Origin of the sequence: Desulfosporosinus paludis, assembly GCF_045689965.1 — a bacterium.
Classification (GTDB): Bacteria; Bacillota; Desulfitobacteriia; order Desulfitobacteriales; family Desulfitobacteriaceae; genus Desulfosporosinus; species Desulfosporosinus paludis.
In genome coordinates this window covers 5080515-5138185 of the sequence record NZ_CP144211.1, presented here as the reverse complement: position 1 = coordinate 5138185, position 57671 = coordinate 5080515, and the positions used below count along the sequence as shown (strand labels likewise).

Below are 57671 nucleotides of genomic sequence, written 5' to 3'. Positions count from 1 at the left end.
CCCATTTCATTGGATTTTAAATCGATACTGTAAATTCCGGACAAACCTTTCAAAGAAGCACCTATCTGGCCGAAGGCCCAAAAGATCCTTTCTAAGATTACTGAACTGGAAATCCCCCGGCGACATCCAACTCCGACACTTAAGACTGGAGGAATCAGATAGAGACAATCTTCTTTAATATGGTTGCTTGGAAATGCACTCAGAATTACATTGGCTTTATCATTCTCCTGAGCAGGTAAAAAATGATAGTGAGAATCCGTTACCCAAGCGTGTTCCGGTTCAAGAGGATAATCAGTGAAAACCTTGAGAAACCCCTGCTCTAAAAGTAAACGGTTGACGGCAGGTAAATGGTCGACAGGTTCAACTTTCCAACCAAACCTTCGAGCGTATTCATCAGGAGCCACCAAGCCACGGCCATCTGTAGCAGTGGTGATAACAGCTTGTGCCTTGATTTGCTGGGCAACCTGCCTGGCCCAGGCATTTGCACCGCCTAAATGACCGGAAAGCAAGGGAATCACGAACTTCCCTTCCTCGTCCAAAACTAATACGGCTGGGTCTCGGTCTTTTCTATCGATCAGGGGAGCTATTTGACGAACAACGATTCCTGTCGCCATCACAAATATGAGAACAGAATATTCTTGCCAGAGAAAAGGCACGAGATCACTCAAACGGCGAAATGTTCGCCCCTGCCAAAGACCCTGATTTTGACTATTATCCGAAAGTAAAGCTTTTTCATGGATGTAGAGCGCCCGAACCGCCGAATTTGGAAGGCCCTCTCCGATCCGTAAGGCCGTAGCCATCCCCCGGTCTGTTAGGGCTAATAGTGCTATATTCACGTGTCTGTTCCCTGGCGGTATTCATGGGTAAAGGACGGATCATAGAGCTTAGAACGGGCATACCCCCCTGTTGGATCTAAGAAATCTCCGACGAGGATTTGGGCTTGTTTTCTGATTCCCGCGGCTTTCACTTTGGCAACAATAGTTTCTAGGGTCCCGAACAGAACTTCTTCATCAGGCCAGCTGGCTTTGGCGACAACAGCAATCGGAGTAGAGGAAGAGTAGCCTCCCTCAAGCAGGGCCTCGACCACGGACCCCATGTCCTGGACACTCAGGAAAATCGCCATACTGGTTTGATGCTTTGCCAATTGGGCAAGTGCTTCACGCTCAGGCACCGGGGTTCTGCCGGCTAAGCGGGTGAGAATTAAGGTTTGACTGATATCGGGTAATGTGAACTCGCGTTTAACGGTTGCTGCAGCAGCAAAGACAGAACTAACCCCCGGAACCACGGAATAGAGAATTGAGTGTTGCTCTAAGTAGTCAAACTGTTCTTTAATAGCCCCGTACATGCTTGGGTCTCCGGTATGAAGACGAACAATCATTTCTCCATGCTTAGTTCCCTCGACCATTAAACTGAGCACTTCTTCTAGGGTAAGTGAAGCACTGTCATGACAAGGTGTTCCAGGTCGGCACATCCTAAGCAGTTCCGGATTAACTAAAGACCCGGCATAAATCACCCGATCAGCACGTTCCAAAGCCCTAGCCCCTTTAAGAGTGATCAGTTCTGGATCTCCTGGCCCGGCACCAACGAAAATTACTTCTCCACCAGCTTTATTTCGACTCACTGTTCTCCCTCCCTAATAACTCCTTCTTGACGAGGAGCAGACTGAGATAATCGACTTTATCCGACGCAAAATCTTGGGGTTTAGGTTCCCAGCGAATTTGTTCCCCAGGCTGACCCAAGCGTGTTAACAAAACAGCCTTTCTTTCCCGTTCTTCGAGCAGGGTTAATATTTCAGGAAGTCTGCGCGAAACTTTCATCAGAACTAAATTGGGGAAATCGAGAAACTGCCCCACATCATCTGTACTGGGCAAGATAAGAAGAGGCTCGTCCCCCGTGGCAAGAGGTAAATTAACCTTTGCTGCAGCAGCAGCCATCGCTGTAATTCCAGGAACGGTGGTAATTAATTCCCGAGGCAATTTTTCTTGAAGAATGTTGAGAAGGTAGCTGTATGTGCTATAGAGAGAGGGATCTCCCAAAGTGATAAAGGCGATGGATTTGCCCGCTTTAAGTTCGTTTAACAACGTCTCCGCTCCATCTTGCCAAGCTTTGGCTAAGACTTGCTGATCGGATGTCATCGGCATTTCGAGTTCGAGGAGTCGGACGTTGGCTGGACAATGAACCCTTGCGATATCCCAAGCGACACTTTCCCGTTCCATCTTCGATTTTGGAATTGCTACCAGATCCACAGCTTGTAAGACTTCGACTGCTTGGAGGGTCAAAAGACGAGGGTCTCCTGGTCCGACTCCAACTCCATAAAATTTACCCCACGTTATTGTCATGATATTACCCCTTTTCGTGCTGATAGTATAAAGACCGGATTTAAGGCTTGGGCCATATGCAGAGTCTGAACGGGCTGCCAACGGACCGCTTGAATAGAAACCACATCAATATCCTGGTAGTTAAGTTCTTTGAGCAATTTTAAACCTTGGGCCATAGTTTCGATGGTTACGGCTGTCATAACAATCCTTCCCCCTTCAATGAGAGGGAGATTTAGTAAAATATCCTGTAAACGACCATTGCTCCCGCCAATAATACAGACATTAACTGGAGGGAGTTCCCCGAAGACATCGGGTGCGGCTCCCAAGATCAGCTGAAGGTTAGGGACATGGAATTTTCGTTGATTTGCTAAAATCAGGGCCTGAGCTTCGGGATTATGTTCAATGGCATAAACAACTCCCTCTGAAGCGAATCCAGCAGCTTCAATACTGATGCTTCCTGTTCCCGCGCCAATGTCCACAACACAGTCGGATCTGGAAATCTGCGCTTTCGCAAGCACTTGGACTCGAATTTCTGACTTGGTCATCGGTACTTTGCCTCTTAAAAACTCTTGGTCGGGGATGCCGATTCGAAATCCAAGAGCCGATTCAGCGTTGTGCCTGGTTTCTGGCCTTGTTTGTGGAACCAATGTCGGATAGAGGATCATAATCGCATTTTTTAATATTGTTTGTTCCTGAGCCAAATGCTCTGCATCCATTGTGAGCCAGACTTCTTCGGGGTATGCAAGGGCATTGCCTACTGAAATATTAAGATTATAGCCTTGCTCCCAATAGAATTGAGCGACTTTTTGGGGAGTATTATCCCCGCCTGTCAAAACCCCTGTTGGACGAGTGATGATTTCGGGAAGCACCGATAATTCCCGCCCATGGACACTTACAAAGCTGGCCTCCTGCCAAGGAAGCCCTGCTCTGGCGAAGGCGAATTGGAGAGAACTGATCCCGGGATAGACTTCAATACGTTCTTCAGGAAATTCTTTTTTAAGTCTCGGCAAAAAACTAAAAAATCCTGGGTCTCCCGAGACGAGTACCCCTACCACATTTTCTTCCAAAAGAGCATTTTTGATCACTGAAAGGCTGGCGTTAAGATCACCTGACAGACAGTACTGGTTTCCCGAAAAATCAGGAAAGAGTTTAAGGGCTCGTGATCCTCCAATTAAAACATTGCAGTGCTTCACGAGTTCATTGATGGCCGGAGGCAACCATTCCGGCCTTCCAGGGCCAATACCGATCACCTGTATCATTCATTACCCTTCTTCCATAGGTTATAGAATCGGGTAGGAGGCTGATCATTAATTGATCAGCCGACCTCCCACAGCACCGTACGTACCGTTCGGTATACGGCGCTTCCAAAGTTTATACATTATTTCGCAGAATAACATTCACTAAAACTAAGGTATCCGATTCGTCTGAAACGCTCATTGGATAGAGCTTTTGTCAGAATAGGGCTATGGGCAACGCGCCAATAGCCTTTTCTTGTGTTTGCCCACATCCATGCTTGTTCCTTGGTAATGCCCGCTTTCTTCAGGTTCTCAAACCTTGTTCGGGTTTTCTTCCATCGCTTCCAAGTTGCCATTCGTATGCGACTTCTCGTCCATTCATCCAGGTCCTTGAGTAGGTTCTTTGCATCGGCAGGTTTGAAGTAATTCGTCCAGCCTCGTACTACTTGATTGAGTTTAGTTCTGCGCTCTTCGATTCCCATCCCATTGCTACGCCCAGTAACTCCTCGGATTTTATCCTTAAGCTTCTGGATGCTTTTTGGGTGGATTCTCAGGCGCCCTTCTCCCCTGTAAATGTAAAAGCTATATCCCAAAAACTTGACATAGTTTACATGAGCGACCTTCGTTTTCTCCCTATTTACCTTCAGAAATAGTTTCCCTTCGATATAAGGGAGAATGTGATCAAGTGTTCGTTTTGCCGCCTTTTTACTTTTGCAGAAGATCATCATATCGTCTGCATAACGTACAAAGTGGTGTTTCCGCTTTCCCAGTTCGTGGTCACATTCGTTAAGCATTATGTTGCCAAGTAATGGGCTCAGGGGGCCTCCTTGTGGTACACCTTCTGGACTTTCTTCAAACATTCCATTGGTCATAACTCCTGCTTTCAGGAATTTGTGAATCAGCGATACGACCCGGCCATCTCTTATCGTCTCCGACAAAATTTGGATAAGCTTACTTTGGTTTACCGTATCGAAATATTGGGCCAAATCCATATCAACTACATATTTGTAACCTACTGTTATATAGGTTTGGCATCTTCTTAATGCCCCATGGGCACTACGATTCGGTCGAAATCCAAAACTATTGTCTGAAAACTGTTTCTCAAAGATGGGACTTAGAACTTGAGTTATCGCTTGTTGAATTAACCTGTCTAAGACGGTGGGTATTCCTAGTTTTCTGGTCTTTCCGTTCTCTTTGGGTATTTCTACCCTCCGTACGGGTTTTGGACGGTATTTACCATCCCGGAGAGATTGCAATAGTTCATCCTTGTGTTCTTTCAAGAAGGGTAGAAGTTCATCTACCTGCATACCATCAATTCCACCTGCGCCCTTGTTTCTTTTAACCTGCCTATAGGCCTGGTTTAGATTTTCAGTGCTAAGGATTTGCTCAAGCAACCCATTCGTCTGCTCATTTGTGTTGGTGTTGTCGGTTTCAGTCATCTTAGGTAGCTCGCACACTTCTGCATACTCTTTCTGTTCCGCAGATACCCTTTGCAGATAGTCTTCAATTCGAAGTTGTCTGTGTTTTAAATTACCACTTTCAGTAACTTTCATTGACCCACACCTCCTTTGGTTCAGCCCTTCCGTCGGTGTCTAGATCACCTCTGTACTATGGCTTCTGCTGACTCCTCACGATAAATCTTGTTTCAACCGGGTTTCTTACTCTGTTTCCACCCGTCCGTGAGGCCTCCCACGGTAAGACGATTCACTTTCATTCCATGTACCCGCAACATTTACGCTGGCGTGTCTGTGTAGCTTTTGGGCTTTAACTTGTCGTGCAGTCTTACCCCACGTTTTGCGCCTGATGCTGTTCGTGTTCCTCGGGTCAGAATTTTGCCGCCGGCTTCCTTCAGATTCCACCTCACGATGGACACCCTTGCCTTAAGCTAATGGTTGGTCGCTACATACCCCCATATCGGACTTTCACCGTCTAGTTAATCGTCATGCGTGGCGCACACGAAAAACGAGCCCCTGAGCGGCTCGTATGGTTTACCCTTATAAACACACACATCTCCTATCGCTCGTAGGTTTGTGATTTACTTAAGGAAGGTTTCCTGACTTCAGATCATCATTCTTTCCGAATATCATAGCCAGAGCTAAACGATTCGAAAAAGAACTCCCTGTTCACAGTGGCGGGACCGTATCGGATTTTCACCGACTTCCCCTTTTGAATCCTCAATTGCAGAGGAGCCTTAAGTATTTCATATTGAATTGTCATGAATTCGACTTAAGTTTGAGTATTCTATAAGTATATACTAAATTCCTCTTTTTCAAAGAATTTAAAAATAGAATGACAAATGTTTTGATTTAAGTCATATAAAGGTAAAAAAGTTTGCGTATCATTATTGATTATTACCTTATTTTAAATATTTTACCAAAAAGAAACTATCACTTCAATGATAGGTGCAGAATAAAATATCATGCATAAGCGTGCAAAGAAAGGAGCTCATGATAAATGCCCAAAAACAAAAATATCGGTACGGTTGCAATAGCTGCACTCGTCGGAGGAGCGGCAGGAGCCTTTGTCAGCTTAATGATCGCCCCAAAAAGCGGCAAAGCATTACGCAAAGATATTCAAAATAAAGCCGAAGTTCTTATCGAACAAGTAGAAGATTCTACATCTCAACACGCGGAGGTACTAAAGCAAAAAAGTACTGACCTAATTAATAAAGGAAAGAAAATAAAAACAGATCTCCAAATGCTATTTCACGACTTAAGACCTAATAAAGTTGGCTACATTGATCTTGCTCAGTCTGTTCCTGAAGAGACCTCTGCGGAGCCAGAAATTCAAATAAATCCTGTTGAATCCTCAGAAATAGCCCATCCAGACGATATTGAAACTCTTCCATAATGTTTATGTTTAACACAATAAATAAAAGGAAGCCCTGCGCTCTTGCGTCTTGGAGCTTCCTTTTATTTACTGTGGCTATCAGGGAGTCCGTTAAGGGTCGACAGACCACGTCCAACCCTGATCTTTCATAATTTCTTCCGCTGTCGTGTCCCAACCGATGGGCTGCCCATTCAGCAGGGTCATAATTGTTCCGACTTTCAGTCGATCAAAGGTGAAGGCTTGAGCACGTTTACTGGCCAAGTGAGCTAATTGATGGAGCAGGGTCTGCTGACCCAGATTTAAAAGTTCTATAGTGGCCCCTTCGGTTGTTGGAAACTCGGCAAGATACTTTAACGTGTCAGTCTTCATTCCGGCAAGTGCAGCATGGGCCAATAACACTTCCGTGCGGGCATCAGCAACACGATTGTGAGTATGGAAAATCCCGCCGGCGACTTTAATTAACTTACCAATGTGCCCCAATAAAATGACTCCTTCGATCCCCCGATAAGCAGCTTCTTCGAGTAGAAACCCTACAAAATTGCTCATTTGGATAACAGCCTCGGTCGGAATTTTAAAACGTTCTGTTGCGACTCGAAACCCGTAATGCCCAGGAGTCAGAACAATCGTTTTATGTCCGTAAGCTAAGGCTTGGTCTAACTCCGGTAAGATCGAGGTTTTAAAGGCTTCTTCAGACATCGGACGGACAATCCCGCTTGTCCCTAAAATCGAAATTCCTCCGACGATACCCAACCGAGGGTTGAGAGTGTGCAAGGCGGCTGTCTCTCCTTCAGGAACTTCTATCGTGATTTCAAGCTCGTCCTGGGGGAAAACTTCTCGTACAGCGTCCCGTATCATAGCTCGCGGGACCGGGTTGATGGCACTCTCCCCCACAGCTTGAGCCAATCCTTTTTTAGTAACGGTTCCTACGCCCTGCCCCCCCCGAATATGGACATCCCCTTGAGATGAAAGACGACGCACCAAAGCACGAATCTCCAAACCGTCCGTGATATCTGCATCATCCCCGCCATCCTTTAGAATACACGCTGTGGCCTCTGAATTTCTTAGTTTTCCAGAATGGATAGGCATCGTTAAACGTGCTTTATTTGGTAACGGAATTTCCACATGTTCGGGCAAACTATCTCCTTGAAGGAGAAGACATGCTGTTTTAGCAGCACCAGCAGCACAACTTCCGGTCGTATATCCCTCCCGCCAGGTATGTCGATCTTTATTTCGAGCCATAATCTTACTCCCATTTCAAAGTTTTTCCTAAGTGTCAAACTTTGGAGCGTTCAAGAAGCTCCTCTATCTTATTCGGCCAAATAATGTGCCAATTCTAATAAGCGATAAAGAAAGTATAAGTTATGATCTACTGAAGTGCAACTGATTATAAAACTCCAAGACGCAGTTTAAAACGCGCAAAAATTGCTGCCGTCGTTGCTAAGATAATAAGAAATATTGTCCAGAAGTCTCTTAAGGCAAAGGATTTTTCGCTACTGGGAGACCAAGCCCGGGTCATTCCGTACCCTCTGTTAAGCATAGCCATGGATAAGGAATTGGCCATTAAGATTGAATTAATAAACAAAGGAATCATAATTGGTATATAGGAGCGAATCGAGCTGGCTATACCCTTGTCATTGAATTTTGTTCCTCTTGCTTTTTGCGCTTCCATAATAAGCCGACGTTTTTTATCTAATGTTGGTATAAAGCGTAGGGCAGTTGTAATCATCATGGATATCTCTGCAGGAACCTTCATCCTATGAAAGAATTGAGTAAAATCTTCCATAGATGTTGTTGAAGTTAGTATTGAGGAAGCTATTAACATGCTCCATAAGCGGAGAAGAAATGTTGTACCGAGCAAAAATCCCCCAATCGTTGCCCCGAAGCGATTACCGGGTAAAGCATAGAAGAGGATTTTCTGACTGGAGGCCTGTTCGAAGTGCTGAGGAGGCAAAGAAAATCCTGTGATAAGAATAATTGAAATAACGATTGGCATTAAAGGAATTATCATTCCTCCAATCTTCTGCAGAGGAATATTTATCCATAAAGCTAACAGACTGGCAATAGCTAGGATTACAAGCTGATAAAATGGATTTTGAAACAAAAAAGAAAGAATTATAATTCCTAAGAATCCAAGCATTTTCGCTCGAACATCTAAACGATGGATAAGCGTATCTCCTGGTGAGTAATCCATAAACATTATGGCGTTTCCCCGCTTTCAAACAGTGCCGTGAATTCCTTTGGCTCGAGCAGAACCTCTTGTAATAAGATGTCACTCAAACGCAAGGAAAGCCGACAAAGCTGAGGTGGAACTATTGCGGCGTCAAGGAGAACCTTTTCGTTGGCAAAAACTTCATGGGGATGCCCATCAAGCAAAATATCACCCTCTTTTAAGACAATCACACGTTGAGCATATTGAGCAACGAGGTCCATGTCATGGCTGATCATGATAATTGTGGTTCCAGCAAGATGGAGTTGGTGGATCAAGGTCATGATTGCCTGAACCCCAGACCAATCTGAACCTGTCGTCGGTTCATCAATGATCAGAATTTGAGGTTTCAATACCAGGATTGAAGCCACGGCGATCATCTGCCGCTCCCCTTTTCCTAAAGTGAAGGGGTGAACATTACGATATTGCTCCAAACCGGTATCTTCAAGAACTTGGTTAATCCGTTTTCGGACTTCAGGACCTCTAAAACCTGCATTTTTCAAACCATATTCCAGCTCTTTCTCAACGGTGGCAGAAAAAATCTGGTGATCTGGGTTCTGAAATACATAGCCAACGGTTCTGGCTAAATGAGACGTATCATACTGCTTCGTATTCATACCTCGAATAATGACGTCTCCCCGTGTTGGTTTCAAGAGTCCATTCAAATGTCTGACTAACGTGGTTTTGCCGGCACCGTTTTGTCCAATTAGGGCCACAAACTCGCCGCTCTCTATCGTTAGGTTTATGCTCCGCAAAGCAGGCTGATTTGAGTTATATTGATAAAAAAGATCGTTAATCTGCACAGCTCTTTCTCCCTGAGAGGAGCTTAATTCTTTTTTCCGTAACGGTAGGAGTGGGTTACTTTTGTGCTGACCATGGTTGGAGAGCAAGGTCCTGATTAAGTGTTCCGCAGACGGTAGGTCTAAAGGGATAGCGTCGATTGAAATCCATCCTTTTTCATAGAGGTTCCAGCCCATAAGACTGACGGGTAAGGGTTTAATTCCATACTGTTGCAGGAGAGGAACATTGCGAAAAAGTTGAACAGGTTCACCACGCCAAATTATTTCTCCTTGATTGATTACGACGACCTCATCTGCCGTTTTGAGCACATCTTCGCTGGAATGTTCGACCAACATAATGGTTAAATCCTTCTTCCTGCGCAAGTCATCTAAGGTCGTGAAAATTTCTGATCGACCTATTGGATCGAGTTCCGAGGTCGGTTCATCGAGCACTAAGATTTCAGGTTCCATCGCCAGGACTCCAGCAATCGCCAAACGTTGTTTCTCCCCACCGGATAACTCTTCTGTCAATCGTTGATTATAGCCTTGAAGTCTTACTTTCTCTAAAGTACCATTAACTCTCTGTTGGATCTCTTCTAAAGGTACTGAAATGTTACGGGGGCCAAAAGCGGTGTCTTCCTCCACCGTTCGACCAATAAGCTGACTCTCCGGGTCCTGGAGGACGAGCCCCAAAAATTTGGACATCAATTGTACAGGAGTCTTCCTTACATCCTGACCGGCCACGACCACTTGACCTGTCAGCTTACCTTCAAGAAGTTGTGGAATCAGCCCGTTAAGACACAAACTAAGGGTCGTTTTTCCTGCTCCGGTTTCTCCCATTAAAACGATGAACTTTCCCTTTTCCACGGTTAAGGATATGGTTTTTAAACTTGCTTCTACAGCGTTTGGATAATAATATGAGACATTCGTAAGTTCAATGGCATTCTTATTTTCTAAGTCTTTGTCAGCTCTTTCAATTCCCACGGTTTCTAAGGTTTCCTCCTTATGAGTTTAAATTAAGCGGCTTCCCTTAATGGCTTTATAAGCAATCGCGGAAACAATGACATTAAGTGCTGATCCGACGACGAGAAAAGGCAGTACTCCCAGAGCGCCCCCCATTCCCATGATGGGAACCATGGCAAAAGAAGATACAACCCCATTGAGGATGATACCTACGATGACTGCCGGTATAAGACCCAGCGTTTTGTTTACCCAGCGATAGGCCAAAGCCCATAAAGCCATCTGGAAAGCAATATAAAGATGGACAGGAATAGTTAAAGGGAATCCGACCACCGCCGATGTTAACAAATGCCCAAAGGAAATAACAACCGCACCTTCAATGCCTCCAAAGGCTAAGGCACTGAAAAATCCTGGAGCTGAATCCATGCCAATTGTTCCGACAGGACTTGGAATTTTAATCAATGCACCTACAGCACTTAAGGCAATGAAAATGGCCATGATGGAAAGTCTTTTGACATTCCAAGCAGAAAGTTTAACTTCCTTAGATTCGGTGTTAATTTGACTCATAAGTTTACTCCTCCTTAAATTAAGTGGTCGTTTCAGTAGAAATAAGTAAGTGATGCTCTTTAATAAAAGTGGTTAGACTAGCGTTCCAATCTTATGAATAGGTAGTTGTTTAAGATCTGAAAAAACAAGATTTGTAACCGGGCGAGGCGACGAAATGATTAGGCAGGTAGAAGGTCCGGCCGATTTGTCCATATTTAAGCTACAAGACGGGTAGAACAACAGCCGGCTATGGCTATTTAAGGCAAGCTGCTCTGCCTCCGTGCGGATTCCTCTCGATCCAACGGGTATCATGTCATGAATTTCTGAGATTCCTAAAAGCTTATTCAGATGCTTTATCTGGATAATTTCAGGATCCTCAGGGTTACTGGCTTCAGGGCCAACTTTGGGCAGACCTAAACAAAAGACGTCATCTCCAGGTTGGGAAGTTCCAAGCCGCAATTGATGTTTCATTACTATTCCTACGACACTGATACCGAGTGCAGTTTCTTGTGTCACCATGTTCTTTTCTGTGCTGATGGCTAAAGGGAGTGCCAGACCGGCGGATATCAGCTCTTCCTTCACCCCCTTTAATAATTCTTCACCTGTCGGGTATGGTTCATTAGAAATCGCCACGGTCATGACCTTAGGCGTCGCTCCCACGGCTAAAATTTCCAATAAGGCTACTCGTGCCGTCAGCCTCCCTGTGATGGACCAGGCAACCTGAACTATGTCAAAACTTTTTAGGCCAATCGCCCCGCAGGAATCACAAGAAGCTACAAGATATTGTTCTGGGTTTATCGAAACTACTTCGATATCCCGCCCCTGATATCCCAATGTTTCCACCCCCTTTCCTATAAAAAACAAAAGTTCACAATCAATTTTCTATCCTTTATGAATAAGAAAATTGACCATGAACTTTACCTTGATCCAGGTCACTTACATTATAGGCAGGTCTCCTGACTTAGAATCAGCAACTTATACCCCTTCCCGGTTTCCCAGTGGTTAATGTACAAGTCTCCTCTTTTACAGTGGTGGGTCCGTCCGGGATTTTCACCCAGTTCCCTATTCTCCCCATTTAAGGGCACCTATAAAAATAATTATTGAATTAATCGTATTTTAATCCATGAAGGACTAGATTACAAGACTTTTTTGAATCTTCTTCCGCGTCGTGACTAGTGTATTTCAGTGTACCTAACCTTTGTAGCGATTTCGTATAACCGCCAGCTCTTTACGGCGTTTACCAAACTCTCGAACTTGATCGTTCAACCAGACCTGAAAATGTTCTTTCAAATCACTTTTGTTAAAGCGACTGGCTTTAGGACCAAACTCCCAATGCAAATTCGTTCCGTTGTCCAATGAACGAATCTCCGCTTCCTGACCGCAAAACGGGCAGACAGCATGATTAGGTCTGGGGAACTTCCAGAGGTCGGACCAACAGGTAGGACATTGACCGGCTTCTAATGGGCGAGGTTCACCGAATAACGAGTTTCCAAGAGCTTGTATTCGTTCCTTCACTTCTGACTGTAATAAAGCCTCACCGGGCAGGGCGCCAATAAACATATGGGCATCTTTAACCTCCAGACCCAGAAATCGAGCATTGGCGATTAAAGCAGATAGGGTATACCCTTCCCAACCTTTGATTCCTGCAGTACCAATGATCACACAAGGTTTTCCCCAGATTTCATCGATATGTTGTGCAAGGGCGATAATCCTATCACCTAACAGTTTGGTTATCCCAGCAGGGCCTAAGGCGTAGCATGGAGCTGATAAAATGATTCCATCAGCTTCTTTTATTCTTTCGAATACTGAATATAAATCATCGATAAGAGGACATGGTTGATCTGGGACTAAACAGGCATAACACGCTTTGCAGGGCCGAAGGTTTAATTCTGGCAGCTTGAGAAGATCAAGTTTTACTTCTTCTCCAATTGAGGCAGCCGTTTCTTTAATTAAGATTTCGCCATTGGCCAATTTCCTTTGCGAAGCAACTATTCCTAAGATCTTTTTCATGATATCTCTCCTTCTAGTCTATAGTTCGCGCAACTTATAATAATTCAAAAAGTTTTTTGTTAGGTATAATGCTTTAAAGTAAAACGTTATACCATTATTATATCATTCACTCCTCTATGTAAATATATGGATTTATAAAATCTAACGATCTGGAGATTATAATAGAGAATTTTAATTTAAGGAGGAATTTTAATATGTCTGGACAAGCTAAGAAAATGCCTCAGCCTAATGGTGGAATTAAATGTCTTGTTAACACCTGTCATTACTATGGTACAGGGGATCATTGTCATGCGGATAAGATCGAAGTTCAATCCCCTAATGCCCAAAGCACTGAGATGACAGACTGCGCAACGTTTCTTCCAGAGTAATTCAAAATTAACTTTTTCAACAGAATTTTTGAATTATAAGTATAAGGCTTGCTCGAAAAGACAAGCCTTATACTTTTGCATTTTTTCCTGCCTGTAACATTTGGGTCAGTATTTGCGTATTAAGGGTGGAGAGGTTACCTTTTACCTGAAATACCAGATGTACTTTGGCAAATGATAAAAGGAGGAAAAAGAATGTCCAGACGTTTGTATAGATCTAGTCACGACAAGCAGCTTGGAGGGGTTTGTGGCGGGATTGCGGAGTACTTAGACCTTGATCCTAGTCTTGTTCGGATAGGAGCTTTACTTCTTCTCCTGGTAGGGGGGACAGGTTTTCTGGCTTATCTAGTAGCATGGTTCATTATTCCAAGTGATAAAGCGTAATAAAAAACTAATCAAAACTTTATAGAATTTTAGAATGGCTGGGAAAAATCAAAATGAGATTTCCTAGCTGTTTTTCGTTTGATTCTCTCCTTGTTGAAGCATAAACATTTTATGGTACAATCCTTCTTTGGCCAAAAGTTCTGCATGTTTACCTCTTTCTGCAATTCTCCCGTGGTGGAGTACTAAAATCAGATCAGCGTCCTGAATGGTCGAAAGTCGGTGGGCGATAGCGATGGTTGTACGACCTTTCCGCATTTTATTTAAGGCAGTTTGAATCGCTTCTTCCGTTTCTGTATCGACGTTTGCTGTTGCTTCATCTAAGACTAGAATTTTGGGGTTACCGGCTATGGTTCGAGCAAAACAGATTAGCTGACGTTGCCCATTGGACAAGGTTGCCCCTCGTTCCCCACCGGTTCTTGAAATCCTTGGGGGAGTTTTCGTATAAATTCCTCTGCTTGAACAAAAGAAAGTGCTTCTTCAACCTCTTTCTCTTGGACAGTTGGTCTGGCCAGGGCAATGTTGCTCGAAATATTTCCCACGAATAAAAACGGGTCTTGAGCTACAAGGCCCACTTTACTTCGCAGTTCCTGATCAGACACCTCAGTAAGAGGGATCTCGTCTATAAGAATCTCCCCCCGAGTGATGGGATAAAAACGCATGAGGAGATTAGCAACAGTACTTTTACCGCTGCCGGTGTGTCCGACTAAAGCCACTGTTTGACCAGGATAGGCGGTAAAATTGATGGATTGCAAGACATCAGTCCCACCATGTTCGACACCGTCATAGGAGAAACTGACATTCTTAAATTCTATCTTTCCCTGATCAATGAACTGTAAAGGGTTCGAGCTGACGTTTGCCGCTATTCGTTGATCATCTAACAATTCAAAAACTCGTTCAGCGGCAACCAAGGATTGCTGGAATTGAGATAATCTCTGCATCACCATGTTAATGGGTTCAAAGAAGCGATCAAGGTAATTGATAAAGGCGTAAAGCACACCGATTTGAATGGGCCCAAACAGCGATCTGAACCCGAAATAATCTAAAACGAGGATGAGAGCAAAGGTATAGATCAAGTCAACGGCCGGACGAACAAAAAGACTTTCCAAGCGGATGTTGGTTATCGCTGCCCGATAGTAGGCATTATTGATTGCTTGAAATTCAGCGCGGAAACGTTTCTCCTGCCGCATGGCCTGAATGATAAACATGCCTTGTATCGATTCATTTAGTTTAGCATTGAGGTGGCTTAGCTCTTTGCGCATGGTCCGATAAACCTTGGTGCTGACTCTCCTGTATAGATACATCAGACCGATAACTATAGGAAGCAAAACCAGACAAAAGGTTGCCAGCCGTATATCCAAACAAAACATTGCCGCAAAGACCCCTAGTATAAAGACAATATTTTGGACAAGGGCCGACAAAACTCCGACGAATAGTTCTTTAATAGCTTCAGTATCGTTGGTTATCCGAGAAATTAAGGCGCCGGTCGGTGTCTTGTCAAAAACTTTGAATTCCAGATGCTGAACATGGGTAAAAACATCAATCCGCAGTTGTTGGACTACCTTAAGGGCTATTTGATTGAAGCTGACCAACTGACGGTAATGTAATCCGGCAGAAAGAATGTTTAGGCCTAAATATCCGGTTCCAAGCAGCACGAGAGTCGGGCGGTCAAAGGAGCGCGGGACCAAATGCTGATCGAGGAAAATTCTGACCAGAATTGGACCAATGACATCGGCAAACGTAGCCAGTAAGAGGATTAAGGAAGCAAGCGTTAAGGTTTTTTTGTGGGGAATTAGATATCTCAGCAAGCGTCGAATCACCATTTTAATTGCTCTCCCCTTCTTCGATCAACGATTCTATCTGTTGACTTCGATAAGTTGAGGCGTACCAACCGTCGAGTTCCATGAGTTCCGAATGGGAACCTTGCTCAGAAATTTGCCCTTCTCTAAGGACGATGATCAAATCTGCGTGCTCAACGGCACTTAAACGATGGGAGGATATAAAGGTCGTTTTTTGAGTCCGAATTTCTCGCAAACCCTGTAAGATCGATTTTTCTGTCTTGGCATCTACTGCTGATAAAGAATCATCTAATATGAGTATTTCTGGTTCCACCAAGATAGCTCTAGCTATCGATATCCTTTGCTTTTGGCCTCCGGACAGGGTGACGCCCCGGTCTCCGACTAGGGTGTTATAGTTTTCTTCAAAACGCTCAATATCTTGATGTATATCTGCAATTCTTGCTGCCCTATGAATTTCGGCCAAGGAAGCCTCTGGTTTTCCAAAGGAAATATTTTCGGAGATTGAGGTAGAAAAGAGAAAATGATCTTGAGGCACATAGCCGATGGCCCTACGTAATGCATCTAATGTGAGATCGTAAATTGAGGTTCCGCCGATTTGAAGGTCCCCGCTGGAAAGGTCAAACTCTCGCAGGAGAAGTCGCAGGAAGGTTGTCTTGCCACTCCCCGTTTTGCCAACAACCCCTAAAGTTTGACCAGACTGTACCAGGACATTTATGTCCTTTAAAACGGGCGTGCATGTTCCGGGATAAGTAAACGAGGCTTTCAAAAAGGCGACATCCCCAATGGGAAAAGAGGATCTTGCTCCTTCTTGTTCGCGAATTTCCGAGTTAATGTTCAGTAAACTATGTACCCGGTCATAAGAAGCTCTGCCGCGTTCCAGGATGTTAAATAGCCAGCCAAAAGCTAACATAGGCCAAATGAACTGTCCCAGATAAATTGTAAACTGAGTGAGTTGACCAAAGGTCAAACTTCCTTTAACCACATCATTGGCCCCAAAAACAAGCGCCAGAAAAAATGAAAACCCGATAATCAACTGGATCGTAGGATCAAAGAGCGCATCCACTTTGGCAACGGCGATATTCTTCTCAACGACATCTGCAGACAACGCCCGAAAGGCTTCTATTTCTGCTTCTTCTTCCCCGAAAGCCTTTACCACTCTAACTCCGGTGATGTTTTCCAGTACTTTATCATTAAGATCGGAGAAGGCCGCTTGTGCTCGATGAAATCGTTTGTGGAGCATCGTACCATAGCGGCTGGTAGACCAAGCCATTAACGGCATGGGCAATAAGGTGATTAGGGTAAGCTTCCAACTGATAAATATGGCCATGGAAAGAATCACCAGGCCGCCAGTTGTCAGGGAATCCACCAGGGTCAATACCCCCATACCTGCTGTCGCTTCTATGGCTTGAATGTCGTTGGTTGCATGGGCCATTAAATCACCGGTACGGTGCTGTTGATAAAATTGCGGAGACATGAGGGTGAAGTGATCAAAGAGTTGTTTTCTCAACAATCTGCTTAAACGGCTTGAGGCGCCAAAAATCATTAATCGCCAGGCAAAGCGTAAACTATAAACTAGGAATCCTGTCCCTACAAGCAGCCCACTCCATTGAAACAGGGATTTTGAAGTTAAACTGCCGTGACTTACGCCGTCAACAATCACTCGTACCACGTAAGGCGGGAACAAATTGAGCAAAGCAACAAAGACTAATACAATGATCCCTAGACCGTAGCTTTTTTTCTCTAATTTAAAAAACCACATCAAATCTTTAAAAAGACGCATATTCTCTCCTCTCGTATTAGGATAATAGTTGTTAATTGTCGACAACTATTCTATTCCTAGTAAAAGAAAGTTTGCAGCATTGATGGCTAAAATTATAACATAAAAGGGCTTGTCTGTTCCTCAGTTGATTGAGCTAGAACTATAGAAAGTGCTCCTTGAAGATTTAGGAAGCCTCTCACTCCTGAGCGGATTGAGAGGCTTCTGGATACTAGTACTTGTTGTTTAAGGCCTGGATGAGGTTAATTAGAGTAATTGCCTGGTGCGAAGTATGCCAGACTACATTCTTATTGTTCAAGAGGATTACTTGAGGGGATTCATGCTTGACGCCTAAATCCTTAGCAGCTTGATTTGAAACTGAACGAGACTCGATAACTTTGATCATGGCAACTTGGACATCATCAGAAGTTTGTTGGATGTAATTTCTGACTTCCTGCCAGGCATGTGCACTGATGGGACATTGAGTGCTATGTTTAAAAATCAGAACCTTCCGACGGCAAGATTCCTCCAGGGCTGCTTCTAAATCTTGAGACGTGGTTAATTCCTTTAATTCAGCCATAAATTCAACTCCTTTAGTATAAGGCAGTATATCAAAACACTGCTGGATTCCCCGTCTAGCTTAAACCTAATCCTCAATTCTTAATCTCAAATGGCGAATACCGGTATCCTTCCGATTAAGGTTTTCTCAAATGTTGCCAACGGCAAAGGACAGTTTCCAGGAGATCAACAATGATGAACAAACCTACACCTAGTAAGGCCATCATGATAATTCCGGCGAACATTTCATCCGGTGCAGCCCGACTCCAGGCATCCATAATGAAATAGCCCAGGCCTTCTGTGGTTGCAAAGGATTCAGCAAAGAACAAAACTGCGATAGCAGTTCCCATGCTAAGACGCAAGGAGGTCAGAACATCCGGTAAACTTGCCGGCAAAAGTACATAGCGATAGACTTGTCCTCGGCTCCCTCCTAGAGAACGCAGAGAAGATATTGTTTCTGCAGGTACTTTACGCACAGCATCCCGAGTCGTAACCAGAATTTGAAAAAAAACAATAAACGTAATTAGGAAAATTTTGGATTGATCTCCCAGTCCCAAGAACAAGAGAATTAAAGGAAGAAAGACAATTTTCGGGATCGGGTACAGAATATAAATCAGAGGGGCTAAGAAACGATCAATTCGTCGTTCATACCCCATCATTAAACCAAGGGGAAGTCCGAGAAGCAAAGAAATTAAAGTCGAAGCCACAACTCGATAAGTACTGACCCAAAGGTGTTTCCCAAGATTGTCATTCAATAAACGTGCCGTAGCTCTGATTGCAGATCCAGGTGTTGGAAATAGTGGTGTTTTTAAGGCCCAAGAGGCATACTGCCAAAGTATAAGTAAAAATAACCCAGCCCCGAAATATCCTAAAAGTTGTTTTTGAAGCTCTCTTTTGCGGTGGGTCATTCTGCGTTTCCTCCTTCTAAAAGAGAGCGAATATAACTTGCCTTCTGAAAAAACTCAGAGGATTGACGATAACCATTTTGCCCGACTTGAGGATTGAGGATTTCTCCCACGATTTGAGTAGGACGTCCATTTTTAAGGACAAGGATGCGGCTTCCTAAAAATACGGCCTCTTCTATACTGTGTGTTACCAGAACCGTCGTTAATTTCTGCTCTTGCCAGATTTCCAATAAAAGTTTCTGGAGCCGTTCTCTGGTCAGAGCATCGAGAGCAGATAATGGTTCATCCATCAGAAGTAAATCAGGTTTTAACGTTAAAGCTCTGGCTAAAGCAACTCTTTGTTTCTGCCCGCCGCTTAGTTGGCTGGGAAAATGATGCTTTACTTCAGTCAGGCCCATTTTGTGGATCATTTCATTGACAACGCTTTGGTAAATCCTTTTAGGCTGATGCCGTACTTTTAGCCCTAAGCGGACATTCTGCTCAACATTTAGCCAGGGAAAGAGCCCATATTCTTGAAGAATTATGGCCGTCTTCTGTCGAGTCCTTTTCAAAGGTTCTCCCCAAATTCTGATTTCTCCGCCGCTGGGTTGTAATAACCCAGATAGAAGATAAAGAAGAGTGCTTTTTCCACACCCTGACGGGCCAATCAGTACGAGGCTTTCCCCAGGAGCAATGTTTAAATTAAAATCGGCGTAGACTTTGACCGGTATTGCCCCTTGTCCATAGGCCAGATCGCAATTCACTACTTCAATCACTGGTCACTATCTCCTTATTCCTGAAGTCGGGAGTCCGAGGCCGGAGGCCAGATTTGAGGTAAGGTTCTATGGAGCCTATATTGCGTTATTGGGGCAGAAGACTGCTGTCTACAAGATCCTTATAGCTATAGGCTTGAGGAATAAGTTTCTTATCCACCATCCATTTCATCACACTATCAATTTCATCTTGTGTAGGCAATTGGAGTTTAGAAAAGGTTGGAGTTTTGTAACTTTGTTGAATATCAGACGGAATTTGAGCTTTTTCCAAAAACAGACTATGATATTGGTCGGGATGATTGCTCAAGGCCTGTCCGGCTAGGCCATAAACTTGAACGGCAGCTTTTATGCCCGCTGGGTTATCTTGAATGCTTTTGGTCCTGAACAAGAACACAGTTTGAGATATGTTTCGATAGGTGTCATCGGCAATTAAATGTGCTCCCTTGGCTTCAGCTAGTGATGCTAAAGGATCTGGCAAGCAGGCGGCATTAATCTGATCCGAAAGCAACATGTCAAGGCGTACGGGCATTTTGGGAATGGACATTTTTTTGACATCCTTTAACGTAACCCCTTTATCGCCGAGCATCTGATCACTTACATAATCAATAATTGAGTTTTCAGAGATTCCCAATGTTGCTCCTTTTAGGGCATTTAAATCTCGGATATTCGATTTCGGTGACGACAGAATGGCAAAACGACCTTCTTTTGGAGTTGCCCCGAGACCAATGGCCGCAATTTTTACATCAGTTCCGCCTTTCTTTAACAAGGCCACGGCAACCATATCTGCAACTTCGCCATCAATTTGACCGGCTTGCAAAGCTGTGTCACGTTCCACAGCGCTGGCGAAATTGACCAGCTGAACTTGAACGCCTTCTTTCGTGTATAACCCATCCTTTTCCGCAACATAGAATGGCAGGTTATCTTCAATTGGCAATACCCCGATTTTTACAGGTTTACTTGCCGCTGTCGAAGGTTGATTTGTGGAGGACGAGGGAGCAGTTGCGCATCCTGAGGCCAATAAAGTTAAACCAAGGACAACTGGGATTACTTTGAACCAGAGACTTCGTTTTTGCATGTTTTCTTGACACTCCTTATTTCTTAATCGTTCATTTTTACAGCATAACTTTTATTATTTCGACAGATATATTTATATTCCTTTTTTGCTTTCCGTTTACTGGTCAGCAAAATACGCGTCTAAAATCCACGTCTAAGACACCCACTTCGACAAAGTGGGTGTTGGGTTCTGTTTTAGTAAGGACAGACACCTTAGTTCATTGTCTCGACTCAACTTGTTCGGTTTTCTCACTCAAACAAGTCATAGAAGCAGGAGACAGGACTGCCAGTACGCCGCCTAAGACCACAAATAGCCCTCCTGCCATTTGTAATAGTGAGAGATGTTCACCAAACAGGAGGACGGCTAAACTCACAGTCATGACCGGTTCTAAAGTGCTGATAATTGAAGATGAAGTAGCTCCGATCAGTTTCATACCTTGAAAAAATGTCAACATGGCAATGATCGTAGAAAAGAGAGTTATTCCGCCTATCCCCAGCCAAGTCCCCCATGACAGGGTCCAAGTCGTTTCACCGATCGCTAGTCCTACAACTCCATAAGTCACAGCAGCTGAAGTAGAAATGATAGAGGTACTTACTAATGGAGTTGTTGTCTGTAAAATATGATTTCCAAAAAGAATGTAAATAGCATAAACAAAAGCTGCTCCAAGGGCCAAAGCGATCCCTAGAGGGTTAATCCCTTTTATGGCAAGGCCTAAGACCAAAACGAGACCTAGTGTTGATAATACTAAGCCAACGAGCTTTGGAGTGGAAAATTCCTCTTGATGGGTTAATACCGCTAAGACCGTAACAATGATTGGATAAGCATAGAGAAGCAAAGCCGCTAAAGAAGCCGGAATATAACGTACTGAAGTCAAATAGAGTCCGGCCATTAAGGAATAACCAATCCCCCCATGCCCCATAAGGTTACCCAGGTTTTTCTGGGCAGCCGTGGAAATCCTTCGCGAAGGAAAACGATCGTCCAAAAAATTAGGGCCGCAAGAACAAAGCGGACGAATAAAACCGTGGACAAGGCAGCGCCACCAGCAAAAACAAATTTCCCAAGAATCGGATAGACACTGAACCCTAACGTAGAAACAAAAATTAGAATAACACCCATGCTAAGAGATTGTTTTTGTTGATTACCCATTATCAAACTCCAATTTCAATAAGTTTTGACTTAATCGTATCATTACTTAACGTTTAGTTATAGTTCTCAATCCGGCAGCTTTGATGATTTCCAGGACCAGTTCAGTCGTACTGAAGAGATCCTCTTCTTTGATATATTCCTCCGTTGTATGGAGCTTTTGCATACCGGTAGATAATACGACACAAGGAATCCCATAGGAATTATAGTAATTTGCGTCACTGCCGCCGCCCGTTGCTGCAAATTCCGGATTTAATCCAGCTGACTGTGCTGCTTCAGCCGCTAGACTTGCCACTTGCGATTCTCTGGATAGTTTAAACGGTGCATAGAGCCGTCGCACTTCAATTTCTGCCTTAGCTCCCATCTCTTCCGCTGTTTGTCGGAATGTCTCACTCATCTGAGCAGTATGGCGTTCCAGCTTGTTTATGTCGCGGCTTCTTGATTCGCAAGCAATCGTCACGGTTTCAGCAACAATATTTGTTGCCAGACCGCCCTGAATCGTTCCGACATTCGAGGTAGTTTCCTCGTCAAGGCGTCCTGTCGTCATCTTAGCTATCGCCTTCGCAGCCACAACAATTGCACTAAGCCCCTCTTCAGGAGCAATTCCTGCATGGGATGCTTTGCCTTTTATCGTTACGTTTATTCGGTCCTGACCAGGAGCTTCAAGAATAATTCTACCAGGTGCTCCTCCAGAATCCAGCACAAATCCAAAATTCGCTTTTAACTGGGATTGATCAAGATTTTTAGAGCCGTTGAGACCGCCTTCTTCAGCTACACTAAAGATGACTTGGATATTTCCGTGGGAAATATCATGTTCCTTAATGACTCTCAGGGCCTCTAAAATTGGTACAATCCCAGATTTATCATCTGCCCCTAAGATGGTTGCTCCTGCAGATCTTATGATTCCTTCTTCAAGGATCGGCTCAACATTAAGACAGGGGGCAACCGTGTCCATATGCGCTGAAAGCAATAGTGTCGGCGCCTCTGGAAGATTTCCCTTCAGATATCCAAAGACATTTCCGCAGTTGCCGCCAATGGCAGTACCGGTTTGATCCTCGCTAACATCCATCCCTAAGTCCATCAGGCGATCTTTAAGGATTTCGGCAATTTGTCGCTCTTTACGCGTCGGGGAATCAATTTTGACGAGTTCTAAGAATTCAGCGATCAATCGTTGATGATTGAGCATTTGTCATTTCCCTCTCTTTTTTAAGGATTTCTTTGTTCTTTTATAAGTTGTTTCTATGATAACATGTCCTTCCAGGTTACTATCTATAATTCAACAATTTTGGTCTAATTCCTGCTGGCTATGTTTGAGGGCGGTCAAAGGCCTTTAAGCCCGTGACGTGAAGCAATCCTAAAGGATCTAAGATTATATGTCGATATTTGATAAGGTATAAAGAAAACATGGAGTCTTTTGTCCGCACAGACGAAAGACTCCATGACTAACTTAAATTATTTGTAACTCTGCATTAGCTGCGCCAACTTAGAGTTCTAAACAACGCTATTGCGGCCTCGGAACGATTTACTGCTTCGCCTGGGGCGAAGTCTTGTCCTTTAATCTTCAAGATCCCGCTGCTTGTTGCCAGAGCAACGTATCCCAAAGCATCTGGAGTAATTTGATCCGCATCCTGGAAATCAACCTGATATATATTTTTCAGTTCAGCTAGCTTATTGAGCTGTAGATAGCGGAGAAGGAGTTTACACAAAAGCTCTCGTTTAACGGGATCACTTGGTTGTAAATCTTCTTTTAACCAACCCTGTTCTTTAGCTTTCGCCAAAATTTCGGCATTTGACAGAGAAGAGTTTTCCCTAGACCAAACCGGCTCAGATACATGGCCCGCAATAATGAGGCAAGGCTCATCGTCTCATTCGGCTTGAAACTGTTCCCAAAATCTCCAAATAATCCCGCTTGTCCAAGGGCCATGATTTCTTGTTCACCCTCAATCCTTGATATATCCGTGAAACTATAGGGCTTAGGACTCTTTTCTAACGGTTGCCCTTGATAATCGAGCATCTCTCCGCTCCTAGCATCGATAATGTTGGAGTTCTGGGTACTTTGATCCTGATTTAAAAGAAGATAGACTAAACGGACCTCTCCAGGAACTCCGTTTGAGTATATTCGAACGTAAGTCAAGGTCATGGGGCGTAACGCCAAAAAGGCCTTAACTGCTTGATCTTTGCTCAGTATTCCGGAGGTAGTCGGAAAATCAAGATCTGACCAATTAAGTTCGTAACCGGTAATCGTCCCGGTTGATGGTTCAACATCGACGGTCATGGTGTTATTCGGGAAGTCAACTCCATTGACTATACGATGATAGGAGAAATTGCAGGTTGAAATAGGTCCAATAATTTTCACCTGATCACTGACAACCCCTGAACCAGTATCAGAATCAGAATCTAAAGCTACCTGGCTAAAACGACTGGGCTGAACTTTTTTAAGAAAATCTTCGGCTAGTTTTTGCATGGCAGTACGGTCTAGCTCGGTAGACTTTTTATCAGTTTGCGGATAAGTAAGATTGAAACCAAGAAGCTCGCCATTAGAGGCGTCAATTCTGGCACTTAAGTATTGAGCTTTACCGTCTGTACTTTCCGCATTAGGGTTAGACCAGTCAAAACTCCAAACGCGATTATCCGCACTTCTCCAATCAGTGCTTAAATTGGCACTTCTCAAGGTTAAATTATCAGGAATACCAATCCAACGCTGAACCGCCGCAATCGCTTCGTCTTGCTTAAGAAGTTTGGCTGTTCGATCAACTTCTTGCTGTTCTTGAGGAGTAAGGACCGGAGGTTGACTGGCTGCCGATCCGGCTAGACCTCCCTTACTTCCTATTCCAACATTGAGCGATGTTTGAGCAATCCAATCTCCGGGATTTAACTTAAGGGGTTCCCCGGTAAAGGCGTCAATGGCTCCACCAGTTTGCCCGCTTAACTGGTAAACGAGTTTGGCTTCTTGTTTTTGGCCGATGTCGAGAATCCGATAAGGAGTGGGAAGCCAATAGAGAAGTTTGAAGAATGGAGCCGAGGCTAAAGCTTGTTCTGCTTGGCCAGCGCTAATTACCCCTTTGTTCTCAGGAACTTTAAGATCACTCCAATTGAGGTTGTAAGAGATGATGTGTCCATCGTCACTGGATACTTGTACATTTACGCCATTACCTAACATCGGGATATCATTAATAAGTCGTTGATATTGGAATGAATAGCTAATTGGACCATAATTATTAAGGGGTAAAATTTCTTGATTATTTGTAAGAAGCTTTATCTGCCCTGCTCGATCTCCTAAGAGACGAGTTAGAAGATCATCACTGATTTTTTGTGCACTTGTCTTCGTAAGTACCGGAAGGGTCGTAGTTGCCGCAGAGTCGTCATTTCTCCAATAGTTTAAACTTAGAATATCCCCATTGACAGCATTGACCTCAGCGGAAAAATCTCCTGGCTTCCCTGGGTTATTCCAATGAAGTGACCAGGCCTGCCGCTCGTCGCTCGTATTATAGTTGGAAGTAAAGTTGCTTAATTCAGACGGAATTTCAAAATTAGTTTTCACGATCTGGATTGCTTTTTCTAAACTGATTTCAGGCGAAGCAATTGTTTGGGAGAGAGGTTCAGAAATTTTATCCGCTGCTAAAACCGGTGAAGAACTTATTTGTAAAAAAAATATCATAGACATAATTCCCGCCATGGCTTTCCTGTATTTTTTATACATTCTCTTATCTCCCCTTCTTTCTCTTAGTTTTATTTCTCCCATCAAATCGTTAATTTACGCCCTAACCTGGGAATAAATTTTGAGCATACTCAACTATAAAATCCCATTTCCCTCCTCTTAAAATAAGAGCTTGTTTGATTGGTTATCTCTTATTATAGAATATAGACGCTTAGACGTTCGATTTTCTGGCAAAAGAATTTATCGACTTTAAATAACATTTTTTGCGTTATCCCAAATGCTTGAGCAAGATGCAATCTCTAACAAAATTATCAATGTTTATTTACCTAATCAATCTTTTATATGACAAAAAAGAGATGTAATGATAGGCTTTATCATTGCATCTCCTTCTTACTGAAGTATCAATAATCGCGATCAATAAGTTCGCTATACACTAGAACAGTACGGCAACTTTCATTAGTCAACGAACGATATTCCGCCTTCATCTAGATCATACTTGCAGCCTACGATTCGCAGTCGTTTTGTTTCCAAATATTCTTTAATAATCGAACTTTTAATGATATCTTTAAGCGAATTCTGGATATTGAGGTCTGAACACTTTTCGATTAAGGCGCTCCCTGTCAGGTCTCCTGATTTGGCTTCAATGACGGCGGGCTTAATCTTATTAACAATTGCAGAGATGCTTCCATGAGTTTCCCCTCCTTCAACGGCAGCTGTCACAGCGCCGCAGCCTTCATGACCAAGCACCATAACAAGGGGTACCTTAAAATGTTCGACAGCGTACTCTATACTCCCTAATTCAGCCTGAGTTACAATATTTCCGGCTACACGGATAACAAATATATCACCGAGAGCTTGGTCAAATAATAATTCTGGAGGCACTCTTGAATCTGAACAACTTACAATGGCCGCAAAGGGATGTTGTCCCTTTTTCAATAACTCTGAGCGTCTTGTAAAACTTAAATCTTTATTTAAAATTTGTCCTGATTTAAATCGCTGGTTCCCCTCTAAAAGGAGTTGCAATGCTTCTTCTGGCGAGGATACTAACTCATTTCGCTGATAGACAGGGATAGATATTGCTTGTTGAACAGAAGGATCTTCTGGAATTAGCAATGAGTTATCGGGGTTAGGGATTGACATCGCACAGCCGCCAAGGGCGATAGCTAAAACAAGCAATACTGCGTAGTTACAGATTGATGGTTTTGTCATAGAGATTCTCCTCATAAACAGAGTGGTATTCATTTTTACCCATATCCAGTTTAACCCAAAGATATGGAATATTAACCGTACCCACCTTTTAGGAAATCGCCTAAGTAAATGAGGATTTAAGCACCTACAAGACCACCCCCCTGGGTGAGAGTTCTCAAAAACTTCGAGTTGTATGTCGATAAAAAAGCAGGCTATTCCTAAATAGAATAACCTGCTTTGCTTGTTTCCCTCTATATGGGGCATCGGACTGTCACTTATCAAAGCTGCTTTGAGACATAAGGTCAGAGTACCATGGTGTCTTTAGTAATTAGAATTCATTAAAAACTAAATACTTTTGACTCGGCTGCTAAATCGATCAGATGGCCTGCTGTAGACAATTTAGCGCCTTCGATAAATTGATCTTCCCCGAAGAGTCTAGTCCGAGCACAGGGAGTGCAGACAAAAAACGGTACATTTTGGCTAACGAGATAGTCAAGGTACTGTTTCGCATTATCTCCTGTAGGTGCCATCACACTGTCGGCTAATCCCAAAATTGCATAAGAAACAGCGTCATCAACTAAGAAAATATTAACTTCATGCCCTTTTTCCTTGGCAACCTTGGCCAGTTGAAAGGCCCGTGTAGCACGGACGGGATCTTCAAGTCCTCGACTCAGCACAAATAAAAATTTTTCCAAGCTAATTCCTCCTCTACTTTTTTGGGTGCAGGAAGATCAAAACCCTTTACACATCCTCCACCTCTTTTGTCGGACAAGACTTGCTCAAGTCTATTTCGGCCGTAACTTCCTTCCAAGGCGCTTCTTTAATGTTAACAGTTTCTAGTAAAAGAATTAGATCTGATCTGCCATAATAAGCCGGAGTCCCTTGGTTATCGAGGGTCATTAGAACAACCGGCATTCCTGGAAAGACCGGCAGCAAGGCTTTAATAATCATCGTAGCGTTATTCGAATTATGAAATATGGAAGGCTGGACGGAAACCACCGCAATGGTTTTACCCTGTTCTGTTACGACTGCTGCTTCGAATTTAGATTCCATGAAGTTCATCTCCTAATTATTTTTGATTAAACGTCATTCGTTCTGCCCTTTACAATAATCTTGGAAATCAATTAGTGCTCTATTTAATGTTTTCGACATACACACCTGAAACCCTGCAAACGAAATGCTTTCTAAACTAATACACAAAGATTGCTTATATCTGTGCGATCGTTGAATCGAATGGCAAGCTTGAAGCATTACCCTCTGAAATAATTCACGCCGCCTTCGAAAATAGGTTGGTATTTATTGCCCGGAATATTGCTTGCCACTCCGTGGCCAGTACGTTCAGAATGGGCCATCTTGCCCAAGATCCGTCCGTCAGTACTGGTAATCCCTTCGATAGCTTCAAAAGAACCGTTCGGATTGTGGAGAATATTGCTGCTCGGGTTGCCGTTGAAATCAACGTACTGGGTAGCAATTTGTCCATTAGCAGCCAAGGTGTCGATGATGTTTTGACTAGCAACAAATCGTCCTTCTCCATGGGATACAGGGACTGTATGAACCTCTCCGAGTTTGACCCCACTAAACCACGGAGATAAAACGGACACAACTTTTGTTTGGACCATACAGGAAACGTGTCGCCCGATTTTGTTATAGGTAAGAGTTGGAGCTTCATCGGTTAAGTCCAAGATCTCACCGTAAGGAACTAAACCAAGTTTGATCAACGCTTGAAAACCATTACAGATTCCCAGCATGAGTCCATCTCGTTTATTTAACAGTTCAAAAATAGCTTCTTTAATCCGAGGGTTTCTGAACATTGTAGCGATAAATTTGCCGGAACCGTCAGGTTCATCCCCGGCACTAAAGCCACCAGGCAACATAACAATTTGAGCTTGAGTTATCATTTGGGCCATCTTCTGGATAGATTGTTCTACGTCGGCGGGGCTTAAGTTCCGGATGACCAGCGTTTCCACAGATCCTCCGGCCTTCTCAAAAGCTTTGGCCGAATCATATTCGCAGTTCGTTCCTGGAAAGACCGGGATAAAGATTTTAGGTTTTGCTAGTTTAAAGGATGGCTTTTGCGTATTGCGCAATTTATAACTTCGAAGCGTTGGAACAGGTATTGTTTCAGCTTGAGTTGGAAAGATTTTTTCCAAGGGCTGCTCCCAGGCTCGCTGAGCGGTTTCCAGCTCAATAGTTGCCCCATTGACCGTTATGACGGGATTGTTGTGGGTTGAACCGAGCAGTTTATAGGCCACATCTCCGAAAATATCGTTTAAATTGGCAGTTTCAGTGATTTCTAAAACCAGCGAACCATAATCTGCCGTGAAAAGACTCGAGAAGTCGATGGATTCCTTAAGCGTGATTCCAATTCGATTTCCGAAGGACATTTTGCTGAGAGCTGCGGCCAGCCCTCCCATTCGAATGGTGTGCGAGGATAAAACGACACCTGCTTGAATTAACTCATGGACTTTCTTATAATTTCTCGTCAATTGCTCAAAGTCAGGAATCTCCTGCGGATCCCGAGAAACTGAAACTAAGACAACCTGACTGCCTGGCTTTTTGAACTCCTGAGATACAACGTTGTCGACGTCTAGGACAGCAACGGCAAACGTCACTAAAGTTGGGGGGACGTTTAAATCCATGAAAGTACCGGACATGCTGTCCTTTCCGCCGATGGCCGGAATTTGGAGCTTTTTCTGGGCATAAAAAGCCCCTAGCAGAGCGCTGAAAGGTTTTCCCCACTTTTCAGGATCGGAACCGAGTTTTTCAAAATACTCTTGGAGTGTCAGACGGACTTGACGATAATCTCCACCTAAAGCTACGATTTTTGTAACCGCATCCACCACAGCATAAAGGGCTCCGTGAAATGGGCTCCATTTCGCCAACTGAGGATTATAGCCAAAGGTCATCATCGTGGCAAGCTTGGAATCTCCGGATAAAACTGGGAGCTTAGCTACCATGCCTTCGGCAGGAGTGATTTGATATTTACCGCCTAGAGGCATCAGGACGGTAGACATTCCAATACTGCTGTCGAACCTTTCTGCAAGGCCTTTTTGACTGCAGACGTTCAAATCCTGTAAGTTCGCTAACCAAGCTTGTGCAACTGAGGATGAAGCGGGTTCTTCATTTATGAAGGATGTTAGAGCACCGGGTAATTCTTTAAAGTAATTACTGTCTGCATCCGGTAAATTGACTTGAACTTTTGTAGTTTGTTTAATCCCATTGGTATTCAGAAACTCTCTGCTTAAATCAACGATAACCTGATCTCTCCAGGTCATTTTAAGCCTTGGTTTAGAACTTACTTGAGCCACTAACGTAGCTTCCAAGTTTTCCTCTTGAGCAAAATTGATAAATCTCTCCAGATTTTCGGAATTAATGACAACTGCCATGCGCTCCTGCGACTCGGAAATTGCCAGTTCTGTTCCATCAAGCCCTTCGTATTTTTTAGGAACGGCGTCCAGGTTAATTTCTAATCCATCGGTTAATTCTCCGATTGCCACAGAAACTCCGCCGGCTCCAAAGTCATTGCAGCGTTTAATCATTGTGCTGACCTCTGGTTTGCGGAAGAGCCGCTGAATTTTGCGTTCGGTGGGAGGGTTTCCTTTCTGAACTTCCGCACCACATGTTAACAAGGATTCAGAAGTATGTTCTTTGGAAGATCCCGTTGCCCCGCCACATCCGTCACGACCGGTTCTTCCTCCAACCAGGACGACAATATCCCCTGGCTGAGGAGCTTCACGCCTTACATTTTTGCGCGGAGCCGCTGCGATAACTGCCCCGATTTCCATACGTTTCGCGATAAAACCTTCATCATAGACCTCAGTGACTTGACCTGTGGCGAGACCAATCTGATTACCGTAGGAACTATAACCGGAGGCAGCACCTTGGGTGATTTTTCGTTGTGGCAATTTGCCGGTCAAGGTATCTTCCAGTTTACTCCTGGGATCTCCGCTTCCCGTCACGCGCATCGCTTGATAGACGTAGGTTCGCCCCGACAAAGGATCGCGAATGGCTCCTCCCAAACAGGTTGCAGCTCCTCCAAAAGGTTCGATTTCTGTAGGATGATTGTGAGTTTCATTTTTAAACATCACAAGCCACTCTTCAGTTTGGCCGTCCACATCTGTCTTGACGATGATACTGCAGGCATTTATCTCGTCAGATTCATCAAGGTCTTGAAGTAACCCTCTCTTCTTTAATTCCTTCATTCCTAAAGTACCAAGATCCATAAGACAGATATCCCGTTTTAGTGCTTTTTCGGCATAGACATAGTCCCGCGATTTAAGGTACTCTTGGTAAGAACGATTCAAAGGGGCGGCAAAGTCCCCTTCGGGAATAGTGACTTCTTCAATTCTGGTATTAAAGGTTGTATGACGACAATGATCAGACCAATAAGTGTCAATGACTCGAATTTCCGTCAACGTTGGATTCCGCTTTTCAGTCTCTCGGAAATAAGTCTGGCAAAAGGTTAAGTCCTCAAAACTCATGGCCAAGCCGGATTCTTGAAAAAACTCTTGGAGTTCCTCAGATGTTTTAAGAATGAAACCAGAGATAATTTCCACGTCTGGAGGGATGACAGGCTCCAATTCCAGATCAGCCGGTTTTTCCAAAGAAGCTTCTCTTGATTCCACAGGATTTATACAATAACGCTTGATTGCCTGGAAATCCTCTTCTTTTAGGGGGCCTTGTAAAACGATGACTTTCGCGGAAGCGATATTAGGCCGCTCTTTTTGAGTGAGAATTTGAATACATTGAGCTGCAGAGTCCGCCCGTTGGTCATATTGCCCAGGCAGGTATTCCATGGCAAAAACTCTTTCTTGGCTAGGGATGTCCAGATTTTCATCATACATTAAATCGAGAGGGGGTTCGGCAAAAATAATCGGACGAGACTGTCTGTATTCCTCATCCGTAATTCCGGAAATATCATAGCGGTTAATAATTCGCAAACCTTTTAACGATTTGATACCCAAGTTTTCTCGTAAATCACTTAATAAACCCCGAGCCTCAATATCGTAACCAGGTTTTTTTTCAACATAAATTCTCTTGACAGATTGTGATTCCATAATGACCTCCCTCGTTGTTCCTATAAATCGTTATTTAGGTTATCCCTTAGAGTCCTGACGCTGAGTTATGACAAAATATGTTAAGGCCATAGCACTTAGTCTATGACCTCGTCATCAAATGTTTAACGCATCCCCATTGATGCAATGATATCTCTTAGCTTGCATAATACCATGATTCTGAAATAAATTAAAGTCAAAATGGTCAATACTCTGGATTTGACGCTCACCAAAAGTCTTCTAGCTCATTCAATGTTACCAATTTAAGGCCTTTTTGATTCTCTCTAGCCCTTCCTCTAAGACTGAGCGTGGACACCCTATATTTATCCGTTCAAAACCTTCTCCACCTGCCCCGAAAGCATAACCTGCGTTTAATCCCACACCGGCCTTGTGGACTAAGAATTCCTGTAAAGTCTTAGGTTCTAAGTCTAAGGCTCTAAAATCAAGCCAAACTAAATAAGTTCCTTCAGGTTGAATGACGCCAATTTGCGGCAACTCACGGGCTATGAATGACGTAAGAAATTCTAAGTTGCCCTGCAGGTAAAGCATTAACTGCTCCAACCATTCCCTGCCCTCCCGATAGGCCGTTTCTAGGGCGGTTATTCCAAAGAGATTTGGATGATGGATGCCGGTTAAGTTTGCTGAGGATTTATAGGCCTCTCGATACTTTTTGTTCGGAATGATTAAGTTTGAGGTTTGTAAACCGGCCAAGTTAAACGTCTTGCTGGGAGCAGTGCAGACAATTGACTGAGAAGCCAGCTCTGGCGTAAGGGAGGACAAAGGTATATGACGATATCCGTTATAAATAAGATCGGAATGAATTTCATCGGAAATAACCAAAACATCATAAGTTAGGCAAAGACGACCCAAGCGCTCAAGTTCTTCACGCTGCCAAACTCGCCCAACCGGATTGTGCGGACTGCACAAAATCATCATCTTTACACCGTGCGCAAATTTCTCCTCTAAGTCTTCAAAATTCATAACATATTTGCCGTTGACTAGGTTTAGCTGACTGTTGACTAACTCACGGCCATGATTCTTAATTGCCTGAAAAAAAGGGGGGTACACCGGAGACTGAAGCAGAATTTTATCCCCGGGTTTCGTTAGGGCACGTACTAATTCATTGAGAGCCGGAACAATTCCCGGGCTAAACACAATCCAGTCCCGCTGAATTTGCCAACTATGGCGCTCTGCCATCCAGGCTGTTAAAGAATCATAATACTCATCCATTCCGTCCGTATAGCCATAAATTCCGTGTTTTGCACGATTTACCAAGGCCTCTACCACAGCTTCCGGCGCCAGAAAATCCATATCCGCTACCCAGAGAGGCAAGACATCCTCTCGACCAAAGATTCTTTGATTAAAGTCCCATTTTATCGAACCTGTCCGGCGACGATCATATAGTTTGTCAAAATCATAGTTCATTTGAAATGACTCCTTTCTGAATGCGGACTTAGTTTTTCTTCTTGGTATAATCTCACCTAAAAGGCCGAGAATATCCACTAAAAAACTCCCATCTCACTAGAAGATCGGAGCTATTAGCAATCCTCATCTTAAGTAATCAATTGCTTGAGATGTAAACTCTTACTCCCTAAGTAATACTAACTCTTTTTCCACATAAGAAGTTTGGCAGTTCCCCCAGTTAGTTTTAAGCAAGGCCTGAGATGCTCCGATGAATCAAAGTCGTGAGGGTTTAACACTCGACAACATGTCCCTCCGAATTGGTTGGAGAAACGATCGTGAAAGTCATGGGCAAGATTATAGACCGGCTCTCGATCTTTTTTCGGATCAATGCGGCTTCTCCTATTTATTCTCCATAAACTTTTGTATTCCTACTATGCTTCATAATTCTTAATACAACTTGTGCAACGATGAACATTTCTTCTTTAATATTTTTAATGAATTGCCAGATCCCAAATCCGTTAAATCTGGCGATCAATCCTAAAACAATATATAAATAAAAGACTTGTAGTGTAGAACTCCGGCCATTAGTTTACCAAGAGAGACAAGCGTCTGAAGACCATACTTTCCGATCAGCTTTCTTGGGCGTATTCTTTCCGGTCGTATTTTTCTCTCCTTAAAAAGTGCTTGTAGAGTTTTTTCTTCCCCGGGCCGCCAGGATAAACGAGTTTCGTTGTTAGTTTAAGTTTTAAGCGTTATGTTGCTTGAATCCGGATTTTTTTGTTTCCTCTTGCCGTTAAGAAAGAATACTAACAAGAATAGCACTGACCCAATAGTGAGAAGGTAGCCTACAATAGGGTTTAATTCAAACCACATCTTCAAAGCTGTTATTGTAATAACGGCGCTCAAAATTGTTCGAAGACTTGCCGTTTGCAACCGGTTACTTAAACGTCCCCCCAGCTGTGCCCCTATTAATGCACCGACAACTAGAACTATAGCCATTACGAAGGGGATTTGTCCCGTTCCCCACTTTCCAATAAATCCAGCCAACGCGGAAAGAAACGTTATAGCCACTGAACTGCCAAGTGCAATCCTTGTAGGTATTTTAAGAACATATAGCATCAGCGGAATTAAAATGAAAGCACCACCCTGGCCGACAATCCCTCCTAGTATGCCTACTAACAAGGCAACGAAAAAAGCGAGAAATTTATTTAACTCAACATTTTCAACCGGTAAATCATCATCCTTTTTACGAGGTATATACATCAATACTGTAGCTATTAGTGCCATACCTGCAAAAATTCCCAGCATTACTTCTCCTTGTATCTGCTTGGAGAAGAACGAACCTACTAGCGAACCTAAAACAACTCCACTACCCATATAAATAATAAGTTTCGTGTGAACAAAATCATTTTTTTTATGAACCATTAACCCTGAAAAAGAACCTGCCATACTCTGGACTATTGTAATTGCGGCAGCCGTTTTCATGGGAATAGCTTCAAGACCGATTAATGAAGGCACATAAAGCAACAAGGGGACCATGATGATCCCTCCACCAATCCCCAAAAGTCCAGAAAAAAAGCCTCCTATTAATCCAAGGGCAAAAAGAACGAAGAGCAATAAAGTCGTCATAGTTAGACCCTCGATTACTTAGATATTTCCAACTTAAATGCATCATTCTGTACCATTTTACCCACAACAGCGATTGTTTGAATTCCAGCTTCTTTCAAGCCATGGAGAAGGTCTGGTAACTTTTCTTCAGGGACAGAGATCAATAAACCTCCAGAGGTCTGGGCGTCTGCCAAAGCGAGCAAATCGACTTCAGATATACCTGGGTTAATAATTAGGTCTTCTTTTAGGAATTCTAAGTTCTTTCGAGTGCCACCGGGTACTACTCCCGGCTGATTCTTAATCAAATTCCAGGTCTCTGGGATAACTGGCACGTCAGCCAGGAAAATCTTAGCTCCCAGATGGCTCGCTCTAGCCATTTCATGTAAATGTCCAAGAAACCCAAAACCAGTAATGTCAGTACAAGCGTTAACTCCTACTTTAACCATAGCTTCAGCCGCACCCTTATTAAGGGTACTCATGACCTCAATTGCTTCAGCTATTACCTCCGGGCTAGCAAGGCCTTTTTTCATAGCTGTGGTTATGATTCCCAGCCCTAAAGGCTTGGTTAGGACGAGCATATCACCCGCTTTGGCTCCCGCGTTGGTGACTACCTGAGCTGGATTAATGACTGCTGTAACAACCATTCCATATTTAGGCTCGGGATCTTCGATAGTGTGACCGCCTATAACGCTAATCCTAGCTTCAGCGGCCTTCGCAGCTCCACCCTTTAAAATCTCAGCAAGCACGTCCATGGAAAGTTTCTTAGAAGGAAAGCCGACAATGTTTAGGGCAAAAAGAGGCTGGGCACCCATCGCATAAATGTCGCTTAAAGAATTAGCAGCTGTGATTAAACCAAATGTATATGGATCATCAACTACCGGCGTGAAATAATCAACCGTTTGTACAATGGCTAGAGAATCATTCACCTTATAAACCGCAGCATCGTCAGCTGTGTTAGTGCCTACTAGTATGTTAGGATCATTAATTTGTGGTAATTGGCGCAGGACCTGCGCCAAGTCCTGAGGACTTATTTTTGCTGCTCAACCCGCACAACTGACCATCTGAGTAAGTGTAAATTTCTCTTTGTTTAACATCATCTTCCACTCCTATCCAATGAATGTTTCTTATTTAATCATACCTTGATAAGTGTTATATTAAAAATATATAAATAGTATAATATCTATACTCAAAAGAGATGGGAGGTAGTCAACAAGTGATCAATGCGAATCACCTGATGGTTTTTAATTGCGTCGCAAATAACCTTAGTTTTTCAAGGGCTGCCGAAGAACTTTATACTAGCCAATCATCAGTTTCTATCCAAATAAAAAAGCTCGAAGAGTACCTAGCGGTCAGTCTCTTCGAGCAACTGGGTAAGAAAATAGTTTTAACTGAGGCTGGAATGACACTTTTCCTTTATTCTCAAAAGATCTTTTCCTTAATTGACGAAGGAGTACATGCCATTGAAGAACTAAAAGGATGCCACAAAGGTAGGTTATTAATAGGTGCAAGCACAACTCCGGGTGTCTATTTATTACCTAAGATTTTGGGTAATTTCAAATCTATTTATCCAGAAATAGTTCCTAAATTAGAGATAGCTAACAGTCAAAGAATAGTAGAGATGGTTAATACAAATATGCTTGATATCGGCATCATCGGAGAAGAAATAATTTGTCCGCCAGAGCTCAATGTAGAACCCTGGCTGAAAGATGAATTGTTTTTAGTTGTTCCAGTTAAGCATCCGTGGGTTAACAGAGCCAGCGTTCACGTAAAAGACTTAGAAAGTGAACAATTTATCTTTAGAGAGCGCGGTTCAAGCACTCGATCAATTATCGAGAATATCCTTGCCAATCATGGCTTAAAGGTAAGTATTGCTCTAGAATTAAATAATACTGAAGCAGTAAAACAAGCGGTAAGCGCCGGTTTAGGAGTCTCTATAGTTTCTGGGTTTTCGGTTATCAGTAATTCGGGAATTGTCTGTATTCCAATAGAAGGATTAGGTTTCTACAGAATGTTTAACATTATATATCATAAGAACAAGATATTTTCTCCTACCACCAAAAGTTTCTCGACCTTTCTCAAATTCCCATCCAAGAGGCGAAATACGATTCAGTAGCTCCTCTTTTAGATTCCCTCTGTCCTTCCTAAGCTTTATGGCTTTTAGCTAATAAACTGTATTCCATACGCTGATCGCATTGATTATTATATTAATTCCTTCCTTACGGGCTTTTATTAGGGCTGCTCCTAAGTCAGCTAAAAGAACTACTTTTTTATTAATTGTTTTACCATTCCGCTTTTTCCACCCTTTAAAGTCAATATGGCTCCGTAGGACGTCCTGTAAATAAATATAAGCTAATCTAACATTGCTTGTGCAGGGATAATTTTTTTAATTTATTTTGTTATATTAAAGGCGGCAGTAATAAATCTAAAAAAAGATTTGTTACAGCCGCTTTTAAGGTTCCATTCTTTAAGTTTCTTCGTCATCAGGTATTTGGACTTCAAAGTGTGCCCCCTCAAGGATTTGAGCCAAAACATGCCATGGAGTGGTTGCCACTTCTCGGTACATCCTGTGGGTGTACAAGTGGCGAACGTTAGGGAAGTCTTGTTTAAATAAACGTCTAACTTTGTCACCGGAATAGTCGGCATCTAAAAGGACAAACACTTCATCTTCGCTATACTCAGAGATCAATTCTTCCAATTTGTCTTCCCCGATCGTGCCATTAGTGCAGGCGATTTCAACAGGTTCAGCCAGAAGTTGTTGTAAACGTTGTTTATCCGTTTTCCCTTCCACAATGATCACTTTTCCCATTTACCCACCTGAACTTTCTTGATCTTACTTCTGATGGTTGATCTTATTTAGAGTCTGCGCTTTACTGATGAAATATTCTCCGGCCTCTTCTTATTTAAGCATTTTCAATTTTCCGGTGCCAACGCTGAACGCTCGCTCCCCCGCATATAGGAAATAACGGCGGCTAGAAGACTCATGAAAAATGAAATAGCGAAGGCTGTTCTTAGCCCGGTAATAAACTGGGCAATGGCAATACCTTGTGAACCAACTTGAGTACCGGCAAAAAGTCCTTGCAAGGCTTCGGGGGTTATGCTCGAAGATATAATGGCCATAGATAGTGCCATGCTAATCACACTACCAGCGTTATTCATCATAGTTCGGACACCGCCCGCTATCCCTCGTCTCTCAGGTGCAACTGCACCCATAATAGCACTGGTATTCGGGGAGAAAAACATTCCTGAGCCAAGTCCGGCTATAAACATCCAAATAGCTAATTCTAGGATGGAGGTGCTTTCTTTTATTTCCATCATCCCGATAAGTCCCAACGCTGAAATCAGCAACCCTAATGAACTGAGGACTCTTGAGCCATAACGGTCAGATAATCTGCCACTGATTGGAGCCATGATCATCATAGAGATAGCAAAGGGCGTTAAGAGAATTCCAGCCATGACGGGATCAATTCCTTTTATCCCCTGAAAGTAAAACACTAACAAGAAAGTGACAGCACCTCGCGCAATTCCGTTTAATAAGTTACTGGTAAAGGCAAATGCTAAGATTCGGCTTTTAAAGAGGCTTAGATCGAGCATAGGCTCGTCAATTTTGTTTTCAATGTTAACAAAGGCAACCATAAAAAATATCGCTAAAGCAAATAGAATAATCGTGGAAGAATTTAGCCATCCTTTGAATCCACCTAAAGTTAAGGCTACTAATAAAGTAAGCATTCCAATGGTAAAAAATAAGGTTCCCAGCCAGTCAAATTTTTGTTTTTGAGGAAGTCGTTCGACTTCTTTAAGCTGAGACCATGCCCAAATAGTTCCGATAATTCCTATCGGCAGGTTAATGTAGAATATCCATCTCCAGCCAATTGAAACAAAGGCCCCTCCCAAAATCGGTCCAATAACTGAACCAACGCTAATAATCATGCCGTTGATACCAAGGGCTTTTCCAAGTTCACCGCGAGAAAAAGCGTCAGCAACGATCGGTGTACTTACGGCCAAAAGCAATGCTCCTCCAATCGATTGAATCAGCCTAAAAAGAATTAGCTGCCAAGCCGTTGCCGAAAATCCACATAAGACAGATCCAATGGTAAAGATAATAAACCCGCCGACAAAAAGTTTTTTGCGACCGATCATATCGGCAATCCTGCCAATTGAAGGAACAAGAATGGTAATGGCTAACATATAGATCATGACGGTCCAAATAATAGAATTCATGCTGGCATGTAATTCTTTCATGATATCAGGCAGAGCAATTATTAGGGTATTGCTGCTCAATACGGAAAGCAGAGCACCAAGCGAGGTGCACGATAACGCTATCCATTTGTAATCCACTTGTTTCATTTAGTTCTCCTCATCTTCTACTTTAAAATTTGCTGCATTTTCAGCCATTTTGTATAAAATCTGTTCGGACATATAAACCTCTTCTTCTGTAAAGCCGGAAGTGATAATTCTTTCCCAGTCTTTAATAGCACTTTGAATTTTTGGAATGACGTCTAATCCTTTAGGCGTAAGAAAAACGTTGTAGGCACGTCGATCGTTAACGTCAATTTCTCTGATTAAGTAGCCTTCATCTTCCAATTTCTTAATAGCTTTAGCCGTCGTACCTTTATCCATTTTTAAGAAGTTAGATAGCTCCTCTTGACTTATCCCGCCTTGACGATAGAGAGTCATCAAGAAAATGTAGCCGCTGCCGATATTTAGGGATTCTAATCTTTTAGCAATATGGGACTTACCATATCGATAAAGAATGGAAATATATCGTCGAATTGAAAACTCCTCATTCAAAGTTACCACCTCCATTTTTAAGGAACTCAATCATTGATCTAAATTAACTATTTCTAATTAGTTGCAATGCCAACAGCAATCCTTATTATAGTTTTTATTAGTTGCAATTGCAACCATATTGCTCTGTAATTTTTTGGCATCTAAAACAAACGCTCAAATAATGGCATATAATGGTAACTGAGGAGGTGCCATAAAAATGTTTCTTGGAAGAAATCGCTCATTAAATCAAGGGGGAGATCTTGGAGGTCAAGATGCGGGAGAGAACACCCAGTTCCTAAATCAAGCTAATCGACCGATGCCGGCAGGTATGCAACGTTTTTTAGCTAAAAAAGGGATCAACTCCTATGATGACCTTTCAAATCGAATGCAAGCTGCTCCCCAAATGCCCTTTAGAAAAGGACGCTAAGTTGCAAAATTTTAAGTTTAAAAAACAACCTCCTCATATCGAGGAGGCTGTTTTTATGAGATGTAATTACGGCTTTAGTCCCAAATTGTCTGATGACGGCTTAGGGGTAATGTCTATTACTTCGCCAGAAGAGAAATTCCTCGGCCGATTTTGAAAACTTTTGGAATGCTTCCTGCCCCAGTAATAACGATAAATCCCGATCAATCCGGCTATGGAAACTCCAATTAAAAGGAATCCAAAGGTGAAGCTGATTATTGTCACTAAGATCACTAAAATTGCGATAGACCATAGTATTTTATAGAATTTCGGCATAAATCCTCCTCATCGGGGCCATTGTTTATAAAATGTTATTCCACTCTAACTGCAGTACCAGAGGCGCTAACCATCAGCATACTGCCATTTTGCCCTACTACTTCATAATCCAAATCGATCCCAACCACTGCATTGGCACCGATTCTTGCGGCACGTTCTTCCAATTCCTTTAAGGCCACACTTCGGGCATCTTGTAATTTTTCTTCATATGCCCCTGAACGCCCGCCGATAATATCGGTAATACTGGCAAATAGATCACGCATGATGTTAGCTCCCATAATAGCTTCTCCCGTTATAATACCTAAATACGAAGTAATATGGTGACCTTCAATCGATGGAGTTGTCGTCAAAATCATACGTTTACCTCCTTGTGAATGAATACTAAGTATTTACTCAAGTGCTGTTATTCTGCAAATTCCAGTGCAGTTTCCAGCGCAATCTCAATCATGTTGCGGAAGGTTTTCTGGCGTTCTTCAGATGTTGTGATTTCGTGTGTCACAAGACTATCACTGACTGTCATAATTCCGAGGGCCTTGACGTTAAATTTAGCAGCTAACGTATATAATGCTGCTGCTTCCATTTCCACAGCTAAAACTCCAAACTTGGCCCATTGTTTCCAATCGTCGGGTTGATCTCCATAAAAGGTATCCGTACTTAATATGTTCCCCACTCGAACTGGAATTCCTAATTTCAGAGCATTATTATAGGCTTTCATGAGTAAAGAAAAGTTAGCAGTAGGTGCAAAGTCCATGTTATTGAATCTCAGCTTGTTCATGTTCGAATCTGTAGAAGCACTCATCGCTAAAATGACATCTTTAAGGTGGATGTCCTCCTGCATACCTCCACATGTTCCAATGCGGATTAAATTCTGAACCTTATACTCAGTGATGAGTTCGTTGACGTAGATTGATATTGAAGGCATCCCCATTCCTGTTCCTTGGACAGAAATACGTTTTCCTTGGTAAGTTCCTGTGAATCCGTACATTCCTCTTACTTCATTGTAACAAACGGGACTTTCCAAAAACGTTTCGGCAATAAATTTTGCTCGCAGTGGATCTCCGGGTAAAAGAACTGTATTAGCAATCTCCCCTACTTTGGCACCAATATGTATACTCATTAACATTCTCCTTACTTCATCAAATAGTTTGGTTAATCCTTATTTTAACCGATTCAATCCTGATCTGTCCACAATATGGAATTTTCTTCTGCGATCCTCTTGAGTCGCCATCTCTTCTAAATTGAAAGACCGTCCCACAGCAAGGACGGCCTTTCGTCTTTTTCATGTGCCTTATATCTATTTAAGTAAAACCATAGTCATAGAATACACTAAAATTGTCAATATCGTTGTGTGATTATGTCAAGAATTCCTCAAGAAAATCCAGAGAAAAAGAAAAAGCCACTTGCAAAGTGGCTTAAACTCTAATATATCCCGCAAAGTTCCCCCAGAATTAATGGATAAACGGCTCTGGATTAATCATTAATAACCTTTATTAAAGTTAAGTGTGAACCGGAAAAACAGGTTAGCAAACTAATCTCGACAAATCCTCCACTACTTCTGATGAAATGTGTTTAGGGGCAACCCTCTGAAATCTGGACCCAATTTCCTAGCAGAATCAACGAATGAACTGGTTACCGAGGAAAATTTACTCAGACTTACTCAACAGAGAAACACGGAGGAACCTTGCGGGAAAACTCTCTTTGAACAAGGAAAAACTACCTTCTAGGTAGTTTCTAATTCTTCGAATTCAGCATTCATACTACAGATTGCAATGCTGAAACCTCCGATGAATCGAAACGTTACCTAGCATGCCCCAACGAGTTTATAACTGAATTTAACTATTAATCTTTATACTTTTATTATAATCAAATTCAACCTTTTGTCAAGTGCCTTATTATTCCACTGTGAAATTCATACACACGCTTTTCTCAAGTGTCTTACCATTCCGAGCAGGTAATCCATTTTTGATTAGGAGACAGTACGAGCCTGGCGGAGCTTTCATTTTATTGTCCCAGGGAATGGCATTGGCCAGTTCGAACAAGGTGGAAAGTGTTTGGAATATTAGGCGATGTCCTAGCTGAGTAGGATGAGGATCAGAATGACCTTGCAATAAATTGTAATTCAAAGGGATGCATTTATCCTGGCTTCTGCAGGCTGAGGAGAGAGCATGTTCATGGGGAAACTGAGAAGGCTAAGTATAACTAGTAAGATCAGTGACTTACGGAACATCCGGGCTTCCCTCCTTCTTGCCTGCCTGTCCGAAGTTTAGATGAAATTTCCTCCATCGACGACAATAGTTTGCCCAGTTACGAAGCCAGCATGAGCGATAAGTGAATAAACAACTTCTGCAATATCTTCTGGAGTGGCCACTCGCCCGAGTGGAGTACCTGCAGCAAGATGGGCGATATGTTCGTCCTTTCCTTCCACCCATCGGGTTTGCACAATACCGGGGGCAACCGCATTAACCCGGACTTCAGGAGCAAGAACTCGTGCTAACGATTTATTGACACTGATCACTGCAGCTTTAGAAGCGGAATAGGCGATGGAACTGCCTAAACCCGTAAGACCGGCAATGGATGCCATATTCACAATACATCCATGGGCCTTTTTGAGTTCGGGGGCTGCAGCCCTTGAACAAAAGAACGTTCCCTTTACATTGACCCCCATAATATCATCCCAATACTCTTCTTTTAAACCATCGAGATCAACGTGGTCAACAAAGTGTGTCATACCTGCATTGTTCACAAGAATGTCCAGTTTGCCAAAATCAGTGATGACCTTGTTTACCATGGATCTAACCTCGGCATCGTTTGATACATCTGCCTGATATATTAAACAGCGAACCCCCAAGCCTTCAACCTCAGCGCGGGTCGTCAAAGCATCGACTTCCGAACGAGAATAATTAATCGCAATATCAACTCCTGACTTAGCGAGAATCAAAGCGATCGCTTTGCCAATCCCAGTCCCTCCACCAGTTATTAAAGCAACGTTTCCTTGCAGCATTTAGACTCCTCCTTGTGTGATAATATCCTTATCCAATATGTATGTTTTCAAGTATATCGCACCGTTTAAGACTCTACAAGCCTAATTCAGGTTGGCTTAACCTAAACGGATTAAGATTCAAGGCAGAAACGGAGCCCTTCCTAAGGACTCCGTTTCTATCATTAAAATTAACGATTTGATTTTAGGAGCGTTTGGAAATCATGGGCAGCTTGAAGGATATCGTCTTGAGCCAGAATGGCCGATACAATAGCGACTCCATCGATCCGGGTATCCATGATTTGCTGAACATTTTGCTGATTAATTCCACCAATCGCTACGACAGGGATTGATACTGATTTTTTAATGAGTTCCAACTCATCAAGACTGACTAGTTTAGCATCGGATTTTGTTGAGGTACTATACATCGCTCCAACTCCTAAATAGTCTGCACCCTGTTCTGCAGCCAAAAGAGCTTCTGCTAGGTTGCTGGCAGAGACTCCTATTAGTTTATTGGGAAAGAGTTCTTTTGCTTTAGTTAAGGGGAGGTCATCTTGACCAATATGCAAGCCATCAGCGTCTACGGCCAGGGCAATATCCAAACGATCATTAATAAACAAGGGGATTTTATAGCGCGAAGTGATCTCTTTCACTTGATAGGCTATTTCTAGAAATTCTCGAGTTGATATGGATTTTTCTCGGAGCTGAACAAGAGTGACTCCGCCCTGGATAGCTAGTTCCACACTGTGGGCCAAATCACGTTTGCCAAGTTGGATTCGATCCGTGACCAAATATAAACTATAGTCTGCGCTCATCTTACTCATGGCGGATCTTACTTTCCTGAGCAAGTTGTTCAGGTGTCAGATTATAGATACTATCGAACATTCGGGCCCGAAAGGTTCCAATCCCTTCACCGTGATGGAGAGAGGCCTGGGCAATCTCGCCTGCTAAACCCATACTTGCTATTCCGGCTACTGCTGCGGAGAAATAGTCTGTAGTTGCGCCACAATACGTGCCAACTAAAGAAGTGGTCATGCATCCTGTTCCTGTAACATCCGCCAGAATCCGATGCCCGTTGTCTAATAAACAAAGTTGCTTTCCGTCAGAGACAACATCAGTCTTACCTGTAATAGCAATGACGCAATTTAGGGCTGAGGCGAGCTTCTTGGCAATAACAGTACTGTCTTGTTCATCAGCCAAGGAATCCACTCCTTTAATGGCAACCTCTTGGCCTGCTAAGACGCTGATTTCGGACATATTTCCACGGATAACGTTGGGATTGAGCTCTTGTATCAGTTTCTGGGCAGTTTTAGTTCGCAATTGTGTTGCACCGACACCTACCGGGTCCAGAATTATCGGAACCCCTATATCCTTAGCTCGTTTACCTGCTATCAGCATGCTCTCAATGGTTCTTGAATTCAGAGTTCCGATATTCAAGACTAAAGCTGAAGCAAATCCCACCATTTCAGCAACTTCTTCGTGATCATCTGCCATAACTGGGGAGCCTCCCAGGGCAAGTACAATATTCGCACAATCATTGACCGTTACATAGTTTGTAATATGGTGTATCAAAGGGTTCCGTTCTTTGACAGCTTTGAGATTTGTTAAGATTTTCTCACGTATTTCCATGTCTTTGTCAACCTCCATGTTAAAGAATATAGTATGCTAATAAGCAACATAACCGGAATGGTAGATCCAAAAAAGAAATCGAACTTGATAAACTGATAGTAGAGGATTGTTCCTATGATACAAAAGATCAAGGCAGCCCAATTGATTAAAAGGTCTTTTTGTATTGTCTTGTTTTTAAATAGGAAATAGTCGGTTAAGAGAATGGCAAATAAAGGCGCAAAGACTGAACCGATCGCGTAGAGAAAATCTTGATATTGCTCAATATTTACGATAATGGCTAATCCTGTGCCAATCGCTGTCATGATCAAGGCTATTTTCTTTTCATTTAACTTAGGGAAAATATTCAATAAGGTTACCCCGGCTGAATACGCGTCCAGAAAGGTGGTTGTCACCGTAGCCAAAACGATAATACCCAACGCTACCATGCCAAGATTAGCAGCCAAGAGCATTGCCGAAGGATCTGGATCTGATGCAATGATAGCGGCCCCTAAACCAATAATGTACATCCAACTGCTGCCAAAGAAGTAGCCTAGCCAACTTCCCCCAGCTCCGCCGTGTTTTGTTTTAGCAAAACGAGTATAATCGGAGATCAAAGGCAACCAAGACAGAGGCATAACTACAGCTAACTCCAAAGCAGAACCGAAGGTCATTTCTCCGGTCACTTGTTTACTGAATAAATCGTGATTGCGGAAGATAAGCACACTCAGAACAAGAGTCAAGAGGAACAGTAAGATAACGGCAATATGATTGGCTTTTTTCCAACCGCTGTCTTTTCCCAACCATACCCAGACCAGGACAAAAGCCCCTATCACTAAGCTCCAGATCGTAATATTATCGAAGGACCATAAAAGCTTTGTGATCTGATTAACGGATCTGGCCCCAGCGATAATCATAACAGCTGTCCAACCCAATAACTGTAAAACATTTAAGATGGAGAATACGTAAGACCCGTATTGTCCAAAAGAAATTCTGGTCGAAACCAAGGCTGGAATTCGCTCATTTGTACCGATAATTCCGCCAAGTACTAAAAGAGTCGTTCCAACGATATGTCCTAATATGATGGCAAGAGCTCCCATCTTAAAGCCCAAGGGTGCCAATAATCCGCCTGCTAAGATCTCAGCGACGGATATGGCTGCGCCAAACCAGAGCGTGGTGAAGTTAAACCAGGTTACATTATTTTTTACAGGTTCACTCACTTAATAATTCCCGCCTTCTTGTAAAGTGTATAAAAGTGATGGGTAGGCCCCACACCTTTCCCAATATCTAAAGAATGTTCAATTGCTATGGTAATGTACTCTTTCGCTTGGGCAACTGCTTCGTAAAGAGGATAGCAAAGAGCGAGGTTAGAGGTTATGGCCGACGACAAGGTGCAGCCCGTTCCATGAGTATTCTTAGTCTGTATGCGTGCTGTGGTAAAATATCTGAAACTCTGGCCATCGTACAAGATATCCGTAGATGCGCCTTCAAGGTGTCCCCCCTTAAGAAGAACGTTCTTGGCTCCCATTTGATAGATTTCCTTGGCAGCATTTTCCATTTGGGCCGTGGTGTGAATTGCCATTTTCGTTATGACTTCGGCCTCTGGAATATTGGGGGTTACAACCGTAGCTAAAGGCAAAAGTTCATGAATCAAGGTTGACTCTGCCTCAGGGTTTAACAAATGGTAACCACTTTTAGATACCATGACTGGGTCAATTACAATGGTCCGCGGAGCATATAACCTCAGCTGTTCGGCGATCACCTCGATTGTTGGAATTTGAGAGACCATTCCAACCTTTACCCCATCTACTTCAATATCCTCGAAAACTGCCTTAATCTGCGCGGCAATCACGTCACTAGAAATGTCCTGAACAGCAAAGACTCCTTGGGTGTTTTGAGCGGTTACAGCTGTAATGACACTCATACCGAAGACTCCATGAGCAGAAAACGTTTTGAGATCGGCCTGGATTCCTGCTCCCCCACTGCTGTCAGAACCTGCGATCGTCAGTACCTTTTTCATAGTCCTCCTCCTTATCTTGGCAAAAATTTCCATGCAAAAAGAGCCCAAATTCCAGAATAGGATTTGAGCTCTTAAATCTTTCCTTAGAAGAAGAGAAAAGAGAAACTGCTTACCTACGCTGGCATTATCCAGATCAGGTTTATAGGGTCTTAGACTTTTTGGGGTCTAAATCTCAGCCAGCCTCTCTAGCTCCCCTGCCAATGCGATATTAGTTTTTTTAAATCTAACATGGAAAATGCTCAAAGTCAATTCCTTAAAAAATTCATACGATTCCTTCCCTCATAAGCATCATAAGCATCAGCAATAGCCAAAATGCGGCATACGATAGGGGTCGCGTCCTCTTTGGGCCCCAAAGGATAACCTTCCCCATTCCAGCATTCGCGATGCCGTAATATAAAATCAGCGATAGACAGCAAGTTCGGGGCGGATTGGGCAATGCGGTGTCCAATTTCACAATGCCGCTGCATTTCTAGAAATTCATGACTTGTAAGACGCCCCGTCTTAAACAGGATACGATCTGGTATCCCAACTTTGCCAACGAATTAAAAGTTCCGGTGTATAACTTCACATCAAGAAGGAATTTTTTTATAAACCCAGAATTGTCTCCCGAGTGTGTTAATGTATTACTGAGACTATTAATCTAGGAGGCATTCTTAATGGAAGATCTAGTACTTACCGCCCTAATTGTTCTTGTTTGTATTTCAATAGTCCTTCTGATACTCCTTGTATATCGATCGTCGAGGAATTCCTTTGTTCAATTCCGAAGTAATTTTGACTTGCTTGAGAAGAGTCTTGAGCGCAGCGAGCGGCTTGTTAATGGGGAAATTTCCAGAAATCGTGAAGAATCAACGCTTAATGCTCGGCAGGCCCGTGAAGAGCTTATCCAAACCGTCCATTCATTCAACGATTCCATACTGGCACGTATGGCTGAAATCGCAGCTCTTGAGCGCAGCCAATTGGACATCTTTTCTGCTCAGTTAGGTTCTCTCACGAAAACCAATGATCTAAAATTAGAACGCTTGCGCCAGACTGTGGAGGAACGACTTTTCCAGATTCAACAAGATAACGCCCAGAAATTGGACCAGATGCGTGCCACCGTCGATGAAAAACTTAGTGCCACGCTTGAACAACGATTAGGGGAATCTTTTAAGTTAGTCAGTGAAAGACTTGAAGCGGTGCACAAAGGGCTTGGAGAAATGCATACTCTGGCCTCTGGAGTTGGAGATTTAAAGAAAGTCCTAACAAATGTTAAAACAAGAGGGATTATGGGTGAGATTCAGCTTGGGAATTTGCTTGAGCAACTCCTTACGCCCGAACAATATGATACCAACGTTATAACGAAAGCCGGCAGCAATGACCGCGTTGAATATGCCATAAGGCTTCCGGCGCGCGATGGCCAAGACAGTATCCTTTGGCTGCCAATCGATGCTAAATTTCCCTTGGAAGACTATGAGCGATTGATGGAAGCTCAAGAACAAGCTAATGTTCCGCGCATTGAAGAGCTGGGCAAATCGTTGGAAAACCGTATAAGGTCAGAGGGTAAGAGTATTCACGATAAATATCTTGATCCCCCCAACACCACGGATTTCGGTATTTTGTTCTTACCTGTTGAAGGATTATTCGCCGAAGTTTTGCGCCGCCCGGGTTTATGTGAATTGCTTCAACGAGACTATAAAGTCATTATTACTGGTCCTACCACTCTAGCGGCCCTTTTGAACAGCCTGCAAATGGGCTTCAGGACGTTAGCCATTGAAAAACGCTCCAGCGAAGTATGGAACTTACTTGGAGCGGTAAAAACCGAATTTGGTAAATTTGTGGATATATTAGAAAAAACCCAAAAGAAACTTCAAGAAGCCAGTAACACTATCGATACGGCAACTCGAAAATCTCGGACTATTGCGCGTAAGCTGAAAGATGTTCAGACTCTCCCCTCCCATGAGGCTGACTTGCTTTTAGGGCCGGGAACTGAGAGTGAAGAGTAGTCAAATTGACCCAAAATCGTTGTAGCTCCACAGCTTCCGATAAAGGTCAGTGTGTTTGAGGAGCTCTGCATGTTTTCCATGTTCGACCATTTGCCCATATTCCAGAACTAGAATCTCATCCATCGTTTCTAATCCAAAAAGGGAATGCGTGATCACTAAGGTAGTGCGTCCCTCCATGAGTTGATAGATTTCATCCATGACTTCTCGTTCAGTCAAGGGATCAAGGCCGGCCATCGCTTCATCCAGGATTAAGATCGGAGCGTTCTTTAATAAAACCCGAGCAATCGCTAAACGCTGTCGCTGCCCCCCTGAGAGCTTAAATCCCCCTTCACCGACGTAGCTGTCATATCCTAAAGGCAGAGATAAAATGAACTCATGGAGTTTAGCTTGCCGGGCCGCTTGAATGAGTTCTTCCTCCGTTCCCTCAGGTTTTGCCATAAGAAGATTCTCACGGATCGTAGCGTTAAATATATGGGTTCGTTGAGTCACTACACCGATAAAATTCCTAACTTCTTCGGGAGAATATTCCCGCAGCGAATGCCCACCCAATAAAATGCTTCCTTGATCATATTCCCAAAAACGAAGAAGGAGATTTACCACACTCGTCTTGCCGGCCCCACTTGGACCAACGATGGCTACCTTGCCTTGGTGGGGAATCTGAAACGATAGTTGATTCAAAGCCCATGGTTCGTCTTGCTCATAGCGAAAGCTCACATCTTGGAACGAAAGACTCATGTCTTCAGGTATGAGAGAAACAGGACTGTTATTTTGAATGGCAGGTTCGGCATTGATACACTCTAACAAGCGATCTGCAGCGGCACGGTTTTGTTCAAAATAATGCGGAACAAGGGCTAGCGGAAAGAGAGCTTCAAAGCTGCTAAAGGTGCCCAGAGCCAACATCCCTAAGTCGACTCCACTGACGTTTCTTTGTTCTACAAGAAGAATTCCCAGAACGAGCACGAGCCATAGGCCAAGATTGGCAACCAGTCCAGTCAAAGCGGAAGACAGGGCGGAAAGCCAAGCGATTCTGCGTTGTACCGACCTTAGTTCCTGGCCCGTACCCTGAATTTTGTTTAAGTGTGTTTGTGCCTGACCATAGGCTACAAGTTCAGTCATCCCTAGAAGACTATCAGCGACCTGAGCAGCAAGCTCTGCTTTTAAATGGACGATTTGATGTCCGGAACCCTGACTAAGAAATTTGACTGCATAAGGAATTACAAGCCCACCCAGCAGAAAGCAGGCTGCGAGAATAAAAGCAAAACGTTCATCATAATGAGCCAAAAAGAACCCATATCCCAAGAGGACAAATAAAGCGACAATGGGTGGTGCAAAAACCCGCAAGTAGAGGTTCTGCTGAGTTTCTACGTCCGCTACAATTCGGCTTAACAGATCTCCACTGCGAAAGTTTAACAACCGTGCCGGAGCCAGCGGCTCCAACCCTTGGTAAAACTTCACCCGGATTTGGCTTAAGACCCGAAAGGTTACGTCATGAGACATGTAGCGTTCTAAGTAGCGAAAAACCGAACGGGCAAGTCCAAAAAAGCGCACTCCAACAATAGTCACCATCAGGTCAAGGACGGGTGGATGAAGTGCTGCCCGGGACAGTAGATAAGCCGATGTTGCCATGAGGCCGATATGACTCGAGATTGCGAGTGTACTTAACACTGTGGCCAGCAGAATTCGGCGCCAAAAAGGCAGCATTAGACCGATTAACCACTTCATACTCTTCAAAGCGCTTCACCCCGATATTCAGCAACCATACGGCTATAGAGTCCCCGCTTCGCCATCAATTCTTCGTGATTGCCTTGTTCTCTAATTTGCCCCTGTTCCATCACGATGATCCGGTCTGCCTGACGAACCGTCGTGAGTCGATGAGCGATGATTAAAGCAGTTTTGCCCTGTAAAAGACCTTGTAAAGCTTGCTGGATCTCATGCTCACTTTCTGAATCAAGGGATGACGTCATTTCATCTAAGATAAGCAGGGGCGCATCTTTTAAGAATGCCCTGGCAATTGCCAGTCTTTGAGCCTGTCCGCCGCTTAAGCGAGTCCCTCCCTCGCCCAGAAGGGTTTGATACCCGTCTGGCAGCTTCATAATAAATTGGTGGGCATAACTCTGTTGTGCAGCTCTTATAAGTTCTTCGTTTGTTGCGGAAGGCTTGCCGATCAGAATGTTTTCCGCAATACTTCCTGAAAAAAGGTAGGGATTTTGGGGGACATAAGCAATTTGCTGCCGCCAGTGATCTAACGAAATTGTTTCAAGGTACTTTCCGTTAACAAGAATTTTACCGTCTGAAGGCTCAATAAAGCGCAATAAAAGCTGAGCAACGGATGATTTGCCGGCACCGCTTGGTCCGACGAGGGCAATCCTTTCTCCAGACAGCAGAGATAAGTTAATTCCTTGTAAAGCAGGAGTTTCTCCCTGTTCATAGGTTAAACTTACTTGTTGAAACGTAATATGAAGATCATCGCTATCATTAAGGGAGCTATTCTTTTCAGGGATCGTTTTATCTGAATCGTGATTTTCCATCAGAGGGAGATCGAGAATCTCAAAAATCCGTATACCTGCGTTAACTCCAGACAACCCAGCGTGGAAATTCAAACCAAGGGTTCTTAAGGGGGTATAAAATTCAGGCGCTAGGAGCAAAAGAAACAGACCCACTGAAAAGGAAAGAGTTCCATAGACTAGTCTTAAACCAATAGATACGGCCACTAAGGCTGTACTCATTGTAGCCAAAAGCTCTAAAACAAGTGCAGACAAAAAAGCAATCCGTAAAACATTAAGTGTGGCGATCCGAAAAGAGTCACTGACTCGGGCTATTACCCGTGTTTGATCTTTCGCTCTTCCAAACACCTTAAGTGTTGTCATGCCCTGCAAAACATCTAAGAAATGAGCGCTCATCCAGCTTAAACTTTGCCATTGCGCTAAGGACTTTTTCTCTGCCAGCTTTCCAATCAACATCATAAAAATTGGAATAAGCGGTCCCGTCAAAAGAAGAATTAGGCCTGATTTCCAATCCAGGGGAAAGACAAATCCTAAGATAAGAAGAGGTATTCCTGCAGCTAGAATTAGTTGAGGAAGGTACTTGGTAAAGTATTCTTCGAGAGATTCAATTCCATCCACCGCAGTTGTGATTAACTCCCCTGTCCTTTCTCCATGAGCATATATAGGTCCTAGAGAAACAATATGGCTCATTAAACGTTTTCGTAAACTCGCCTTGATACTTGAAGCCGCTTCATGAATGCTTATTTCAGCGAGCCATTGGAAAACTGACCTTAATACAATGATGACCAGGATCAGCAGAAGGGGATTCCAGACGATCCTGAGGGTAGCTCCCTCTAGGAAGACCCCGGCCACGATGCGGGAGAAAAACCAGGCTTGGGCGACAGCCAACAAGGCGATCACGATTCCCGTCCCGATTGTAAGCAGCAAATATCTTCGGACCGGTCTCCCCTCTCGAATTAACCGTTTATCAAACATTTCCTCATCCCCTTAGTCGCCAGTTTCCCAGTCTGTGCTTTCTTTGTTGCTTTTTTATTATCATATCTTTGGCGCTTTTACCTCACTTCATCCAGGAGGAGAAGCAATAGTTATCAACCCTCTATCAACTCGCCCTTAAGCATACCGTTGTAATTAGGAAAATCAAGCGAAAATGAAGGAGCAAGACTCTTCTTGCCCCCTCATTCTATAGGATACGGATTTAATAGTGAAGCTCTTTTTCGGTGACGCGTTTACGAAAGACCCAATAGCTCCAGCCCTGATATAAAAGTACAATCGGAACTAAGGTTAAGGCAACGATCGTCATAATTTTCAGTGTGTAGGGACTGGACGAGGCATTATAGATGGTTAGGCTCCATTGGGGATTTAGACTGGAAATCATCACACGTGGGAAAAGCCCCCAGAACAAAGCTACAGTAAACAGAAGAATCGTTAAACTATTGGTAATAAAAGCCCAGCCACCTTTTTGAGAACGTATCATTATATTGGTTAAGATAAGTGCTGCTCCGGCTGCAAGTAAAGTGATACCGGCTCCCGGATTAGCAAACAGATCCGTCTGAAAATAGGTTAATGCCGCAAACAGGAGAACAACGGGGATTCCAATCAAGGCAACTTTCTTGGCAATTTGCGATGACCGGTCAGCAATCTCACTTGTAGCCTTTAAATTGAGATACAAGGCGCCATGAAGCGTGAAAACCAACAGCGTGGTCAAACCGCCAACGAGGGCATAAGGATTAAGCAGGGTAAAGAAGGTCCCAACGTATTGCATTTTGGCGTCAATCGGCACGCCCTTCACGATATTTGTCATGGCAACTCCCCAGAGGAGCGCGGATAAAAAACTTCCTGTGAAGATCATCCGATCCCAGCTTCTTCGCCAACGGGGACTGCTGTCGCTGCTGCGAAATTCAAAGGCAACACCACGGATAATCAAAGCGAATAAGACTAAAAACAAAGCCAGATAAAAGCCACTAAATAACGTTGCGTACCAATTGGGAAATGCGGCAAACATGGCTCCACCGGCCGTAATCATCCAGACCTCGTTTCCGTCCCAAACAGGCCCGATGGTATTGATGATCACTCTACGCTCCGCATCGTTTTTCCCTAGGAAAGGAAGCAGAATCCCTACGCCGAAATCAAATCCTTCCAGAAAGAAGAATCCTACAAACAAGACGGTGATGAGTATGAACCAGAGGATGTTTAAGTCCACAATGACGCCCCCTTTACTCCACTTATCGGCGATTGTTTCGTGTCAGCCTCTTGCGGTCCCTTCTTTATATACTTAAGTAAGAGGTAAACGTCAGCCACCGCCAAGACTCCATAAATTACGATGAAGCCAATAAAAGTGATTAGAACAGATGTTGCCGAAACTGAGGTGGATAGACCTGCCTCCGCCTTTTGTAGTCCGTAAACTATCCAAGGCTGGCGTCCAACTTCAGCCATGAACCAACCCGAGGTATTGGCGATATAAGGTATAGGAATTGTCCATAGTAAAACCTTTAAGAACCAGGTCTTTTGGTCTAAACGTTTTGTTTTGTAGAAATACAGCCCTAGGAGAGGGACCAAAACCAACCACATTCCGGCTGCCAACATAATTCGGAAACTCCAGAACAAAGGAGTTACCGGTGGGATATAGCTGCCTGGGCCATACTGTTGGATGTCAGCAGCCTGAAGCTCATTAATTCCCTTAACTTCCCCAGTAAAACTATCGTAAGAAAGGAAGCTTAGCAAGCCAGGGATTTCAAGACCGGAATTGTTCTTGTGATTTTGCTCATCGATGGAGGCGAAGAGCAATAACCCAGCCGGATTTTCTGTCTCCCAATGAGCTTCTGCGGCAGCCATTTTCATGGGCTGTGCTTGCACAAGATGCATAGCTTGTAAATGCCCTACTCCTGCAACTCCGAAGGCACTGATTAAACCAAAAATCACAGCCATATGAAACGAACGCCGGAAAACTTCCTGATGGTTCTTTTTCAATAAATGGTAAGCGCTGATTCCCATGACAAAAAAGGCTCCCGTTACAAAACCACTAAGCACGGTATGGGGAAACTGATAAAAAACATGTGGATTAGTAATCAGGGCTAAGAAATCGGTCATCTCTGCACGGCCATTGCGTAAAACATATCCTACTGGTTCTTGCATAAAGGAATTGGCAATCAAAATCCAGAGTGCTGATATATTTGTAGCAATAGCTACAAGCCAAATGCTTAGGACATGTACCTTTTTGGACAATTTATCCCAGCCGAAAACCCAGAAACCTAAGAAGGTTGATTCTATAAAGAAAGCAAGTAAAGCTTCAACGGCTAAAGGTGCTCCGAAGATATCCCCAACAAATCGTGAATACTCAGACCAGTTCATTCCAAATAAAAATTCCTGCACTAATCCGGTCACAACACCCATGGCAAAGTTAATGAGGAATAATTTCCCCCAAAACTTTGTCATTTTTTTGTACGTCTCATTACCGGTCCGTACATACCATGTCTCCATCATGGCCACTAAAACACTCAGCCCCAGTGTCAAGGGTACAAACAAGAAATGATAGGATGAAACCACTGCGAACTGTAATCTAGATAAAATGAGTTCAGTCATCACGGCACCTCCGTTTTAAAATATCCCCTAATAATTTGTATACTTATTTGTTGAGCAATTATGCTAGTATCCCTCCTTTCGTTTTACGATTAACGTTGGTTCTGTTATGCAATTGAACATTTATGTATTATTTATTTAATTAATATTATACTAATTATAAATATTAAGTCAATATAATTGTTCGTAAATATGTTGTACTATTTTTAGTTGGGGTTGTTAAACACTATTGGGTGATCTATAAAGGGTAGCACCAGCGAAGTGACAGCTTCGCTGGTGCTACCCTTTATAGGAAAACCGACGTTTAGCTTAAGCATTCATGTTAGGCCTTTAGCTATTAGCGCCTATTCGCAAAAATCTGCCCAGTTCGCGGGACTTGGTTAAATTCGTATACTCAGTGCATAATCGTTCAATGGTTTGACAATCCATTCAACCCTTCCAATCGCTGACGCAAAAGCTCAATCCCTTCTCCTGTAATAATTGATACCGGACAAAAGGGCGTTTTGATTCCTGCGTAAGTCAAATAAGAAGTTGCCTGCTCAAGACTGGACTTAGGTAGATCAATTTTGGTAATAACGCCAACAACGGGTTTATTAAAAACTTTAGCAAATTTAGGGGGATAAAAGGTTCTTTGTTTCGTAGCATCTTGTAAAGCCCAAATTTCAGTGACTTGGTGACTTGCATCAATTAAGACATGATAATAGCGGGGTATCTCCAGATATTCTCCGGGGCAATCAATAAAAGTTTGGGAAAAATTAAGCATTTGGGTTTTTTGATAGCTGACCTGTTCATTCATAAGCATTTGTTTTAACGAAGTCTTCCCTGCTCCAATGCCGCCTATGAGTAAGATCTTACCCATTAGCTTCTAGTCACTTCGGTAGCTGAGAACCCAAGAATATTGACAAGGGTATTAACAGCGGCATGAAGAGCTGCTTCAACACTGGAAACATCCCCCGTAATCACTAAGGAGCCTGTAAAGCGGTCTAAAAAACCTAATTCAATATCCCCAGCTTTACTGGCAGCATCAGCGGCAATAATAGCGGCTTCACTAGGAGTAATGGTCATAATCCCAATCGCACCCGTTGTTGAGATCCCCAGACGCTCATGAATATCTCCTTGAGGATTCGGTATAATATGTGCCATCGTGACCTGTTTTCCAGGAACGTATTCTTGAATAACACGTTGTTTTTCCGTCAAGCAAACCACCACTCCTTATTTAATACAATTACTTCATGATCATTTCGTCGAAAACCGGCAAAGTCCTGCTCATTTATATCCCAAGTCTTTAAAGTAATTTCTTTCAATCACGAGATTGGCGAGATCTATGCCCATAATTTCTCGATCCTTCTCGCTTTGCGCAGCTGCTTGCCCTATATATTGTTTATTTGCCAAGACGGCAAAATCCTTTTTAGTATTAAGAAGATTTCGTCCAAAAGCAGTATTCGTATAACTACCTTCATCAATTCCCATCAAATAAGCTATTGTAGGCAAAGTATCAATTTGCCCCCCAGTGACCGTAAAGTGCTGACCTGACATTCCTTTATGGTAAATGATCAGTGGGATTCGTTTACTGTCATCCAGCCACCATGTTTCTTGAGGTTGGACTTGCTTAACTTCGTCATTATAATATTTGTGAACTCCTGTATGATCACCATAAATAACGACGACAGAATTGTCCAATACTCCACTTTGATCAAGGGCCTTTAAAAAATAGCCAAGCTGTTCATCTGTGTAGTGAATGCTTTGAAAATATCCGCCCAGTTTCGATTGATTCATTTCTTCACTTAAGTTAAGTTTACGATATTGCGTCGGTAAATCAAAAGGGTTATGGCTCGTCAATGTGACGATAAAATTATAGAAAGGTTGCTTTTCCGTTTCTTCCTTTTCTAACATAGGTTCGATTTGTTTCAGGTAACTCCCATCGCTGATCCCTAATCCGATTTTTTCATCCTGGTTAAAATGAGTAACATCGATCGTTTGTTGAAAGCCTATGGCCTTTAAGGCAGGCATCCAATTCCAATATGCTCCTTTGTCAGGATGGATGGCTATCGTATTATACTTTTTCTCCGCCAACATTTTAGGTAACGAATTATATGTATTATTAGGAAAACGGAAAAAAGTAGCACCTGTTCGTATGGGATATACGGAAGTGTTGGTCATAAGATCAGCATCCGAGCTCGTGCCATTATTAACTTGTTCGTAGAAATTGGAAAAATATAAACTGTTAGCTAAGAGCTTATTGACGTTTGGGGTTATTACTTGGGCATTAACTTTTTGGTTAAGCACAAAGTTTTCGAGGGACTCAACTTGAATAACAATAAGGTTTTGGCCCTTGAACAATCCGGCGAATTGATTTGGTGGCAGATTTTCTTGTTTTTGCTTAAACCAATCCTTGATTTCTGCAGTTTGTTCTTGGCTGACTTTTCGTGTTTGCTTGTTTTCATAATAATTATAAAGATCATACGCATGGTAGCCTAAAGGAGAAAGATTAGACATCGTTTGATTCGGAGACCAGGAGACTCTAAATAACATTTGTTCCCCTTTTCCTTGCAGATCAAGTTGAACATGTTGATAATAAATATAGGATATAGCAAGCACCAAAGTCATTAAAAAGGCAGATGGGCTGCGTAGTGCTCGTCGAGAATATGTTCTCCAAATGATTCCGATTATTAAGAATATCGTGAGATCAGAGATCATTAATAAATCAACGGGACGCAGCATGGAAACAATACTGCTCGACAAATTATCAAGATTCGTGGTTTGACTAAGAATATAGGGAGATAAAAAGCTATTGAATCCACGATAATACATTAAATCGGCAATAAGTAATAGGGTTATCAAAAAGTTACATATCTGTAGAAACCAGAAACGCGAGCGTCCCCGAAATAAGAAACCAAGACTTATAGGGACTAGGATCATGGAAACATAGACAAGGAGCGGAGGGGGCGAGCTGAAACTAAACAATGCTTTGGTTAAATCGAATTTAGAAGCAT

General features: G+C 43.1%; 54 protein-coding genes, 2 pseudogenes and 3 riboswitches (1 of these 59 only partly in view). Of the genes and pseudogenes, 6 read left to right on the top strand and 50 right to left on the bottom strand.

Going from position 1 to position 57671, the window contains the following annotated elements:
- The 6 genes from VZF35_RS25435 to VZF35_RS25410 form a co-directional block, all read right to left on the bottom strand.
- A protein-coding gene (locus VZF35_RS25435; RefSeq protein ID WP_407309317.1) for a cobalt-precorrin 5A hydrolase crosses the window boundary here: on the bottom strand, positions 1-836 show its 5' portion. It extends 271 nt beyond the left edge of the window; 836 of the gene's 1107 nt are visible here — the first part of the coding sequence; the start codon lies at positions 834-836; its stop codon lies off the left edge, out of view.
- Positions 833-1621: a precorrin-4 C(11)-methyltransferase gene (gene cobM / locus VZF35_RS25430; protein WP_407309315.1), complete on the bottom strand. Its 789-nt coding sequence runs from the start codon at positions 1619-1621 to the stop codon at positions 833-835. Before cobM ends, VZF35_RS25435 begins: the two co-directional genes overlap by 4 nt.
- Positions 1608-2339 carry a precorrin-2 C(20)-methyltransferase gene (gene cobI, locus VZF35_RS25425; RefSeq protein WP_407309313.1) on the bottom strand — a complete coding sequence of 244 codons (732 nt, stop codon included), beginning with the start codon at positions 2337-2339 and terminating at the stop codon, positions 1608-1610. Before cobI ends, cobM begins: the two co-directional genes overlap by 14 nt.
- The gene (gene cbiE / locus VZF35_RS25420) at positions 2336-3577 is read right to left on the bottom strand and encodes a precorrin-6y C5,15-methyltransferase (decarboxylating) subunit CbiE (protein WP_407309310.1); all 1242 of its coding nucleotides are present in this window, start codon (positions 3575-3577) and stop codon (positions 2336-2338) included. The genes cobI and cbiE overlap by 4 nt, the downstream gene beginning before the upstream one ends.
- Before the next feature lie 119 nt (positions 3578-3696).
- Complete coding sequence (gene ltrA, locus VZF35_RS25415; RefSeq protein ID WP_407305724.1) at positions 3697-5106, bottom strand: group II intron reverse transcriptase/maturase; 1410 nt, start codon at positions 5104-5106, stop codon at positions 3697-3699.
- Between the two features lie 179 nt (positions 5107-5285).
- Complete coding sequence (locus VZF35_RS25410; protein WP_407305726.1) at positions 5286-5417, bottom strand: hypothetical protein; 132 nt, start codon at positions 5415-5417, stop codon at positions 5286-5288.
- Positions 5418-5578: 161 nt separating this feature from the next.
- A riboswitch (cobalamin riboswitch) is annotated at positions 5579-5762 on the bottom strand.
- A gap of 245 nt (positions 5763-6007) precedes the next feature.
- Between VZF35_RS25410 and VZF35_RS25405 the strand changes: the two genes are divergently transcribed.
- Positions 6008-6403 carry a YtxH domain-containing protein gene (locus VZF35_RS25405; RefSeq protein WP_407309308.1) on the top strand — a complete coding sequence of 132 codons (396 nt, stop codon included), beginning with the start codon at positions 6008-6010 and terminating at the stop codon, positions 6401-6403.
- A 90-nt stretch (positions 6404-6493) separates the two neighbouring features.
- Here the strand turns inward: VZF35_RS25405 and cbiD are convergent, their stop codons facing one another.
- The 6 genes from cbiD to VZF35_RS25375 form a co-directional block, all read right to left on the bottom strand.
- Positions 6494-7621, bottom strand: a complete 1128-nt coding sequence (gene cbiD / locus VZF35_RS25400) for a cobalt-precorrin-5B (C(1))-methyltransferase CbiD (RefSeq protein WP_407309306.1) — start codon at positions 7619-7621, stop codon at positions 6494-6496.
- A gap of 145 nt (positions 7622-7766) precedes the next feature.
- Positions 7767-8573, bottom strand: coding sequence for an energy-coupling factor transporter transmembrane component T family protein (locus VZF35_RS25395; RefSeq protein WP_407309304.1), 807 nt, complete (start codon positions 8571-8573; stop codon positions 7767-7769).
- Between the two features lie 5 nt (positions 8574-8578).
- Positions 8579-10351, bottom strand: coding sequence for an ABC transporter ATP-binding protein (locus tag VZF35_RS25390; protein WP_407309302.1), 1773 nt, complete (start codon positions 10349-10351; stop codon positions 8579-8581).
- 27 nt (positions 10352-10378) lie between these two features.
- The gene (locus tag VZF35_RS25385) at positions 10379-10894 is read right to left on the bottom strand and encodes an ECF transporter S component (RefSeq protein ID WP_407309300.1); all 516 of its coding nucleotides are present in this window, start codon (positions 10892-10894) and stop codon (positions 10379-10381) included.
- Positions 10895-10966: 72 nt separating this feature from the next.
- Positions 10967-11716, bottom strand: a complete 750-nt coding sequence (locus VZF35_RS25380; RefSeq protein WP_407309298.1) for an AIR synthase related protein — start codon at positions 11714-11716, stop codon at positions 10967-10969.
- Between the two features lie 85 nt (positions 11717-11801).
- A riboswitch (cobalamin riboswitch) is annotated at positions 11802-11977 on the bottom strand.
- An 87-nt stretch (positions 11978-12064) separates the two neighbouring features.
- Positions 12065-12883 carry a flavodoxin family protein gene (locus VZF35_RS25375; RefSeq protein WP_407309296.1) on the bottom strand — a complete coding sequence of 273 codons (819 nt, stop codon included), beginning with the start codon at positions 12881-12883 and terminating at the stop codon, positions 12065-12067.
- Positions 12884-13077: 194 nt separating this feature from the next.
- Between VZF35_RS25375 and VZF35_RS25370 the strand changes: the two genes are divergently transcribed.
- A complete protein-coding gene (locus VZF35_RS25370; protein ID WP_407309294.1) occupies positions 13078-13251 on the top strand; it encodes a DUF1540 domain-containing protein in 174 nt (57 codons plus the stop codon).
- A 192-nt stretch (positions 13252-13443) separates the two neighbouring features.
- Complete coding sequence (locus VZF35_RS25365; protein WP_407309292.1) at positions 13444-13632, top strand: PspC domain-containing protein; 189 nt, start codon at positions 13444-13446, stop codon at positions 13630-13632.
- A gap of 63 nt (positions 13633-13695) precedes the next feature.
- Here the strand turns inward: VZF35_RS25365 and VZF35_RS25360 are convergent.
- The 19 genes and pseudogenes from VZF35_RS25360 to selD form a co-directional block, all read right to left on the bottom strand.
- Positions 13696-15452: pseudogene (locus VZF35_RS25360) on the bottom strand (ABC transporter ATP-binding protein).
- Position 15453: 1 nt separating this feature from the next.
- Positions 15454-17208, bottom strand: coding sequence for an ABC transporter transmembrane domain-containing protein (locus tag VZF35_RS25355; protein WP_407309290.1), 1755 nt, complete (start codon positions 17206-17208; stop codon positions 15454-15456).
- A gap of 208 nt (positions 17209-17416) precedes the next feature.
- Positions 17417-17764, bottom strand: coding sequence for a bacillithiol system redox-active protein YtxJ (gene ytxJ / locus VZF35_RS25350; protein ID WP_407309288.1), 348 nt, complete (start codon positions 17762-17764; stop codon positions 17417-17419).
- A gap of 115 nt (positions 17765-17879) precedes the next feature.
- Positions 17880-18650 carry an ABC transporter permease gene (locus tag VZF35_RS25345; protein WP_407309286.1) on the bottom strand — a complete coding sequence of 257 codons (771 nt, stop codon included), beginning with the start codon at positions 18648-18650 and terminating at the stop codon, positions 17880-17882.
- Positions 18647-19402 carry an ABC transporter ATP-binding protein gene (locus VZF35_RS25340; protein ID WP_407309284.1) on the bottom strand — a complete coding sequence of 252 codons (756 nt, stop codon included), beginning with the start codon at positions 19400-19402 and terminating at the stop codon, positions 18647-18649. Before VZF35_RS25340 ends, VZF35_RS25345 begins: the two co-directional genes overlap by 4 nt.
- A gap of 85 nt (positions 19403-19487) precedes the next feature.
- The gene (locus VZF35_RS25335) at positions 19488-20474 is read right to left on the bottom strand and encodes an ABC transporter substrate-binding protein (RefSeq protein WP_407309282.1); all 987 of its coding nucleotides are present in this window, start codon (positions 20472-20474) and stop codon (positions 19488-19490) included.
- 196 nt (positions 20475-20670) lie between these two features.
- Entirely contained in the window at positions 20671-21342 is a 672-nt protein-coding gene (locus VZF35_RS25330) for a DMT family transporter (protein ID WP_407309280.1), read from the bottom strand.
- Positions 21342-21599, bottom strand: a complete 258-nt coding sequence (locus VZF35_RS25325) for a hypothetical protein (RefSeq protein ID WP_407309278.1) — start codon at positions 21597-21599, stop codon at positions 21342-21344. Before VZF35_RS25325 ends, VZF35_RS25330 begins: the two co-directional genes overlap by 1 nt.
- A gap of 46 nt (positions 21600-21645) precedes the next feature.
- On the bottom strand, positions 21646-22782 hold the full coding sequence (locus tag VZF35_RS25320) for a M20/M25/M40 family metallo-hydrolase (RefSeq protein WP_407309276.1): 1137 nt from the start codon (positions 22780-22782) through the stop codon (positions 21646-21648).
- 283 nt (positions 22783-23065) lie between these two features.
- The gene (locus tag VZF35_RS25315) at positions 23066-23374 is read right to left on the bottom strand and encodes an S-layer homology domain-containing protein (RefSeq protein WP_407309274.1); all 309 of its coding nucleotides are present in this window, start codon (positions 23372-23374) and stop codon (positions 23066-23068) included.
- Entirely contained in the window at positions 23344-25296 is a 1953-nt protein-coding gene (locus tag VZF35_RS25310) for a YcdB/YcdC domain-containing protein (RefSeq protein WP_407309272.1), read from the bottom strand. Before VZF35_RS25310 ends, VZF35_RS25315 begins: the two co-directional genes overlap by 31 nt.
- A 414-nt stretch (positions 25297-25710) precedes the next feature.
- Positions 25711-26463 (bottom strand): carbonic anhydrase, encoded by a 753-nt coding sequence (locus VZF35_RS25305; RefSeq protein ID WP_407309270.1) that lies wholly within the window; start codon positions 26461-26463, stop codon positions 25711-25713.
- Between the two features lie 317 nt (positions 26464-26780).
- On the bottom strand, positions 26781-27137 hold the full coding sequence (locus VZF35_RS25300) for a DsrE family protein (protein ID WP_407309268.1): 357 nt from the start codon (positions 27135-27137) through the stop codon (positions 26781-26783).
- A 46-nt stretch (positions 27138-27183) separates the two neighbouring features.
- Positions 27184-27495, bottom strand: coding sequence for a hypothetical protein (locus VZF35_RS25295; protein ID WP_407309266.1), 312 nt, complete (start codon positions 27493-27495; stop codon positions 27184-27186).
- A 197-nt stretch (positions 27496-27692) separates the two neighbouring features.
- Entirely contained in the window at positions 27693-31499 is a 3807-nt protein-coding gene (locus tag VZF35_RS25290) for a phosphoribosylformylglycinamidine synthase (protein WP_407309265.1), read from the bottom strand.
- A 252-nt stretch (positions 31500-31751) separates the two neighbouring features.
- The gene (locus tag VZF35_RS25285) at positions 31752-32921 is read right to left on the bottom strand and encodes a MalY/PatB family protein (RefSeq protein ID WP_407309263.1); all 1170 of its coding nucleotides are present in this window, start codon (positions 32919-32921) and stop codon (positions 31752-31754) included.
- 176 nt (positions 32922-33097) lie between these two features.
- Positions 33098-33289 carry a C-GCAxxG-C-C family (seleno)protein gene (locus VZF35_RS25280; RefSeq protein ID WP_407314826.1) on the bottom strand — a complete coding sequence of 64 codons (192 nt, stop codon included), beginning with the start codon at positions 33287-33289 and terminating at the stop codon, positions 33098-33100.
- 349 nt (positions 33290-33638) lie between these two features.
- Complete coding sequence (locus VZF35_RS25275) at positions 33639-34529, bottom strand: sulfite exporter TauE/SafE family protein (protein WP_407309260.1); 891 nt, start codon at positions 34527-34529, stop codon at positions 33639-33641.
- Between the two features lie 14 nt (positions 34530-34543).
- A complete protein-coding gene (gene selD / locus VZF35_RS25270) occupies positions 34544-35602 on the bottom strand; it encodes a selenide, water dikinase SelD (RefSeq protein WP_407314824.1) in 1059 nt (352 codons plus the stop codon).
- Positions 35603-35721: 119 nt separating this feature from the next.
- Here selD and VZF35_RS25265 point away from each other — a divergent pair, with 119 nt between their 5' ends.
- Positions 35722-36621, top strand: a complete 900-nt coding sequence (locus VZF35_RS25265) for a LysR substrate-binding domain-containing protein (protein WP_407309258.1) — start codon at positions 35722-35724, stop codon at positions 36619-36621.
- A gap of 351 nt (positions 36622-36972) precedes the next feature.
- On the opposite strand, the gene VZF35_RS25260 is transcribed toward VZF35_RS25265, so the two are convergent.
- From VZF35_RS25260 to VZF35_RS25250, 3 genes are all read right to left on the bottom strand, one after another.
- Positions 36973-37314 (bottom strand): toprim domain-containing protein, encoded by a 342-nt coding sequence (locus VZF35_RS25260; RefSeq protein WP_407309256.1) that lies wholly within the window; start codon positions 37312-37314, stop codon positions 36973-36975.
- Positions 37315-37418: 104 nt separating this feature from the next.
- Positions 37419-38852 (bottom strand): MFS transporter, encoded by a 1434-nt coding sequence (locus VZF35_RS25255; protein ID WP_407309254.1) that lies wholly within the window; start codon positions 38850-38852, stop codon positions 37419-37421.
- Positions 38853-39296 carry a MarR family winged helix-turn-helix transcriptional regulator gene (locus tag VZF35_RS25250; RefSeq protein WP_407309252.1) on the bottom strand — a complete coding sequence of 148 codons (444 nt, stop codon included), beginning with the start codon at positions 39294-39296 and terminating at the stop codon, positions 38853-38855.
- Positions 39297-39492: 196 nt separating this feature from the next.
- Between VZF35_RS25250 and VZF35_RS25245 the strand changes: the two genes are divergently transcribed.
- Positions 39493-39702, top strand: coding sequence for a hypothetical protein (locus tag VZF35_RS25245; RefSeq protein ID WP_407309250.1), 210 nt, complete (start codon positions 39493-39495; stop codon positions 39700-39702).
- A gap of 66 nt (positions 39703-39768) precedes the next feature.
- On the opposite strand, the gene VZF35_RS25240 is transcribed toward VZF35_RS25245, so the two are convergent.
- The 9 genes and pseudogenes from VZF35_RS25240 to VZF35_RS25200 form a co-directional block, all read right to left on the bottom strand.
- The gene (locus VZF35_RS25240; protein WP_407309248.1) at positions 39769-40014 is read right to left on the bottom strand and encodes a hypothetical protein; all 246 of its coding nucleotides are present in this window, start codon (positions 40012-40014) and stop codon (positions 39769-39771) included.
- A 35-nt stretch (positions 40015-40049) separates the two neighbouring features.
- Positions 40050-40370, bottom strand: coding sequence for a heavy metal-binding domain-containing protein (locus VZF35_RS25235; RefSeq protein ID WP_407309246.1), 321 nt, complete (start codon positions 40368-40370; stop codon positions 40050-40052).
- A gap of 47 nt (positions 40371-40417) precedes the next feature.
- On the bottom strand, positions 40418-41131 hold the full coding sequence (gene deoD, locus VZF35_RS25230; RefSeq protein WP_407309244.1) for a purine-nucleoside phosphorylase: 714 nt from the start codon (positions 41129-41131) through the stop codon (positions 40418-40420).
- A gap of 1146 nt (positions 41132-42277) precedes the next feature.
- Positions 42278-43015 (bottom strand): SDR family NAD(P)-dependent oxidoreductase, encoded by a 738-nt coding sequence (locus VZF35_RS25225; protein WP_407309243.1) that lies wholly within the window; start codon positions 43013-43015, stop codon positions 42278-42280.
- 167 nt (positions 43016-43182) lie between these two features.
- A complete protein-coding gene (gene thiE / locus VZF35_RS25220; protein WP_407309241.1) occupies positions 43183-43815 on the bottom strand; it encodes a thiamine phosphate synthase in 633 nt (210 codons plus the stop codon).
- Positions 43808-44620, bottom strand: coding sequence for a hydroxyethylthiazole kinase (thiM, locus tag VZF35_RS25215; RefSeq protein WP_407309239.1), 813 nt, complete (start codon positions 44618-44620; stop codon positions 43808-43810). Before thiM ends, thiE begins: the two co-directional genes overlap by 8 nt.
- Positions 44596-45816, bottom strand: coding sequence for a putative hydroxymethylpyrimidine transporter CytX (gene cytX / locus VZF35_RS25210; protein ID WP_407309237.1), 1221 nt, complete (start codon positions 45814-45816; stop codon positions 44596-44598). The genes thiM and cytX overlap by 25 nt, the downstream gene beginning before the upstream one ends.
- On the bottom strand, positions 45813-46616 hold the full coding sequence (thiD, locus tag VZF35_RS25205) for a bifunctional hydroxymethylpyrimidine kinase/phosphomethylpyrimidine kinase (protein WP_407309235.1): 804 nt from the start codon (positions 46614-46616) through the stop codon (positions 45813-45815). Before thiD ends, cytX begins: the two co-directional genes overlap by 4 nt.
- A 93-nt stretch (positions 46617-46709) precedes the next feature.
- Positions 46710-46822, bottom strand: a riboswitch (TPP riboswitch).
- A gap of 39 nt (positions 46823-46861) precedes the next feature.
- Positions 46862-47143, bottom strand: a pseudogene (locus VZF35_RS25200) (HD-GYP domain-containing protein); the annotation flags it as partial.
- A gap of 129 nt (positions 47144-47272) precedes the next feature.
- Here VZF35_RS25200 and VZF35_RS25195 point away from each other — a divergent pair.
- Complete coding sequence (locus VZF35_RS25195) at positions 47273-48598, top strand: DNA recombination protein RmuC (RefSeq protein WP_407309233.1); 1326 nt, start codon at positions 47273-47275, stop codon at positions 48596-48598.
- On the opposite strand, the gene cydC is transcribed toward VZF35_RS25195, so the two are convergent.
- The 7 genes from cydC to VZF35_RS25160 form a co-directional block, all read right to left on the bottom strand.
- Entirely contained in the window at positions 48599-50329 is a 1731-nt protein-coding gene (gene cydC, locus VZF35_RS25190) for a thiol reductant ABC exporter subunit CydC (protein WP_407309231.1), read from the bottom strand.
- Positions 50326-52077, bottom strand: a complete 1752-nt coding sequence (cydD, locus tag VZF35_RS25185) for a thiol reductant ABC exporter subunit CydD (RefSeq protein ID WP_407309229.1) — start codon at positions 52075-52077, stop codon at positions 50326-50328. The genes cydC and cydD overlap by 4 nt, the downstream gene beginning before the upstream one ends.
- 220 nt (positions 52078-52297) lie before the next feature.
- Complete coding sequence (cydB, locus tag VZF35_RS25180) at positions 52298-53302, bottom strand: cytochrome d ubiquinol oxidase subunit II (protein ID WP_407309227.1); 1005 nt, start codon at positions 53300-53302, stop codon at positions 52298-52300.
- A complete protein-coding gene (locus VZF35_RS25175) occupies positions 53293-54681 on the bottom strand; it encodes a cytochrome ubiquinol oxidase subunit I (RefSeq protein WP_407309225.1) in 1389 nt (462 codons plus the stop codon). Before VZF35_RS25175 ends, cydB begins: the two co-directional genes overlap by 10 nt.
- A 406-nt stretch (positions 54682-55087) precedes the next feature.
- Entirely contained in the window at positions 55088-55537 is a 450-nt protein-coding gene (locus tag VZF35_RS25170; RefSeq protein WP_407309223.1) for a EutP/PduV family microcompartment system protein, read from the bottom strand.
- Positions 55537-55875, bottom strand: coding sequence for an ethanolamine utilization microcompartment protein EutS (eutS, locus tag VZF35_RS25165; RefSeq protein ID WP_407309221.1), 339 nt, complete (start codon positions 55873-55875; stop codon positions 55537-55539). The genes VZF35_RS25170 and eutS overlap by 1 nt, the downstream gene beginning before the upstream one ends.
- A 69-nt stretch (positions 55876-55944) precedes the next feature.
- Positions 55945-57489, bottom strand: coding sequence for an LTA synthase family protein (locus tag VZF35_RS25160; protein ID WP_407309219.1), 1545 nt, complete (start codon positions 57487-57489; stop codon positions 55945-55947).
- Positions 57490-57671 lie beyond the last annotated feature (182 nt).

What these genes read in the sequence shown, in the direction of transcription:
- cobI (WP_407309313.1), bottom strand. Translation starts at nt 2,339, where the DNA reads ATGACAATAACGTGGGGTAAATTTTATGGAGTTGGAGTCGGACCAGGA.
- cbiE (WP_407309310.1), bottom strand. Translation starts at nt 3,577, where the DNA reads ATGATACAGGTGATCGGTATTGGCCCTGGAAGGCCGGAATGGTTGCCT.
- ltrA (WP_407305724.1), bottom strand. Translation starts at nt 5,106, where the DNA reads ATGAAAGTTACTGAAAGTGGTAATTTAAAACACAGACAACTTCGAATT.
- VZF35_RS25405 (WP_407309308.1), top strand. Translation starts at nt 6,008, where the DNA reads ATGCCCAAAAACAAAAATATCGGTACGGTTGCAATAGCTGCACTCGTC.
- cbiD (WP_407309306.1), bottom strand. Translation starts at nt 7,621, where the DNA reads ATGGCTCGAAATAAAGATCGACATACCTGGCGGGAGGGATATACGACC.
- VZF35_RS25395 (WP_407309304.1), bottom strand. Translation starts at nt 8,573, where the DNA reads ATGGATTACTCACCAGGAGATACGCTTATCCATCGTTTAGATGTTCGA.
- VZF35_RS25385 (WP_407309300.1), bottom strand. Translation starts at nt 10,894, where the DNA reads ATGAGTCAAATTAACACCGAATCTAAGGAAGTTAAACTTTCTGCTTGG.
- VZF35_RS25375 (WP_407309296.1), bottom strand. Translation starts at nt 12,883, where the DNA reads ATGAAAAAGATCTTAGGAATAGTTGCTTCGCAAAGGAAATTGGCCAAT.
- VZF35_RS25370 (WP_407309294.1), top strand. Translation starts at nt 13,078, where the DNA reads ATGTCTGGACAAGCTAAGAAAATGCCTCAGCCTAATGGTGGAATTAAA.
- VZF35_RS25365 (WP_407309292.1), top strand. Translation starts at nt 13,444, where the DNA reads ATGTCCAGACGTTTGTATAGATCTAGTCACGACAAGCAGCTTGGAGGG.
- VZF35_RS25355 (WP_407309290.1), bottom strand. Translation starts at nt 17,208, where the DNA reads ATGCGTCTTTTTAAAGATTTGATGTGGTTTTTTAAATTAGAGAAAAAA.
- ytxJ (WP_407309288.1), bottom strand. Translation starts at nt 17,764, where the DNA reads ATGGCTGAATTAAAGGAATTAACCACGTCTCAAGATTTAGAAGCAGCC.
- VZF35_RS25345 (WP_407309286.1), bottom strand. Translation starts at nt 18,650, where the DNA reads ATGACCCACCGCAAAAGAGAGCTTCAAAAACAACTTTTAGGATATTTC.
- VZF35_RS25335 (WP_407309282.1), bottom strand. Translation starts at nt 20,474, where the DNA reads ATGCAAAAACGAAGTCTCTGGTTCAAAGTAATCCCAGTTGTCCTTGGT.
- VZF35_RS25330 (WP_407309280.1), bottom strand. Translation starts at nt 21,342, where the DNA reads ATGGCCGGACTCTATTTGACTTCAGTACGTTATATTCCGGCTTCTTTA.
- VZF35_RS25325 (WP_407309278.1), bottom strand. Translation starts at nt 21,599, where the DNA reads ATGGGTAATCAACAAAAACAATCTCTTAGCATGGGTGTTATTCTAATT.
- VZF35_RS25320 (WP_407309276.1), bottom strand. Translation starts at nt 22,782, where the DNA reads ATGCTCAATCATCAACGATTGATCGCTGAATTCTTAGAACTCGTCAAA.
- VZF35_RS25310 (WP_407309272.1), bottom strand. Translation starts at nt 25,296, where the DNA reads ATGTATAAAAAATACAGGAAAGCCATGGCGGGAATTATGTCTATGATA.
- VZF35_RS25305 (WP_407309270.1), bottom strand. Translation starts at nt 26,463, where the DNA reads ATGACAAAACCATCAATCTGTAACTACGCAGTATTGCTTGTTTTAGCT.
- VZF35_RS25295 (WP_407309266.1), bottom strand. Translation starts at nt 27,495, where the DNA reads ATGGAATCTAAATTCGAAGCAGCAGTCGTAACAGAACAGGGTAAAACC.
- VZF35_RS25290 (WP_407309265.1), bottom strand. Translation starts at nt 31,499, where the DNA reads ATGGAATCACAATCTGTCAAGAGAATTTATGTTGAAAAAAAACCTGGT.
- VZF35_RS25285 (WP_407309263.1), bottom strand. Translation starts at nt 32,921, where the DNA reads ATGAACTATGATTTTGACAAACTATATGATCGTCGCCGGACAGGTTCG.
- VZF35_RS25275 (WP_407309260.1), bottom strand. Translation starts at nt 34,529, where the DNA reads ATGACGACTTTATTGCTCTTCGTTCTTTTTGCCCTTGGATTAATAGGA.
- VZF35_RS25260 (WP_407309256.1), bottom strand. Translation starts at nt 37,314, where the DNA reads ATGGGAAAAGTGATCATTGTGGAAGGGAAAACGGATAAACAACGTTTA.
- VZF35_RS25255 (WP_407309254.1), bottom strand. Translation starts at nt 38,852, where the DNA reads ATGAAACAAGTGGATTACAAATGGATAGCGTTATCGTGCACCTCGCTT.
- VZF35_RS25245 (WP_407309250.1), top strand. Translation starts at nt 39,493, where the DNA reads ATGTTTCTTGGAAGAAATCGCTCATTAAATCAAGGGGGAGATCTTGGA.
- VZF35_RS25240 (WP_407309248.1), bottom strand. Translation starts at nt 40,014, where the DNA reads ATGCCGAAATTCTATAAAATACTATGGTCTATCGCAATTTTAGTGATC.
- VZF35_RS25235 (WP_407309246.1), bottom strand. Translation starts at nt 40,370, where the DNA reads ATGATTTTGACGACAACTCCATCGATTGAAGGTCACCATATTACTTCG.
- deoD (WP_407309244.1), bottom strand. Translation starts at nt 41,131, where the DNA reads ATGAGTATACATATTGGTGCCAAAGTAGGGGAGATTGCTAATACAGTT.
- VZF35_RS25225 (WP_407309243.1), bottom strand. Translation starts at nt 43,015, where the DNA reads ATGCTGCAAGGAAACGTTGCTTTAATAACTGGTGGAGGGACTGGGATT.
- thiE (WP_407309241.1), bottom strand. Translation starts at nt 43,815, where the DNA reads ATGAGTAAGATGAGCGCAGACTATAGTTTATATTTGGTCACGGATCGA.
- thiM (WP_407309239.1), bottom strand. Translation starts at nt 44,620, where the DNA reads ATGGAAATACGTGAGAAAATCTTAACAAATCTCAAAGCTGTCAAAGAA.
- thiD (WP_407309235.1), bottom strand. Translation starts at nt 46,616, where the DNA reads ATGAAAAAGGTACTGACGATCGCAGGTTCTGACAGCAGTGGGGGAGCA.
- VZF35_RS25195 (WP_407309233.1), top strand. Translation starts at nt 47,273, where the DNA reads ATGGAAGATCTAGTACTTACCGCCCTAATTGTTCTTGTTTGTATTTCA.
- cydD (WP_407309229.1), bottom strand. Translation starts at nt 52,077, where the DNA reads ATGTTTGATAAACGGTTAATTCGAGAGGGGAGACCGGTCCGAAGATAT.
- VZF35_RS25175 (WP_407309225.1), bottom strand. Translation starts at nt 54,681, where the DNA reads ATGACTGAACTCATTTTATCTAGATTACAGTTCGCAGTGGTTTCATCC.
- VZF35_RS25170 (WP_407309223.1), bottom strand. Translation starts at nt 55,537, where the DNA reads ATGGGTAAGATCTTACTCATAGGCGGCATTGGAGCAGGGAAGACTTCG.
- VZF35_RS25160 (WP_407309219.1), bottom strand. Translation starts at nt 57,489, where the DNA reads ATGTATTATCGTGGATTCAATAGCTTTTTATCTCCCTATATTCTTAGT.